Below are 57,671 nucleotides of genomic sequence, written 5' to 3' on the forward strand. Positions count from 1 at the left end.
AATGTTACTATATCTGCTGCATTTGCAGTGTTAGTTAGTGTTAATACTACTGTAGTGATAAGTTCTTCGTCGTTTTCACCACCATCATCATCACTAGAACAGCTTGTCATAGCCAAGCCCGAGATAAAAAATAGTGCTAATAATTTAATTGTTTTCATAGTCTTTAATTTAAAGTGTAACATAATTTATTAATAATTTAATTTGAGTTTAATATTAAAATTTCTACCTAGTTCGTCTGCAAAATATCTTAACCTGTTTAGATTTTCTCTATACGAAACATTGAAAAGGTTAGATACATTGAACGCTATATTTAAGTTTCCAGTTTTAAAAGCCTTAAAGTTGATAGAGCTATTAAAATCGACAAGTGTATAGGCAGAAGGCGTTGAGCTAATATCTACAAAAACATCTTCTTGTAGTATTGGATCAAACGTAAAAAAATTATAATCTGGATATCTATTTTGTTGTAATACAGTTTTTTGTCTCAAACCAACAGATAGTTGATTTAAGTCTTCATTATAATATGTAATTGAATTTGTAAAATTAGTAGCAGGCATATTTATCAGGGGAATATCATCTGATAGATTATCTCCTTGTAACAAGCTTATACTACCATTATAACTAAAAAAGTTGCTAATCTTTTTGTTTATATCTATATCAATTCCAAATATGCGAGCATTAATTTGATTGTATTCCCATACAGGAAATGCACCTCTCACAGTGGTTGTGATTCCATTAGGTATTAATTGAATAAAATCATTAATATACTTATAGTATGGACTAACGGTAAAACCAAAATTTTGGTTATTACGCTCTATAGACATTACAAATTTATTAGCGACTTCTTTTTGCATGGTTAATAAACCGATTTCTATTCGGGCTGCACTATGATGTAATCCATCACTAAATAACTCTGATGGATTTGGCATTCTAGATGCTAATCCGTAGTTGAAAAATAGATCAATATCATTACTAAAATGCCTGGTTAAACCCAGACTTGCAGAGAAATTATGAAATGAAAATTCAGGAAAAGTTAAGATTCTGGAATCCTCAATGGTTCCTGATTCAAATTCAGGGAATAGTTCATCATAGTTATAGATTTCATTCCAGTCAGCCAATCTGTAGCGTTTTTCAGCTTCAATACGGGAAAAATCATATCTAAAGCCTGCGCTTACTTCAGTAAAGAGATCTAAATTATATGTCCCGGTAACATAGGCACCTACATCGTATTTATCAAAATCTGGAATTAATGGACTAACACCAGTACCAGATACAGCATTATTCTGTTGATAACGTAATAAAAACCCAGTATTTAATTTTAGATTATCATACGCATCGATTTTTAAGTTGGACTGTAAAGATGTTGTAAATAATCTTAAATCTATAACAGGTGTATTACTTCTATTTCCTCTTCTTAAATCAAATTCTTTTCTTCGATTAATTTGAAAATCATATTGCACTGATAATTTTCCAAGACCTTTAAAACGTTTATATGCTTCAACTTTACCTAAATGATGTAATATAGATTGTCTAGGATTATCAATGTCATAAGAGAAATCATCAATAACCTGAGGTTCACCACTATTAATCGCCCTGACCAAATCATTAACATTACCAATATGCGAAGCTCTAAGAATTCCAAACTCATTATCCACAAAACTATAGTAGGCTTCAAAACCTTTTTCAAAAGATTTATAACCAATTCTGGCAGATGCATTAACACTTCTTAGTCCAGTATTGCTGAGTTGATATTCTGGAGATTCAAAATCTCCAAATTTTCGATAACTCGCTTGTAGTTTACCATAGAGTCCGTTCTCATAAGTTCTTACGATTTCTGAATTGATATTACCTCCCCAACCATTAGTATTAAGCGATAGCGAAGTAGTTCCAAATATGCTATCCTTGGCGGCATAATTTTGAGAACGTATTAGAATAAGGCCACCAATGGCATCACTTCCATACATTAGTGTATTGGCACCTTTAATAACATCTATACGTCCAGCAGCATTAATATCAATGTTTGGTGCATGCTCATCTCCCCATTCTTGATCGAATAAGCGCACATTGTTATTGATAATTAAAAGCCTGCTACTATGCAGTCCATGTATCATTGGTTTTACTATCGTATTTCCTGTGTTTAAAGAAGACACTCCACTTATAGTGTTGAGTGCGTCACCTAAAGATTTATCAGAGAAATCATCTATGGTTTCTTTTTTAAGAGACCGCTGTATGCTTGTATTATCAATTTTAGTATTTGCCGATACTACAACTTCGTTTAATTGCTCTAAATGATGTTCTAAAAAAACACTTTTAAATACATCACCATCAATATTATAAGTAACTGTTTTGGTTTCGCAGGCAATGTGAGAAATAACTAAGGTAATCTCACCTTTACATAGATTTTCAATTTTAAATTTCCCGTTTTCATCAGATGTAACATACTTATTTAAATTTTTTATAAACAGTGTTGCACCAACAATAGGAGTATTATCGTGAAAATCTTTGAGTTCACCAAGAAGTATTGAATCACAATTCTGGGTGAAACCTACTTGAAAATATGCAAAAAGTACTATAATAGCACAAAATCTCATAACCGAATGTTATAATAGAGTGTGTACTAAACAATAAGTGTTAATTTTTGTTTAGTACTTAAAAATTAATAATATCTTAAAATCGAAAATTTTATACCAAAAATGGTGGCCCTCTAAGGAAAGAAGTGTCTTGTTGATGTGTTCTTAAGTATATATAAAAACACGATTCAATTTTATTATAATCTTTTTGAATCAAGGTATCCTTACTATAAATACCTGAATAATAATTTGTATTTAACTTAAACTTATAGAAGTCACAATCTAAATCGGCTTCATGAAAATGCGTATATCCATTATCATCATTTTCGCAAACTTCATGCTCATGATGATTAAAGACATGCGAAAGTTTTACTACACTAGGTAATAAAACCGAAAGTGATAGCACAATGGCTATAACCTTAAAAAATGATGTTATGATAGTTTTTAGATTCAATCTACAAATCGCTTTAATCCAAATCGTCTTAGCATTTTCTTTTCAAATTCCCAAAAGAATTTAAACTGACCAAATAACCAGCCAAAGGTAACTAAAAGTATTTGATAAAAAATTAGCCCAATGATAATAAATAATATCCAATATATTATTGGATTTAAGTTTTCTTTAGTTATGCCTATAAGCTTCATTATTGGTCTGCCTATATAAAGTGAAGAGGATCCTGTTATGGCAAATACCATAAATACACGAATCATTTCCCATTTGTAGTCTAAAATCCATTTATTTTCTAGTTTTTTAAAAATGAACAGCGTGAGCTTGAGTAATATATAAAAGACCAGGATAGTAGTAATGACTATATATACTTTTGCATAGCTACTAAGAAAAGCATTTGCTATTTTATATGCAGAATATCCTAGAGTTAACAAACCAAAAAAGGGAAATAACAACTGCCAATTATGTTGTATTTCCCAATGTGTTTTAAATTTCTCCATAACACTTTTTAAAGTGCTGCAAATTTACACTAAATTCTTGGAACAAATGATGTTAATCGCTGGTTGTATTTTAGCTGAAAATATATAAAGTAATTGTACAGTTTATAGTTTACATCATACCCATAATCTGTGCGTGTATCATAATCTATGCGAAGTTGATAAAGGTCTGGATTGTAGACACTAGGTTGGAGGTTTCTTTGGTTCCATGCCTGTACCAAAAGTGCATTTCTAGTTTCTAACCATTGTTGTGAGTAATGCCCTCTGGGTCTGGCGGTGCCAACCAGCCATGCATTAAACCCTGGTTCAATAATAATAATTTCGTAATCTGTTTCGTCACTACTAATAGAAACAGTATCGTTTTCTACCAAATTACTATCGTTTCCATTATTTATAGTTTGGTTATTGTTATAAGATTTACAGCTTGCAATTAATATAATAAGGATAAGAATGGGTATGATCTTTTTCATGATTTTAAAGGTATTAAAAATTTGTGAGTATTCTTTTTGATCAGTTTGAATTTAACATTACAAACTAAATCAATAAATAGGTCATTTTAAACAGCAAACTAGTAATCTCAATTGTAGAATGAGTAAATTGGTGTTTTCAGTAAGTTTAAAACAAAAAAAGCAGCTCTAAAAGAACTGCTTTGCTATGTGTTTGGTAAAAATTTTATTTACCGAATAAACCGCCTAAGAGACCGCCAAGACCGCTTTTTTTCTTAGACCCACCGCCTAGTACCATGCCAGCAACATCGTCAATAACACTTCCGTCACCATCAGCATCTAATACTTGTTCTAAGAAGCTTTGTTCTTGTTTTGTATCATTACCACCAAGTAAGCCACCGAGTAAACCACCTAAATCACTTTGATTAGAGACATTATTTTGACGTGCTTGTTTACCCAAAACACCCATTAATATTGGTGCAGCTACCTTTAGTATATTGGCTACTGAACCCATATCTAATCCAGATTTTTCACCTATAACCTTTTCAACACCTTGACGTCTTTGACCTAATACATGACCAAGAATCTTATCTCCGTCGGTTTTAATATCTTCATCCACTCCGCCACCAAATAACCCACCTAGATTATCTAAAATACTACCATCATGCTTATTACTTAAAGCTCCCATAAGTCCTTCTGCACCTTGTGGAGTAGAAGCGTTACGTTCCATAGCTTTCATTAATACAGGTAATGCCATTGTTAGTACACTACTTGTTTTATTTTGATCTGTCCCTGTAGAACCCGAAACACCATTAATAATAGTTTTTCCTAAGTCGCTGTTTAATAAGTCTAAAATTCCTGCCATTTTGTTATAATATGTATTAAGGTTAATAAAAATTCAGTTTATCAAGGTACAAAAAAAGTCCTTACAATTGTAGGACTCAGTTTGTTGGCTTTGGTCACATTTTTATTGGTTAGCCAAGAATATTAATAATTTGTTGTGCCAGTTCTGTACCAATTCTATCTTGCGCTTCATTGGTTGCGGCACCTGTATGAGGTGTTAATGATAGTGCAGGATTCATTAATAATTGTACTTCTGGTTTTGGTTCTTTTTCAAAAACATCTAGTGCGGCTCTAGCTACCTTTCCGCTCTCGATAGCTTTTACAAGTGCAACTTCATTAACTACACCACCACGAGCAGCATTAGCTATAATCACTCCATCTTTCATTTGGCCAAATTCCTTTTCGTCAATTACATAATCTTTTTGAGCTGGTACATGGAGTGTTAAAAAATCAGCTTGTTTTAAGACATCTTCTTTTGAAATGGTTTTAATTTCAAAATTTACTTTTTGCCCATCAAAAAACTCTAATTCAAGATTTGCTTTTTCCATAAATGGATCATAAGCAACAACTTTCATTCCGGCACCAATAGCCACTTTTGCTGTAGCTTGACCAATGCGTCCAAACCCAAGAACACCAAGGGTTTTACCTTTTAATTCTGTGCCTTTTGCATAAGCTTTCTTTAAGCCTTTAAAGTTAGCATCACCTTCTAAAGGCATGTCGCGATTAGAATTGTGTAGAAAACGCGCCAAACCATAGAAATGACCAAACACCAATTCTGCTACAGAATGAGACGATGCTGCTGGCGTATTGATGACATGTAATCCTTTGCTACGTGCGTATTCTACATCAATATTATCCATACCAACACCACCACGACCAATAACTTTTAGGCTTGGGCAGTTGTCTATTATATTTTTTCTAACTGTAGTTGCACTTCTTACCAACAAAACTGAAATCTCATTGGCATTGATATAATTTTCTAACTGCTCTTGTGCAACTGTTGTTGTGATTACTTCATATCCGGCAGCTTCTAATGTTTTGATACCACTTTGAGAAACTCCGTCGTTTGCTAGTACTTTCATTGAAAATTTTAATTTTCATTTCCGCTAGGGCGGAAAATTTGTTTTTATATAGTTTTTTTTGTTTGAATAGATACTGTAGCTTATTCTAAATTGCATTTATGCTTTACTCTCTAATTCGCTCATTACTTCAACCAATACCTTAACACTATCTAAAGACAAGGCATTGTACATAGATGCGCGGTAGCCACCAACACTTCTATGACCATTTAAACCATTAATACCAGCTTCTTTCCACATGGCATCAAAGGTTTCCTTAAGGTTTTCGTTTTCTAAAGTAAAAGTTGCATTCATATGAGAACGATCTTCTTTTACAGCGTAACCTTTAAATAATGGATTTAAATCTATTTCAGAATATATTAAACGTGCTTTCTTTTCGTTTTCTTCTTCAATGGCTTTAATACCTCCTAAGTCTTTTAACCATTGCATGGTTAACATTGACACATATACCGCAAATACTGGTGGTGTATTAAACATACTGCCTTTACCAATATGTACTTTGTAATCCATCATTGATGGGATTTTACGAGACACTTTTCCAAGAATGTCCTCTTTTACGATAACCAGTGTGGTACCCGCTGGTCCCATATTTTTTTGCGCACCAGCATAGATGATATCAAATTGCGTAAAATCTAATTGACGTGAAAAAATATCACTACTCATGTCACATACCATAGGAATCGATGATTTTGGGAAATGCTTCATTTGTGTTCCAAAAATGGTATTGTTGGATGTGCAATGGAAATAATCGTAATCCTCAGGGATATCATATCCTTTTGGTATGTAATTAAAGTTAGCACTCTTAGAAGATGCTACTTCATAGATGTCGTCATAAATTTTAGCTTCCTTAATAGCTTTGTCACTCCAGGTTCCAGTATTTAGGTAACCTGCTCTTTTTTCTAAAAGATTAAGGGCTACCATTAAAAACTGTGTACTTGCACCTCCTTGTAGAAATAAGGCTTTGTAGCCTTTGCCTTCTAAACCTAGCAATTCTAAAGCTAATGCTCTTGCATTTTCCATTACATCTACAAAAGGCTTACTGCGATGCGAAATCTCTATAAGTGATAAACCTTCGTCAAAATCTAAAAGGGCTTCAGAGGCTTTTTGTATTACAGATTTTGGTAATACGCATGGACCTGCACTAAAATTATGTTTTTTCATGAAAATTTTATTTTCCTTCCCATCTTCAGACTATACTGAGGTACTATTGGGAATCCATTATTTAATAATTAAACAGCTACAAAGGTGCTAATTAATTGGTTATTAAACATTAATAAATTGATAATTTTTAAGTCAAATTTTTAACAAGAATTCAACAGTATCAACATTATCTGCATAATCCCAAAGTTGGGGCTTTTGGGTTTCACCAAAGGGTATTTCATTTTCTAAAACATCATCAGCCACAACGCACTGAATTTTATCAGCATCTACCTTTAGTTTTTGCTTCAAATTTTCTATTGAGCTATATGTTTCGAAAAACAATGTGGCAATAGGCGATGCGTAGCTTTCATCTTCTTTTATCATTAAAAAACCATTTTCCAGCATATCGAATTCACTCATTAAATATACAGCTTTGTTGTAATCATAATTGTTAGCGTACTTGGCTTGCTGTATAATGGGATGCCATTTATATACTGCATTAAAAAATGCATCAAAATTATACTGCTTTGGTACAAATAGTTTAGAAACATTTCTACAGCCCAGTCCATAATATCTAAAAATATCTTCAGATAAGGCTTCTAACTGTTTAGAGGTTTCATTTCCTGTAAGTATCGCTACTGAATTTCTGTTTTTTCTAATTATGGATGGTTTGTCTTTAAAATAGTATTCAAAATAACGCGCAGTATTATCACTTCCAGTTGCTATTACAGCATCAAAGTCTTTGAGTTTCTCTACTGTGAACGTAATTTTTCCTTTGAAATCAGGTTCAATAAGCTCTAAATATTTTGCTAAAAAGGGTAGTAGATGCTTGTCATTTGAGGATTGCTTTACTAAAACCTCATGGCCAGAAATGAGAACAGATAAAAAATCATGAAAACCAACTAATGGAATATTCCCTGCCATAATTATGGCTATTTTCTGAGAACTTGTATTAGTAAAGTTATAATTCTTTATCCATGTGTTAATGTTACTATTAGTTAATGCTTTAGACCAAGACTCTAAACTAAAAAGTATATTATTTTCTGTAAACCAACCATTGTGTTCTTTTGCAAGTTTTATTTGATGCTTAAAGCCATCGAAAAACAAATCATTAGCTTCTATAGTATCATTTTTGCATATACCATTTGTAGTAAATTGACCTAAAAAAGTACCTAATTTTATAAAAGCGTTAATTCTTTGTTGTAAATCCATCTCCTATTTGGTAAACCGCCAATTTGGCTCTATTTTTGCAACTGCAAAATTAAGCAATAAAAAAAGAAAAATTACTATGGCAATTATAATCACAGACGAATGTATTAATTGTGGAGCTTGTGAGCCAGAATGCCCAAATACTGCTATTTACGAAGGTGCTGACGATTGGCGCTATGCTGATGGCACGAGCCTAAAAGGAAAAATAGTCTTACCAAATGGTAAGGAAGTTGATGCAGACGAAACACAAAAACCTATAAGTGATGAGTTGTATTACATTGCACCAGATAAGTGTACAGAGTGTATGGGCTTTCATGAAGAGCCTCAGTGTGCCGCTGTATGTCCTGTAGACTGTTGTGTTCCGGATGAAGATATCGTAGAAACAGAAGAAGAATTATTGGGTAAGCAACGCTTTATGCACCCTGAAGATTAAGTCTGTAAAGACATTAGATATTTTAAATCCTAAGTTTCTAGCTTAGGATTTTTTGTAACTAAACTCAATATCATTAAAGTCTTTCAATCGCTTTATTTAAAATATCTTTCATATGCAATTTTAGGCTTTCTGGCTCAACAACCTCAGCGTAATCTGCAAAAGTAATATACCATCTCGAAAACCAATCCTTTACATTGGTTGTCATAAACGTCATTTCTACTTGCTTATCTAGAGTTTTTTCAGAAACAAATCCATGTGCTTTTTTTGAATTGTTTATATATCTAAGTACAGATTTATCAACACAAATAACAACTTTAGTTTTCTCAATAGTACTGACTTTATTTAAATAATTTTCTAAACTTCCATGAGTTTTGGTAAATGGAATATCTGTTCTTTTGATATCAAGCATTCTATCGGTTCTAAATTGCCGATAATCTTTTCTATAGTGGCAATAACCATATAAATACCAATTATTGTTTTCATGATATAGTCCAACAGGTTCGACAAAACGCTCTGAAGGATGTTCGCTTTGCATGGAGTGATATTTTAAAAAGAACTGTTTACGCTCAGCTATACTTTCAAAAAGAATTTCTAAAGCATTAGGTAGGTTTTCGTTAAATAGTTGCTGAGTAGAATCTACAGTAATTTGAGAATCTAAAGCAGAAATCCAATCTTTTTCACGACCTCTTAAGACTGATTTTATCTTTAGCATTGCAGATTCGTGGTAATTTCCAAGGGATTTGTCTACGTACTTTTGCATCAGTTTTTCGGCAGCAACAAAACTACTGGCTTCTTCTCGAGTAAACATAACAGGTGGTAAACGATAACCTTCCATTATAGAATAGCCAACACCAGCTTCGCTAATAATAGGTACTCCAGATGCTTCTAATGTCCTTACATCCCTGTAAATGGTTCGTAAACTCACATTAAATCTATCGGCTAACTCTTGAGCCTTAACAATGCGTTTGGATTGTAATTGTATTAGTATGGAAACAATACGGTCGAATCGTTTAATAGTGTCTGTACTCATAATGGCATAGCATATCTCCCAAAGATAGGACTTCAAATAAAAGTGTGATTTGAAATAGGTTTTTAATTTAATCATAATGACTCATCCATCAGAAGAACCTAGCTCTTTAAATGATGTTTTCAATTATTTCATAAAGAAAGATCATAATGATGACAACCTATTGTCAGTAGTTAATAAACTTCACTTAAATATTCTGTAACATATTGAAATACAGAAATTTAAAATTTATTTAATTATTTATAATCACTGCTGACATAAGGCTGTCACCACCTGTAAATACATTTGCATTAATACTAATTTTAAACCAATAAATATGGAAACTACAACAAACCAAACTTACCCTCAGGTCATTAGTCCGTCATCACTTCTAACGCATTGGCAAGGTCATAGACGTGTAACCCGACGTGTTATAGAAGCCTTTCCTGAAGATGCTTTTTTTAATCATACTATTGGTGGTATGCGCCCTTTTTCTAAAATGGTTATGGAGCTTATAGCTATTGCAGAACCAGGACTTAAAGAAATTATAAATGGCAAACCCGAAGTTTTTGATGAAGAATTTAAGCATGATAATACTAAAGCTACATTTCTAAAACTATGGGATGAAGCTACAGAGGTTATAAATACTTACTGGAAGAGAATAAAAATAGAACAGTTTCAAGAAACAGTAACTTTGTTTGGACAGTATGAAGGAACTATCTATTCACAGATTTTATACTTTATTGATAATGAGATTCACCATAGGGCTCAAGCTTATGTGTATTTGCGCTCTTTAGGTATAGAACCACCATTGTTTTATGTACGCGATTAATAAGTTACAGATGAGATCACAATTAAACAATACGGTATTAGTCTTTAAGACTTCAGTTGAAAATAAAGAAGAGATTAGTAGATTACAACCAATTTTAAACACGGTAATGACCAAAAATGATTTTTGGAATTTTGATTTAGAAGATTGCGACAATATTCTCAGAATTGAAACCAATCATCTAAAGCCAGAATCTGTTTTAGGATTATTAGGTATGCATGGATTTTATTGTGAAGAATTGCGCTAAGTTTGCTTTTATTTAGATAAACCCAAAGTTATTAGCTTTGGGTTTTTTGTAAATATAATCTTGACTAGATTTTATAATAAGTCATTAAGTAAATAACAAATCACATTCAATTTTTTCTAAAAACTTTTAAACCAAACTATTCCACTAATTAATTACATTTGCATCGTAAAAATTTAGAGTCTAATTAAAAAGATTCCCGCCTTCGCGGGAAATATTATGAAAGCTGGAATTGTAGGATTACCCAACGTAGGAAAATCAACCTTATTTAACTGTTTGTCTAATGCCAAAGCGCAAAGTGCTAATTTTCCGTTTTGTACCATAGAACCAAATATTGGTGTGGTAAATGTGCCAGACCCAAGATTGGCTAAGCTAGAAGCATTGGTCAACCCAGAAAAAGTGATACCAGCAACAGTAGAAATTGTTGATATTGCAGGTTTAGTAAAAGGCGCCAGTAAAGGTGAGGGCTTGGGAAATCAGTTCTTAGCCAATATTAGAGAAACTGATGCGATTTTGCATGTATTACGTTGTTTTGATAACGACAATATCGTACATGTAGATGGTTCTATAGATCCTATTAGAGATAAGGAAACCATTGATATGGAATTACAGCTAAAAGATCTGGAAACGGCAGAGAAGAAACTAGATAAAGTAAAGCGTGCTGCTAAAACAGGAAATAAAGAAGCGCAGAAAGAAGAGGCTGTTTTGCTTAAAATCAAAGAGGGTTTAGAATCTGGTGTGTCGGTTAGGGCTTTAGAATTTTCGGACGAAGATTATGCAGAGTATGTTAAACCCTCGCAATTTATTACTGATAAGCCAGTAATGTATGTGTGTAACGTTGATGAAGGAGCAGCAACCACAGGTAATGCTTATGTGGACAAAGTAAGGGAAACGGTTAAGGATGAAAACGCAGAAGTTTTGGTTTTAGCTGTAGGTACAGAGGCCGATATTAATGAGTTAGATGATTATGAAGAACGCCAAATGTTTCTTCAGGATATCGGTTTAGAAGAGCCAGGTTCTGCAAAACTAATACGTTCAGCTTATAAGCTTTTAAATCAACAAACCTATTTTACAGCTGGTGTAAAAGAAGTAAGAGCCTGGACCGTAACTATCGGTGCAACAGCACCACAAGCTGCAGGAGTTATTCATACCGATTTTGAAAAAGGCTTTATTAGAGCCGAGGTTATTGGCTATAACGACTATGTAGAATATGGTAGCGAAAATAAAGTTAAAGAAGCTGGTAAAATGCGTGTTGAAGGAAAGAATTACATTGTTAAAGATGGTGATGTAATGCATTTCTTGTTCAATGTGTAAAACCTTTTAGAGCTTAAGGTTTAATTTCAATTTAAACAAGTTGAGATGAAAAAGTACTTATATTGGTTTTTGGTTTTTCCTTATTGTCTTTTTGGTCAAATCAATGAGAGTGATTCATTAAATGTTAAAGCTAATTTATCGTTAACTGGTTTGTGGCAAGACGGTAATGTCGAAACCTTAATTTTTAGAGGCCGTACAGATTTTAGTGTTAAGCCCTGGAAAAAATGGGTGTATAAAAACACAAATTCTTATGTATATCAAGAATTTGGAAAAGAAAAAGCGGATTCAGATTTTTTAAGCCTTAACTTTTTGTATTTTAATCCAGAGCAAAGACTCTACCCACAAGTATTAGGTTTTGTAAGCACCAATTTTCGTAGAGAAATAGAATTTCGCTATCTCGTTGGTGCAGGAGCAACATATCAAATCATTAAACAGAAAAAACATTGGCTAAAGGCTTCATTAACTTTTGAGTACGAAGAAACTGATTTTAAAAGTAGTGTGTTTAATAACGCGGATTTTAATGGAAGTGAAACTATAAATACATTTCGGGGAACACTTTGGCTTAGCGGTAAATACGAATTATTTAAGAAAAAAGTAGTGTTAAAACACGAAAGTTACTTTCAGCCTTCACTATCTCAGGGCGATAATTACAGATGGCGTGCAGATTTAAGTGCAGAATTCCCTTTATGGAAGTTTTTGAGTTTTAAGATCAATTACCTTCAGATGTACGAAAGTATAGTTATTAAAAATCAAGAAGAAGGGGATCAGTTTTTGACATTTGGGTTTACACTTAAAAGTTTTTAATCTATAGTATAGAAATTTATATTACTTATGCTTTTCATTGCATCTATTGAGTCAAATAAGTTTCCTAAATTAAATAAGCTTAATGATGTGTCTTTTATAGGTAGTGCAATTATAGCTTGTGCAGCAATGCTGCCAATGTTTGTTATACAAGAATTGGTTCAGATTGTCTTTGGTAGAAATGAAGTTTTTGATTTAAGCTTTACATTTTTCCTTAACAACCTTTATCTTCATCTTTTTTTGACCTATGTTCTGGATATTAAAGTAAAACGGTTTTTTATTCCTATTACGCTCTTCTGTTTGTTTTGTACTATTTTAAATGGATACAGAGAATACGATTTAATTACAGAATTTCTAAAGTTTTAAGTTTATATTTTTTAAGAAAATAATATTGCAGATAAGACCAAAACTTAATGATAATATAATTCTCCGTTTAGTCTTTCATTTTCAAAATTATTCCTCTCTAAATTCCATAGTTTGCAATATGCAAAGATTGTATATTTTTAACTACTGATAACTTGTTAATTACTTTACTAAAACCATATTTCATTTTTTAAGGTATAGTCTTATATTAGCGTTCTATCTAATTTTTCGTCCTAATTTCTATGGCAGAACAGACTAACTATACTGAAGCTAATATTCGCTCACTCGATTGGAAAGAGCATATCAGAATGCGACCTGGTATGTATATCGGAAAATTGGGTGATGGCTCGTCTCCAGATGATGGCATTTATATCCTCCTAAAAGAAGTACTCGACAACTCTATCGACGAGTTTGTAATGGGTGCAGGTAAAACCATTGAAATTTCTATACAAGGAGAGCGTGTTATTGTACGTGATTATGGTCGAGGTATTCCACTTGGTAAAGTTGTAGATGTAGTGTCTAAGATGAATACTGGTGGAAAGTACGATTCTAAAGCCTTTAAAAAATCTGTTGGTCTTAATGGTGTTGGTACTAAGGCGGTAAATGCATTGTCTAATTACTTTAGAGTAGAATCTACTAGAGATGGTAAATCTGCTTCAGCAGAGTTTGAGCAAGGTAATCTTACTAATGAAGAACTCTTAGATGAAACCAGCAGACGAAAAGGAACTAAGGTAACTTTTATTCCGGACGATAGTATTTTTAAAAATTATAAGTACCGTAATGAGTATGTCATAAAAATGCTAAAAAACTATGTATATCTTAATCCAGGATTAACTATAGTTTTTAATGGGGAAAAGTACTTTAGTGAAAATGGATTAAAAGACCTCTTATCCGAAAACATAAATGAAACAGACTTGCTATATCCTATAATTCATCTTAGAGGTGATGATATAGAAATAGCACTGACACATAGTAAGACGCAGTATAGTGAAGAGTATCATTCGTTTGTAAATGGTCAGAATACAACACAAGGAGGAACGCATCTTGCAGCATTTAGAGAAGGGGTTGTAAAAACCGTAAGAGAGTTTTATGGAAAAAATTATGATGCTTCAGACATTAGAAAATCCATTGTTTCTGCAATTGCTATAAAAGTTATGGAGCCTGTTTTTGAAAGTCAGACAAAAACTAAGTTAGGTTCAACAGATATGGGCGGCGATTTGCCAACTGTAAGAACTTATATCAATGACTTTATAAAAACCTATTTAGATAATTATCTACATAAAAATCCAGATACGGCAGAAAAGATTCAGCGTAAAATTCTTCAAGCAGAACGTGAGCGTAAGGAATTATCTGGAATTAGAAAGTTAGCTAAGGATAGGGCTAAAAAAGCAAGCTTACATAATAAGAAATTACGCGATTGTCGTATTCATTTCGGTGATACTAAAAAAGATGGTTATTTAGATACAACTTTGTTTATTACAGAAGGAGATTCAGCATCAGGAAGTATTACAAAATCAAGAGATGTTAATACGCAGGCGGTTTTCAGTCTAAAAGGAAAACCATTGAACAGTTATGGATTAAGCAAAAAGATTGTTTACGAAAATGAGGAATTCAATTTACTACAAGCGGCTTTAAATATTGAAGAATCTTTAGAAGATTTAAGATATAATAATGTGGTTATTGCTACTGATGCCGATGTAGATGGTATGCATATTCGATTATTGTTAATTACATTCTTTTTACAATTCTTCCCTGAAGTTATAAAAGAAGGACATTTGTATATACTTCAAACACCATTATTTAGAGTGCGCAATAAAAAGGAAACCATTTATTGTTATTCTGAAGCTGAGCGTATTGAAGCCATAGAAAAATTAAAGCCAAAGCCAGAAATTACGCGATTTAAAGGTTTAGGTGAAATCTCACCAGATGAGTTTAAACATTTTATTGGAGAAGATATACGTTTAGACCCTGTAATGTTAGATAAGGATATGTCTATAGAGGAATTGTTATCCTTTTATATGGGGAAAAACACACCAACAAGACAAGAATTTATTATTGAAAATCTTAAGGTTGAACTTGATGTCATAGAAGACGCTGTATGAGAACTGATAATAGAAAGGTGAAGAATACGGTTGTTTCTATCTATTTTATATTGATAGTCTTTGCTATACTATTGGTAACGATCTTTAAATCATTTGAATTTTTTACTGATAGTACGTTCTTTATAGCTTTAGGATTGTTTGTCTCATTAGTGCTTTTCCACTCTATTGCTGGTTATTTTGAATATGATAGTGATGGTGCTAAAATTATAATACTAAATAAAGGACTCATTCTAACAGAATATATCAACTACAGGGAAAATAAGGTAGAGTTTACAAGGCAACAACTGGTAGGGTTTAAGATAAATAATTATATTATTTATAAGTCTTTGGTGGTTTTAATTAAGACTTATGAAGGAAAAAAAAGAAAAGAACGCTTTAACGTTACGCTTCTAAAACCAAAGAAGTTAAAATATGTAAAGCAATCACTTAGTAAAACAATAAAAGCAAACAGAAAGCTTAAGCTTAAACAAGGATAGATGACAGAAGAACATGATGAAATGTTGAATGAAGACAACGGTAACCAGGAAACAATTACAAAGGTTACAGGAATGTATAAAGATTGGTTTTTAGATTACGCATCTTATGTAATTTTAGAACGTGCTGTACCAGCTATAGAGGATGGTTTTAAGCCAGTACAACGTCGTATTATGCATTCTATGAAGGATCTGGATGATGGTCGCTATAATAAGGTGGCAAATATTGTAGGGCATACTATGCAGTACCATCCTCATGGAGATGCGAGTATAGCAGACGCTATGGTGCAGATTGGTCAAAAAGATTTACTGATTGATACCCAAGGGAATTGGGGAAATATATTAACAGGGGATAGAGCAGCAGCATCACGTTATATAGAAGCACGATTATCTAAATTTGCTTTAGACGTAGTTTACAATCCAAAGATTACAGAATGGCAGGCTTCTTACGATGGCAGACGAAAAGAGCCTATCAATCTACCAGTAATGTTCCCTCTGCTTTTAGCCCAAGGTGGAGAGGGTATAGCTGTAGGGTTGTCTACTAAGATTTTGCCTCATAACTTTATTGAGCTTATTGACGCATCTGTAAAACATTTAAAAGGAAAACGATTTACGATATATCCAGATTTCCCTACAGCAGGTATTGCAGATATAACCAACTATAACGATGGTCTGCGTGGTGGCAAAGTAAGGGTTAGAGCAAAGATTGCCCAAAAAGATAAGAATACGCTCACTATTACTGAAATTCCTTTTGGGACTACAACATCTTCATTAATTGATTCAATTTTAAAAGCCAATGATAAAGGTAAAATAAAGATCAAAAAGATTGAAGATAATACAGCTGCCGAAGTAGAGATATTAATTCACTTGCCATCAGGATTATCACCAGATAAAACCATTGATGCTTTGTATGCCTTTACTAATTGTGAAACGTCAATTTCGCCATTAGGTTGTGTTATTGAGGATAACAAACCATTTTTTGTAGGTGTTTCAGAAATGTTGCGTCGTTCTACGGATAATACAGTTCAGCTTTTAAAGCAAGAGTTAGAAATAAAACTAGGCGAGTTTGAAGAACAATGGCATTTTGCTTCACTTGAACGCATTTTTATTGAGAACAGAATTTATCGCGACATAGAAGAGGAAGAAACCTGGGAAGGTGTCATTAAGGCTATTGATAAGGGACTTCAACCTTATGTTAAACACTTGAAGCGTAAAGTTACTGAAGATGATATTGCTAGACTAACTGAGATAAGGATTAAGCGTATTTCAAAATTCGATATAGATAAGGCGCAACAAAAGATAGATGCTTTAGAAGATCAAATCGCAGAAGTTAAGCACCATCTTGCCAATCTTATTGCATATGCTATTGCATATTTTGAAAGACTTAAAAAAGATTATGGTGAAGGTAAAGAGCGTAACACCGAGCTTCGCGTTTTTGAAGATGTTGACGCTACTAAAGTGGTTATCCGAAATACGAAACTTTATGTCAATAGAGAAGAAGGTTTTATCGGAACATCATTACGTAGAGATGAATATGTTTGTGATTGTAGCGATATAGATGATATTATTGTTTTTACCAAAGAGGGTAAAATGATGGTGACTAAAGTAGATTCTAAAACTTTTATCGGCAAGAATATTATCCATGTGGCCGTATTTAAGAAAAAGGATAAGCGTACTATTTACAACATGATTTACCGTGATGGTAAAGGCGGTCCTTCTTATGTAAAACGTTTTGCTGTTACTAGTATAACACGCGATAGAGAATACGATTTAACCAATGGAAACAAAAACTCTGTTGTATGGTATTTCTCTGCAAATCCTAATGGTGAAGCCGAAGTGGTTACTATATTGTTGCGTCAGGTCGGAAGTATTAAAAAACTAAAATGGGACCTCGATTTTGCTGATATTATTATAAAAGGTAGATCGTCAAAAGGAAATTTGGTTACAAAATATTCTGTAAAACGTATAGAGCTTAAAGAAAAGGGCGTGTCTACTTTAAAGCCTCGTAAAATCTGGTTTGATGATGCTGTACAGCGACTTAATGTTGATGAACGCGGAGAATTAATTGGTGAATTTAGAGGGGAAGACCGACTTTTGGTTATTACACAATCTGGTGTCGCAAAAACTATTATACCAGAATTGACCACACATTTTGACAGTGATATGATTGTGCTAGAAAAATGGGTGCCTAAGAAACCTATTTCTGCAATTTATTTCGATGGTGAAAAGGAACGTTACTACGTGAAACGCTTTTTAATTGAACAAGAAGGAAAAGAGGAGTCCTTTATTTCGGACCATCCAGACTCGCAATTAGAAATCGTTTCTACACATTGGCGACCAATGGCAGAAGTGGAGTTTACTAAAGAGCGAGGCAAAGACCGAAAGCCAAACATGGTGGTTGATCTTGAAGCATTTATAGCTATTAAAGGAATTAACGCGTTAGGTAACCAATTAACCAAAGATAAAATCAATCAAGTTAGTTTATTAGATCCATTGCCATATGAAGCGCCAGAAGAAGTCCATGCTGACGAATTAGAAGTAGTGGGCGAACAAACAGTTTCTGTAGATTTAGAAGTCTCTAAAGATTCCGGGCAAGAGGAAAAGCCAAACGAAAATACTTCGTTAAACAATGATGATGAGGAGGATTTGGATATTGATGATAAAGGTCAGGTGACTTTATTTTAATAAACTTTTGTTAATTGCATACTTCAATAAGTAATTGGTCGTTAATAAAAGTACACCATCACACTTTATCTAAATGAAACATTACTTTATTGTTGTAATAGCTTTATTGCTACCATTTTTTAGCTTTTCACAAGAATGGATTACCGATTTTGATGAAGCCAAATCTTCAGCAAAAGAAAATAACAAGAAAATTATATTAGTTTTTCAAGGATCTGATTGGTGCGCTCCATGTATTAAATTAGACAAAGAAATTTGGCATACAGATGAGTTTATAAGCTATGCTAAAGAGCACTTTGTGATGCTTAAAGCAGATTTTCCTAAACGAAAAAAAAATGCTCTAAGCGAAACACAACAAAAACATAATGACAAACTGGCTGAGGTTTATAATAGAAATGGCTATTTCCCTTATGTTGTTGTTATGGATGCAAATGGTAATGTATTGGGAAGTACAGGGTATAAAAAGACGACTCCAAAAGTGTATATAGATATTTTAGAATCTTTTAAAAACTAAAAACTTGAAAAAGACAGCCATACTTATTTTTATACTTTTTTTTAGTATATCAGTTTCTGCTCAAGTAACTCACAAACGTATATTAAAACTCATGGGCAGCCGTTTTGATATTACAATAATTGCTAAAGACTCATTAGTTGCAAATGCGTATATCGATACGGCTGTTGCTGAAATTACAAGAATAGAGAAGTTGATTTCTTCATGGGACTCTAGTTCGCAAACATCTAATATTAATAGAAATGCTGGTATTAAGGCCGTAAAAGTAGATAAAGAACTTTTTGATCTTATAGAACGTTCTATAGCTATCTCAAAGCTAACAGATGGTGCGTTTGATATCTCATATGCTTCTATGGATAAAATATGGAAGTTTGATGGAAGTATGAAAAAGATGCCTGAAGATTCTGATATAAAAGCTTCTGTGGAGAAAGTAGATTATAATAATGTCATTCTTAATGCTTCAGATAAATCTGTTTTTCTAAAACACAAAGGAATGAAAATTGGTTTTGGAGCTATAGGTAAAGGCTATGCTGCAGATAAAGCAAAAGCATTACTTATAAAAAAAGGTGCCGTTTCTGGCATTATTAATGCCTCTGGAGATATGAATACTTGGGGAAGGCAAACCAATGGTGAGGAATGGAAAGTGGCAATAACAAATCCTTTAAACAAATCTAAAGCCTTTGCAATATTACCTATAACTAATGGATCAGTGGTAACATCTGGTAACTATGAAAAACATGTTATGTTTGACGGTAAGCGCTATTCGCATATCATAGATCCCAGAACAGGTTACCCGTCCACTGGGATTATTAGTGTTACTGTATTTGCCCCTAAAGCTGAATTGGCTGATGCTTTGGCTACCTCAGTTTTTGTTATGGGTAAAGACGTTGGATTAAATAGAATAAACCAATTACCAAATATAGAATGTATAATTATTGATGATGACGGTAATATTTTCACATCTCATAATATAAAAATTAATTCAGATGACTAAAAAATGTATAATATTAATAATGTGTGTTCTATTCTTAACATCTTGCACTGTAGTAAAAGAGTATGAAAAAGTAAATCTGAATGATCCGGATATGATTTTGACTGCTAAAAAATCAGATAGAAACATTTCTACTTTCCATTCCTATAGAGAGGCTGCAGTAGGTGCAAATGGTGGTAAAACTGGTGGTGGTTGTGGTTGTAACTAAAATTAGATAAAGAGATTTGAAAGTATTAAGTTTAGTTGTAGCTATAATATCAGTGCAGTTTGTTTTAGGGCAATCTCAAGATTCAACACAAGTTTATAAAAAGAGAGTTTTAGAAACTTCAGAAATTGATTTTCTTACCAGCTATTACTCGCAAGATGGTGATAATGCTGCAGTTAGTGGTGGAATAGGAACCGAAGAACTAACAGATGTTACCGCAGCTTTTATTGTATCTATTCCATTGAACGACGATGATGTTTTAACTATTGATGCAGGAATCTCAGCTTATACTTCGGCCTCTTCAAGTAATGTAGATCCTTTTGATGGTGGTAATTCAGCGGATCCATTTGTTAGTAGTTCTGGTGCGTCTCAATCTGATCTATGGGGAAATATTACTGGTGTTTATAGCCATAGCTCTGATGATAGAAATGATATATGGACAGCTAAATTATCTGTATCTTCTGAGTATGATTATTTTTCAGCAGGTGCAGGAGGGAGTTATACTAAATTATTTAATGAGAAAAATTCAGAGCTTACTGTAAGCGCTAATATTTTTATAGATACATGGAGTGCTATTTATCCGACTGAATTAAGGCCGTTTGCCGAAGGAGGTAATGGATTAAACAACTCATTGTTTGCTCAAAATACAATAACAGGGAACACAAATTACAATCCTGATTTTAAAGAATTTAAAGATGAAGGGAGAAATTCATATGCTATTGGTTTGGGCTTTTCACAAATACTATCCAAAAGAGTTCAAGGTGCTTTATTATTTGATGTAATAAAGCAAGATGGACTTTTATCTACACCTTTTCAACGCGTGTATTTTAGAGATGTGGCAGACTCATTTATAGATAACTTTCATTTAGCAGATGATATAGAGCGACTTCCGGACTCCAGATTAAAAATAGCTTTAGGAGGTAGACTAAATTATTATATAAATGAAACCTTTGTATTAAGAACGTTTTACAGGTATTACACTGATGATTGGGGAATTAAATCGCATACAGCGAGTGTAGAGTTACCAATAAAATTAGGAAATAAATTTACATTATATCCTTCTTATAGGTTTTATAATCAAACAGCGGCAGATTATTTTGCCGAATACGAAGCACATCTTTCAACCAGTGATTATTATACTTCAGATTTTGACTTGTCTAAATACAGTGCAAATCAATTTAGTTTTGGATTAACTTATACTGACATTTTTACCAAACTCCATATTTGGAAAATTGGATTAAAAAGTATTGACTTAAAATATACGTATTACGATAGGGATAACACTTTGAGTTCGAGTATAATTTCAGCGGGATTTAAATTTGTAATGGACTAAATTGAGGTTACTTTATTTTCCTGGTTCTATGATTCAAAAACTCTACAAACAATGAGAATGCTATTGCAAAATACAAATAGCCTTTAGGGATAGCACCTACTGATTTTCCAAAGAATTCTGTGTGCGATAAGTGGGCAGCTTCAGTAATAAGCATAAAACCTATGAGAATTAAAAAGGCTAAACCTAAGATTTGCATGCTCGGATTACGGTCTATAAACTTACGTATGGGGTTGGCAAAACCAATCATAACTGCAATAGAAATCATAACTGCAATAATCATAAGCACCAGCGTATAATTATGGTTAGGGTGTAAACCATTAGTCATTCCAACAGCTGTAAGGATAGAATCTACTGAGAAAATGAAATCAATGATTAAAATTTGAGTAATCGCTTGGGATAATGATTTTATAACTTTAGATTTTATACCCTCTTCGTCATGAGATGGACTTTCTACTTTTTCTCTTATTTCAGATGTACTTTTATAAATCAAAAACAAACCGCCAGTAAATAGAATAATTGCCTGCCAACTAATAGCAATTTTTAACCAGTTAGACTCTAAGGCATAGAAAGGTTCACTTAATCCTATTAAAAAGGAAACAAAAAACAAAAGAACAATACGTTGTACCATAGCTAGCACCAGACCAATATTGGTAGCTTTGCTTCGTTGCTTTTCAGGAAGTTTATTTGCAGCAATAGATATAAATACAATATTATCGATACCAAGAATGATCTCTAAAAACGTTAGCGTAATCAATGCTATTATAGCGTCAGAGGTCAATAGAAAGTCTAACATGGTATTCAGTTTATCTTATAAGCCACACCTTTTTCTATTCGTTGTGGTCGATTTGGTTTATTTACTACTAGTTTATATTCAAAAGTATAAGACGATGTGCCACTAGTTGATAATATTTTCATATGTATAGCATCTTTTTCGGCATTGGTTTTTGGGTTTAATTTCTTAAGAATAAACTCGCAGTCATTTATCCAGCGTACTGTAGATGTATCAATGTTATTTTCGTAATAATCAATATTTAAAGTTTCTGTACGGATAAATCGCCCAGTTTTTTTAACACCGTTTATGGTGTAATCAAACTCAAATTCACCAGTTTTAAACGCGTTGCAGTTCCGCTCTGTGTCATAGCAACTAAATACTGTTATTAGTAGTAAAAGTGAAAAAAAACGTCTCATTCTTAGCCTTTGTGCAAAGATAATGAATACTCAAATTAAACTAAGGCTTGTAGCTTTTAAATGTTCCGTCTTTGTAAAAGATAACAATCTTTTCAATGCCATAATCTATTTTTGATTGATTTAGGGACGTTTCTTGAGTTGTATCCGTAAAATTTGAACTTGGTGATTCTGAAATTTGGTTGGCTTTTGGGAAATTGCCTTTCCCATTCAATAACCAATACAGTTCCACTTCGGGATAGGAGTGGAGTACCTTCATTACAAAATCTAAACTTGGTTTATTTCTTCCTGAGAGAATGTGAGAAATACTAGAGCGTTGTACACCAATTTTTTCAGCAAAACCAGAAGCCGTTTCATCATAAAACTCGATGACTTTTTGTAGTCGTTTTGCAAATTCATTGGTGTTGACCATTGTAAACTAAAATTATCTATAAATAACGATACAAATGTAAACATTAGTATCTTGATTATTTAAAATTTTAAACGATATATTATTATTAGTTGAATTTATAGTTCGATTTTAGTTTGTAAAAATCTGAATTTAAATAATTTAACTTTAAATAAATTTATAAATTAAATTTTCCTTAATATTGATATTTGTGTACTACGAAAATTAATACATAACTGTATAACATTGTAACATTTCTGTTGACATTTGTTGTTTACAATTGTAAAAATACAAATGATTACATTTGTAACGTATTAATTCCATTAATGAAATCTAAGCATCTAAATAGTTTATATTCTTTAGTAAAAGCACCAGAATTATTTGGTCGTTATATTACTAATTCTGATATAGAAAAGTGCTTGGTTAAATTTCCAAAATCTATAATTTCTACAGTGGGTTATTCTGTAGAAAACAGACCTATTTATAGTATTAAATTGGGTACAGGATCTAAAAATGTATTGTTGTGGTCTCAAATGCATGGTAATGAATCTACAACTACTAAAGCTTTATTTGATTGTTTTAATCTCTTTTTAACCAACAATAACATTTCTAATTTTATTTTAAAAAGTTGCACCATATTAGTAATTCCTATTTTAAACCCTGATGGTGCAGAGCGTTATACGCGTTTAAATGCTAATGACATAGATCTAAACAGAGATGCACAAGCGCTTTCGCAGCCAGAAAGTAAAGTGCTTAGAGCAGTTTTTGACGATTTTAAGCCTGATTACTGTTTTAATTTGCACGGTCAAAGAACCATATACAATGTAGGAACAAGTAGTGTGTCAGCTACACTTTCGTTTTTATCACCTGCACAAGATCAGAACTGTTCATTGACAGTAAATAGGAAAGTAGCTATGCGCATCATTTCGAGGATTAATGATATGCTGCAAACTGAGATGCCAGATGGAGTAGCACGATATGATGATAGCTTTAACCTTAACTGTGTTGGTGATACGTTTCAGAGTTTAGGTGTGCCAACCCTATTGTATGAAGCAGGCCATTTACCAAATGATTACCAAAGAGAAGAGGTAAGACGTCTAGTGTTTTTAGCTGCTTTTAAAGGTTTGTATATTATAGCTGAAGGTGTTGACACATCTGATTATGATAATTATTTTGATATACCAGAAAACAATAAACAGTTTTATGATATTATCATACGAAATGCAAGGCTAAATATAGAGTCTCCTAATTTAACTGATGTAGCAATATTATATAAAGAAGCTTTAATCGGCTGTAAAATTGAGTTTTTACCTATTGTGGAAGCTATTAAAAAATTAGACTATTATTTTGGTCATCGCGAAATTGATGCTAAAGGGAATTTACTCATCACATCAGAAAAATCTGCATTAAAAGTTACTAACGAAATCGATTTCGTAATGATAAATAATGAAAAAATCTCACTAAAACCTTTAAATAATTGATTTTTTATGCATATTTCTTAAATTAAATGTCTTAATTTTGCATTATCACTAATAATAATTGATTTATGGCAAAGTTTAAATTAGATGAAATAGACCACCAAATACTAGATATGCTTATTGATAATACGCGTATTCCGTTTACAGATATTGCAAAAAAATTATTGATTTCTGCTGGTACAGTTCATGTACGTGTTAAAAAAATGGAAGAAGCAGGTATCATTAAAGGGTCGTCTTTGACTTTAGATTATAAAAAACTTGGTTATTCATTTATTGCTTATGTTGGTGTTTTTCTTCAAAATACATCGCAAACCAAGTTTGTGTTAGAGCGTATTACTCAAATTCCATATGTTACGGTTGCACATATTACAACTGGGAAATTCAATATTTTTTGTAAAATAAGAGCACAAGATACAATGCATGCTAAAGACATCATTTTTATGTTAGATGATATTGAGGGAGTTTATAGAACAGAAACAATGATATCTTTAGAAGAAAGCATTAATGATAAGAAACGATTAATGCACACTATTTTTAACGAACTTTAATATAATAATATAATAAATATATGAAGCTCTTAGTTAATTGTTCTAAGGGCTTTTTTATTAACTTGCATTCATGATTTCCGACCAACTTAATTCTACCGAATATCATACTTACTACAAGTCATATATTGATAATGCAGCAGATATAGATATTGTAAAAGGGCTAAAACGTAATCTTGATGAGCATATAGAATTCTATTTAAAGATACCATCATTAAAGCATAGTTATGCTTATGCAGAGGGTAAGTGGACAATAAAAGACATTCTATTACATATTATAGATACAGAGCGTATTTTTAGTTATAGAGCACTTCGTATTGCCAGGCATGATACTACTCCTTTAGCAGGTTTTGAACAAGATGATTATGTAGTAAACGGAAATACTAAAAATAGAACTTTAGAAAATCTTTTAAGTGAGTATAAAGCGGTGCGACAAGCTACAATAGCACTTTTTGAAAGTTTTGAAATAAATCAATTAAAGTGTATAGGTGAGGCTAGTGGTGCACCGATTTCAGTTAGAGCACTTGGGTATATTATTACTGGTCACGAAAATCATCATAACCAAGTGATCGTTGAACGATATCTTTAAGTTAAGTTATTATAATATGCAAAAGCTTTGGTAATTAAATCGTTATTAACCTGACAATCAATTTTTGGTTCACCAATGGTCTTTAAGAGTACAAATTTTATAACACCATGACTATTCTTTTTATCATGTTTTAATAAATCAATAATAATTTCTTGATCGTTCTTATTGATTTCTGTTTTCGAAAATGTTTTTAGAATTCCTTCTGTAATATCTTGTAGCTCATTATCTGGTAAACCTTGTGTTTTATTTGATAAATAGCTTTCGAGAATCATTCCTATAGCTATTGCTTCGCCATGTAGTAATGGTGTTTTGTCAGCATTTCCTAAGAAGTAACTTTCTATAGCATGACCCAGTGTATGTCCAAAATTGAGAATCTTTCTTAAACCTAATTCTTTAGGATCCTCAGTAACTACTTTATTTTTTATAGTTACAGAATCATGTATGAGATTATCTAACTCTGAAATATCTAAACTTTCAAAATTCACCAAGCTTTTCCAATAGTCTTTATCGTATATTAAACCATGTTTAAGCATTTCAGCATAGCCAGAAATCATTTGGTTAGGTGGTAATGTTTCTAAAAAAGAAGTGTCGATTAATACCATACTGGCTTCGCTGACAACTCCGATTTGATTTTTTAAAACACCAAGATCTACTCCTGTTTTTCCACCTACAGAAGCATCAACCATAGCCAATAAAGAGGTGGGTACATTAATATAATCTATACCTCTCATATAAGTACTTGCTACAAAACCACCTAGATCAGTAACAACACCTCCTCCTAAATTAATTAGTAAACTTTTACGATCAGCATTATATTCAGATAAGGCTTCCCATACACCAGTACAGATATCAATGGTTTTATGGTCTTCACCTTCTGGCATTTCCATAACTTCAACTACAATATCTTCAGACTCTAACCGAGCTAAGAAATTTGGCAAACAAAAATTATGAGTATTAGTATCTACAAGGATAAATATAATGGAAGGATTAGTGTGTTTTATATAAGTATTCAATTCTTTGTATACCTTAGTATTAAAGTGAACTACAGAATTTTTGGTTGTTATAGAAGTCATATATTAATTATATCCAAAATTTGTGCTGCTAAAATTACTGCCTTTTTTTAGAAAAAAGTAAGCCAAGGATTAAATATATTTGTAATTATATATTTCTCTAAATGATAGACTATTCACTCTTTGAAAACACAGGCACTGCATTTGCATTAAAATCTGATCCAGAATTAGAACGTGCCTATTTTTTGTTTAAAATGATTTCCTCACAACCATTAGTACGCATCGGTACTGCAGCTACCAATTTTGCACTTAAAGCTAATTTACCCGTTGAAGGCTTAATTCGCTCTACGGTTTTTGATCATTTTTGTGGAGGGGTAAGCGAAGAGGATTGTTTACCAGTAATTGATAAGCTATATACTAAAGGGGTAAGTTCTGTATTGGATTATTCTGTGGAAGGAAAAGAGACTGAGAAACAATTTGATAGTGCTTTAGAAAAAATATTAAAAATCATTCATTTTTGTGATGAAAAAGATGCTATGCCTATTGTTGTTTTTAAACCTACTGGTTTTGGAAGATTTTATTTATATCAAAAAAAAACAGAAAGTGTAGATTTTACTGAAGCTGAGCAACAAGAATGGAATAGAATAGTAGACAGATTCGATGCTGTTTGTAAATTGTCTAAGGAAAAAGATGTTGAAGTCTTGATCGATGGGGAAGAAAGTTGGATGCAAGATGCTGCAGATGATTTAGTGGAGGATATGATGCGCAAATACAACACTGATAAAACGATTGTTTATAATACATTACAATGTTATAGATGGGATAGGTTAGATTACCTCATAGGGTTACATCAAAGAGGGCAGGAGCATGGTTTTAAAATAGGAATGAAAATAGTTCGTGGTGCGTATATGGAAAAGGAACGTGCCAGAGCAGAAGGAAAAGGTTATAAATCACCAATATGTGAAAACAAGAAAGCTACTGATGACAATTTCAACGCTGCATTAAAGTATATGTTAAACAACTTAGGCGATATGTCTGTATTTATTGGCACCCATAATGAGCATAGCTGTTACTTGGCTTTGGAAATGATGAATGATTTAAATATTGACAAGCAAGATAATAATGTATGGTTTGGTCAACTTTATGGTATGAGTGATCATATAAGTTTTAATTTAGCATCTATTGGTTATAATGTTGCAAAATATATTCCCTTTGGACCCGTAAAAGATGTGATGCCATATCTAATAAGGAGGGCAGAGGAAAATACTTCTGTTGCAGGACAAACTAATAGGGAACTGTCTTTATTAAAGTCTGAAAAAAAACGAAGAAAACTATAAATCCTCATCGTAAGACAAGGCATTATATTTTTTGAATCTTAAGTTAAGAAAGAAAATTGATACCATTTCCTTTTCTTGTTAGGGTTATCTCCATAACCATAACCATAGCCATAACCTTTCTTTCCTTGTTTGACACCATTTAATAGCAATGTCATATTTGGTAATCGTTTCTCGTCATATAGTGTTTTTGCAACATGAACAAGCTGTCTTTTATCAACACCATCTGCACTGACGACATAAATAAACATATCTGCATATTTAGAAATCAATAAGGTGTCACTTACAAGACCAACTGCAGAAGTATCTGCAATTATATAATCGTATTTCTTTTCAAAATGTTTAAAAAGTTCTTCAACTCTATCGCTCATTAATAATTCTGATGGATTAGGAGGAATAGTACCAGAAGGTATTATATCAAAGAAGCTATTATCTTTTCGCTTTAAAACGATATCCTGAGGTTTTACAGAAGTATCTGCTAAAAAATCTGTTAGCCCTTTTTTAGGCTTTTCTTTAATATCTAGATAATCCAAAATTTTAGGAACTCTAATATCCATTTCAATTAATAAAACAGATTTATTAGAATAGGATATTGAAGTCGCTAAATTAGTACTTGTGTGGGATTTGCCTTCTTGTGCTTTGGTAGAAGTTATGAATAACTTTTTAGCTCTACCACTAACACCTTTTAACATAAAATCCACATTAGACCTCACAATTCTAAACGCTTCAGCCTTTGGTGAATAATCTGCTTTTTTTACAAGCTTTATCTTTTTAGGTGATTTAGGTATATCTCCCAAATATGGTATATCTAAAAGACTTACTAAGTCATCTTTTCTGTAAAGTTTGGTATCTAATAAATCTGATACGTAGATTAAACCTAACGGAATCATAAGTCCAAAAATAAAAGAAGCCAAATATGTAATTGTTTTATTTGGAGCAACAGGTTTGTAAGATGAATAGGCACTATCTACAATTTTAGCACTTGGCTGATACATACCAAGTCTAATAGCAGATTCTTCACGCTTTTCTAATAAGTACAAGTAAAGTGATTCTTTTATATCTTGTTGCCTTTGAATACCTCTAAATTTCCTTGCTTTTGATGGTGCAACGTAGAGCTGCCCGCTAATTCTGTTACTTTCAGAATTTAAGTTATTTAATGTAAGCTCTGAAGTTTTCTTTATACTGCTTAATGAGCTTTCAAGATTATTTTTTAGAGCATCGATTTGATTGTTTAATTGAACGACAGTAGGGTTTTTTTCTGTAGAGGTTTTCAGTAACTTATCCCTTTTTGCTACAAGGTCATTGTGATTCTTTATAATCTGGGCAGTATTAGAGTCTCCTATACCAACATTAGCTGGCAACATATCACTAATCTTATTTTCGTCGTTCATTTCTTCCTGTAGATAAGAAATCATTTGAATATTAGTGGCCGTAGTAGAAATTTGTTGTTCTAGTTGTTTTTTTGCTTGTAGATTTAAGTTATTCTGAGAGCCTAGATCTGTAAGGTTGTTTTGCTGTTGTATTTGTTGTGCGTTAGATTCTACTTCACCTAATTCTTCTTGTACTTGCTCTAGACGTCTATTGATAAATTCTGAGGTTACTTTAACCACTTCTTCCTTGTCGTGTAAGACATCATTGTTGTATTCAATAATAAGCTGATCTAAAAAATTGACAGCTTTTTGCGCAACAGTTTCTTTTAGCTCCAGTTCAACAACACTTGAGCCTTTCTCTGTAAAAGCATTAACACTTTTTTGATAATGACTAACAAGTTTAACAACAGGTGTAATAGTTATTTTGAGATTACTACCTTTTCTTGGAGCATTAGATCCTACATTAGGAACAACTATAATGCCTCCATAGTTTGTTTCAATTTTATCACCAAATGCATATACAATGCCTTCAGATTCATTTCTGTCAATAAAAGATTTACCATCGTCTTTAAACAAGATAAATTCGGTATCTGATTTAATTTTAAGATAAAGATTTGCTTTAACATTATGGATTACTGAATCACTCTCAAAAAAACTTACACTAACAGGTGGATTTACATAGAGCTCTTTTTCTTTTATTTTACCTTGTTCAAAAACTCTAATGTTTAAGTTTAGAGTTTTAATGATGTTCTCCATCAGAGTACGCGATTTTATAATCTGAATTTCATCTTTAATTTTATCCGTACCTCCAGAAAATAAGCCTTCACTATTTATGTCTTCTATGCTTGGTAATTTTGTGGCTTGCTTTTCGTCCCTAATTTTAATAGTAGCAGAAGCTTTGTACTCATATGTAGTGTATCGCAAATAAGTGTAGCCTAATGCAATAGCCAAAATAACAGAAAGAGCAATCCATTTCCAATAGGAGAGGAAAAGCTCTATTTTTTGTTTTATATCTGCTGTTACTGAATTTGGTTTAGACTCCATAAAGACTATAAATGTAAAATTTTATCTTACTAAGAATACAGCTATAACAGTCGTTAGTGTACCAATAGCAGAAATTAATACTGAATTGTTTTGGTTATAAGTTGATGAGCGAATCTTAGCATTATTTGGCTCAACGTATATAACATCGTTTTGCTGTAAATAATATACAGGGGAGTTAACGACGTTAACAGTAGTAAGGTCTATTTTAGCATATTTCTTTTTTCCATCTACCTCTCTTATTAGCATTACATTTTTACGTTTTCCAAAAATGGTTAAATCATCTGCCAAACCTAATGCTTCTAAAACTGTAATTCTCTCATCTTGTATAGTAAACGTACCAGGGTTTCTTACTTCTCCCAAAATAGTTACTGTAAAGTTAGCTAACCTAACGTTTACAATAGGGTCGGTTACATATTCACTTATTTTTTCGGTTAACATATCGGTTAACTCAGTTCTGGTTAATCCTGCGATTTTTAAAGTTCCTAATACGGGAAACTCTATATTACCATCATAATCTACTAAATAGGTTTGCTGTTGCATTCCTCCTCTGGCGGCAACAACATCAGTATTACCTCCCTGCACTAACGCCAAGTTAAATGGTCTTACAGTATCTGGATCTAAAGCTGCTACATTGATTGTTAAAATATCATCTGGTTTATAAACTAATTGTTTTGGCTCAGACATTAAGACGCCACCTTCTATAGGTTCGTCCTGAAAGTAAACAATGTTTTTGCGTGATCCACATGAAGATAGCATAAAAATAGCTAATAATGGAATAAAGAGATTGCGAGTTTTCATTTGTACTTTTTTAGGTATAGTTTATAATTTGGATTATTTCTTAGTATCTAATACTTCGTATGTGGAATTATTAGATATATATTCTGGTATTAAATTCTTAATTAATGCCACTATTTCTAATGGTTGCGTTAAGGTCTTAATATTTGTAAGCTTATTGATTTGCTTCTCAACAGCATCGATATCGACATGTCTTGATTTTGCAATCATTATTTTTTCGTGATATGTTTTCTTGGTGTTCTCACCATCAGCTAAAAGTTCTTCATATATTTTTTCTCCAGGTCTTAACCCGGTAATTTTAATATCAATATCTTCTGGGTATCGTAAACCTGAAAGTACTATCATGTTTGTAGCCAAGTTGAAAATTTTGATAGGCTCTCCCATATCAAATACAAATATTTCACCACCATTACCCATAGCTGCAGCTTCTAATACTAATTGACAAGCTTCGGGAATTGTCATAAAATAACGTGTTATTTCCTTGTGCGTTACTGTTAGAGGTCCACCTTTTTCTATCTGGTTTTTAAATAGTGGAATTACTGATCCATTAGAACCTAATACATTACCAAATCTGGTAGTAATGAACTTAGTATGCCCTTTACCTTTAAGACAGGTGACGTAGAGTTCTGCAATTCGTTTGGTAGCACCCATAACATTTGTTGGGTTTACAGCTTTATCAGTAGAAATTAAAACAAATTTATCTACACTATGCTTTACTGCTATATCAGCTACATTTTTTGTACCGCCAATGTTAACGCTAACAGCTTCGAACGGATTATTTTCCATTAAAGGTACGTGCTTATAGGCAGCAGCATGAAAAATTATCTTTGGTTTATATAGGTTAAATATCTGATCAATTCTAGATCTGTTTCTTACATCAGCAACAATAGCATCTATATTGGTTAGCCCTTGTTGTCTAAATTCTTGTTGAATATCATATAATGCAGATTCAGCATTATCTACAAGTATTAGCTTTTTGTAATTGTATAAACTAACCTTTCTGCATATTTCGCTTCCGATAGAACCAGCAGCTCCAGTTATTAATATTACTTTATTGTCGTACTGATCTTCTAAATCTGGGTTTTTAATATTAATAGGATCTCTACCTAGAAGGTCTTCAATTTTTACTTCTTTTATTTGTCCTACGCTTAAATCTCCATCAATCCAACTTTGTACTGGTGGTACTATTTTTACCTTAAGTTCTAATGCAAATAGGCTTCCGGTTATTTGTAATAGTCTTGTTGGATCTATATTTTGAATAGAGATAATAACATATTCTACGGCATTCTTTTTAATAAATTTTTCATCAATTTCGTCAATGCCATATACTTTGAGTAGGTTTATTTTTTTACCTATTTTACGTTCGTCATCATCAATAAAACCAACAACTTCAATTCCACTTTTAGTGTCGTTTTGAATAGCATCGTAGGTGAGCATGCCAGAATTACCAGCTCCAAAAATCAATACATTAGAAATTGTATTAAAATCTTGAGTGATTTGGTTATAGAGTGATTTTATAAATAATTTTGCACCAATCAAAAATAGAATATTAAGCAACAAGTGAATGTAGATGATAGACCCTGAAATATCAAACAGGTTATTATCTCCCATAAATTTTCTGCTTAAAAATGTGCAGCAAATTAGAATAGTAGCTAAAATATTGGCTCCGATAATGACATTAACGATGTCTTTAAATCCTGTAAATCTAACAACACCCTTGTAAGACCCAACAGCAATTAAACTAATCGCAGCTACTACTGCTACATAAGGCGTTTGTTTTAAGGCAGTAAAAAAATCGAAATCTACCTTAAAGTTATAGCGAATTAAATATGCTAGAAAAAAAGTAGTTATAACAATACATACATCAAATAATAGTACTAGCCATTTTGAGGCATATCGCTGTGATATTCTATGTAGAAACTTCACTAACATACTGCAAAATACGTATTTATGGCAGAAATTACTCTATCCAGTTGGTCATTAGTAAGATTCGATCCACTAGGAAGACATAGTCCTCTATCAAATAGATCGTCAGACACACCATTTAAATAACTAGGTGCATCTTTAAATACTGGTTGCTGATGCATTGGTTTCCATAGAGGTCTTGACTCTATATTTTCTTTTTCTAAAGCGAGTCTCAAACCTTCTCTTGTAGTTTTAGAATCAAGTAAAATAGCAGATAACCAGCGATTTGAAAAATGATCTTTTGGTTCACTTAAAAATGTTATTTTATCATTATTCTCAAATGTCTTTTGATATAACTCATGGTTAGCTCTACGCTTTGCTATGTGGCTATCTAAAATAGTCATCTGTCCACGACCAATACCAGCAACGATATTAGACATTCTGTAATTATAACCTATGTGTGAGTGTTGATAATGTGGTGCATTGTCTCTGGCCTGAGTGGCTAAAAAAACTGCTTTATTTTTATGTGCTTCAGTTCTGGTTACCAAAGCACCACCACCTGATGTGGTAATAATTTTATTACCGTTAAATGATAATATAGAAAGGTCGCCAAAAGTACCACAATTCTTTCCGTTATAGTGACTACCCAATGACTCTGCACTATCTTCAATTACAGGTATGTTATATTCTTCTGCTATTTTATGAATTTCATTAACTTTATATGGCATACCGTATAAATGTACAGGTATAATAGCTTTTGGTGTTTTACCTTTGTCAATCCTATCTTTAATTGCAATCTCTAATTGCTCCGGGCACATATTCCATGTATCTTTTTCGCTATCCACAAAAACTGGGGTAGCTCCTTGATAAACAATTGGATTTGCTGATGCTGAAAACGTTTTACTTTGGCAAATAACTTCATCACCATTGGTAACACCTAATAAAATAAGACTTAAATGTAATGCAGAAGTCCCAGATGCTAGAGCAGTAATGTATCTGTCTTCATTAAGATAAGATTGTAAATCATGTTCAAAGCCATTGACGTTTGGTCCCAAAGGAGCGACCCAATTAGTGTCGAAGGCTTCTTTTATGTATGTCTGTTCGGCACCGCTCATATGAGGGGACGATAACCATATTTTAGGTTTCATAAGCAAAAATTGTTAAGTAACTATGATTACTTTCTCAATTTCATGTCTTAGAGGGATTTGGGACACGATCTAAAAATCGGTTAAATATGCGTTAATAAAATGGTACGGTACAAATAAAGACGATAAAAGGCAGATATTTACGTTGTTGATTATGAGCAAGATTAAATGCTTACAGCAATATATTTTGAGCTTGTTTAGCAAAATAACTCTCATCTAAAACTCATAGTATTGTATATGGATAAATGCGTTTGAAGTAGTAAGTAGCTCTAGAGAGTTATTAAAAAATACTATTAGTGATTAATTGATGTTTTAACCAATTAATATGCTTTATATAGGAGCAATTCTATATAGTTGAACAACAAAAGTATATTTGCTTTTCATTATATTGTCACAATTATTTTGCCCTTAACTGAATGAGATGAACATTTTAATAACTTCTGCTGGTAGACGTGTATCACTGGTTAGGTCTTTTCAAAAAGAATTGAAGAAATTTTTTCCAGAATCTAAAGTGTTTGCTTCAGATTCTAAACCTCAACTTTCCGCAGCCTGCCAAGTGGCTGATCATTATTTTGAAGTTCCAAGGTTGGACGAAGTCTTATATTTTGAAGAATTTGTCGGTTTATGTCAACAGCATAATATTAAACTTATCATCCCAACCATAGACACAGAATTACTTCAGCTAGCACAAAACAAGGCACGCTTAGAAAAGGAAGGTATTTTGGTTGCTATTTCATCTGTGGATTTTATTAAAAAATGCCGTAATAAAAGAGCAATACATAGCTTTTTTAAAGCTAAAGGATTAAGCGTAGCAAAGGAGTATAAGAAAGATAGTTATTCTCTACCTATGTTTATTAAACCTTATGATGGTAGCCGAAGTGTAGACACATATTTGATTAATGAGAAGAGTGAGTTGAGGGATTATCATTTTGAAAATGATAAACTTATGTTTTTAGAATACTTAGATCATAATGATTTTACTGAGTATACCTGTGACTTGTATTACGATAAAAATAATGAGTTAAAATGTGCTGTACCTAGAAAGCGATTAGAGGTAAGGGATGGTGAAGTATATAAAGCATTAACACAAAATAATGCATTAGTTACATATATAAGACAACATCTTCTACATATGGAAGGTGCAGTTGCTTGTATTACGGCTCAATTTTTTCTGCACAATTCTGATGAATCTAAGATATATGCCATAGAAATAAATCCGAGGTTTGGTGGTGGTTACCCTTTATCTTATCTGGCAGGTGCTAATTTCCCTAAATGGATTATTGAAGAGTATTTATTAGATAATGTTATTGAAGATAATTTTGATTCTTGGGAAAGTGATTTACTAATGATTAGATATGATGACGAAATTTTAGTGCATGGATATAAAGATTAATGCTAACACAGTCATTGTTTTTGACCTCGATGATACACTCTACAATGAGCTGGATTTTTTAAAATCTGCCTATCAGTATATAGCACAGAAACTTGAAGTTAATGATTGGAAACCGTTGTATGTTTCTATGTTTTCAATGTATAGAAATAAAGAAAATGTCTTTGATTTTTTGACTTCAAAATATAATGTCGAAAGGCAATCATTAATAGATATGTATCGAACCCATCATCCAAATATAAAATTGTTTGAAGGAGCAAAAGACATAATTGATTCTATAAAGTCTAGAAGCGGTAAAATAGGAATCGTGACTGATGGCAGATCCAATACTCAAAAGACAAAGTTAAAAGCGCTAGGTATTACTGATCTGGTTGATACAATAGTAATATCGGAAGATATAGGTACAGAAAAGCCTAGTACAAAGAACTTTAGAGTTATTGAAGCCGAATTTCCTAACTGCGATTACTGGTATATTGCAGATAACATGAAAAAAGATTTTATTTCGCCTAATCAATTAGGTTGGTATACTGTTGGTCTAATAGATAATGGAAAAAATATTCATTTTGCTTCACATACATATATGGATGCAAAGCATAAGCCTCAAGAATTTGTTTTAAATTTCAGCGATATAAAAATCGTTTAAACATTCTTTGTGCCTGTAAATATTGGCATATCATCATTCTCTGAATGATTAACATCTTTTCTGCTTATCACCTTGTCTATGGTTTTAAAAATAATTCTTACATCTAGTAAAAAAGACTGGTTATCAACATAATACACATCATGTTCAAACTTTTGCTCCCAGCTAATAGTATTTCTCCCATTTACTTGAGCCCATCCAGTAATACCAGGTGTTACTTCATGCCTTCTGTTTTGTTCTTCCGTATAGAGGGGTAAATATTTAGGTAAAAGTGGGCGAGGACCTACTAAACTCATATCTCCTTTTAGAATATTAAATAATTGTGGAATCTCGTCTAGAGAATATTTTCTACAAAAATCACCAATCTTAGTAATGCGATACGCTACAGGTAAAAGATTACCTTCGCTGTCTGTTTTATCATTCATGGTTTTTAATTTAATAATGGTAAAGAGTTTTCCGTTTTTGCCAGTTCTCGTCTGATAGAAAAAGGGCTTGCCATTATTTGATATAGCCAGTATTACTATTAGTATAATTAATATTGGGGAGGCGATAATTAAATTAATTAATGCTGCAAAAAAATCAGCTGTACGTTTTATTATATGGTAAAGTTTCATAATTCTAAATATTTAGCTTTTCAAATATTTGAAAATTAATTAAGGGCGTTATTTATTATCTCTATAAGGTCATTATTTATAATATTAACATCAAAACGTTCTTCGGCATATGTTCTACTATTAATTCCCATTTGCTTTATTTTGTTCGGATTAGTAATAAAATATTCCATAGGTTTTACAAGAGCATCTAGATTTTGTGGTTCTATTAAAAATCCATTTACACCTTCTTTTACAGCTTCCCTACAACCTACAGAGTCTGTTGTTATAATTGGGTTTCCGCATGCATTAGCTTCTAAGGTGGTTCTGGGAAGCCCTTCTCTATAGTAGCTTGGTAATACAAAAATATCAGTTTTATGTAAATGCTCTTCGATATTAGATTGTTTACCATGAAAAACGATAACACCTTCTTTATGTAGTTCGTCCAGTTCTTCTAAACTTATTGCAGAAGGTGATATTTCTGGCGCTCCTATAACATGGAATTCTGCTTGAGGATACTTTTTCTTCAAAATTTTTGCAGCTTCTGTATAAAGTGCCACTCCTTTTTCCTGAATTAATCTGGCAATAAAAAGGAAGCTTACCTTGTTTGATGCATCTTTTTCTTTAAACCTAAATTTATTAAGATTAATTCCAGAACCACTTACAAAGTCTACGTTTTGCTTTTTAGAGATTACTTTTCTATCTAAAAAAAGCTGATAATCATCTCTATTCTGAAAAACAATAGATTTGTTTTTTCTTATGGATAGCTTGTATAAGGTTTCGTTAAAGCGCTGAAGTGTACGTGCTTTTTTTGTTAAACCCGTAAATGTATAGCCTAAACCTGTAATTAAAGACACCACAGGCACTTTACACATATTGGCTGCCATTGAGCCATAAATGACTGGTTTAACTGTATATGGAAATACTAAATCTATCTTGTTCTCTTTTATAATGGATTTTAGCTCTTTTATGGATTTAAAATCTTTTATAGGATTGAGACCTGTACGCTGCAAATTAAATTCAATAGGATTTGCTCCAAGGTTCTTTATCTCCAGACTATTTCTCTCAGCAAAACTTGGTGCAGCAGCAAATACTTCAAAGCCACTATCCACAAGGCTTTTTATAAAATCTCCTCTAAATCTAATAAGAGACCCATCGTAAGATGCTATTAGTAATATTCTTTTTTTATCCATCTTGTCTTATTTCTGCTTGAGAAAATTATACTTGTACCACTTTTGAAAACAATAATATGACCATACTTTAAAGGTACTGTCTTTCTTACTGTCTAAATGATCCTTTACCAATTTTGTAATCACGTCTATGTTAAATATGCCTTGTGTTTTAAGCATATTAGGGTCTATATAGCCCTCTAATTCTTGTCGTAGACTTTGCCTTAACCAGTCACCAGTTGGACTGCCAAAACCACTTTTACCTTTTTCTAAAAACTCATCAGGAAACTGATCTCTAAAGGCTTCTTTTAAAATATGCTTTTTATTCCAGCCTTTCATTAAGTAATTTTCTGGCAATGTATTAGTAAATTCCCATATATCTCTATTTAGAAATGGTGCTCTACATTCTAAAGATGTCATCATACTGGTCCTATCTACTTTAGCAAGCATTCCGCCTTCTAAGCTCAAGATTTTATCCACTAATCTAAAATCGGTTAAACTCTCAATCTTTTGTTTGCCGAGCACATCCTTGTATTCTTGAAAAAGATTGTTTTCAAAATACTCTGGTCTCATGATTTCTTCTAACTGATTGCTTGTGTTTGCTAAAGAAATAATGTCCCAATAAAAGTCACCATCGTAATCTATGGCATTTAATAATTTATTGATCTTAAAATTTCTACCACGCTTATCATCTTTTTCAACAAGGTATTTGTTGCTTAATCTCGATATAGTTTTATGTAAACCTTTTGGCACAACTCCAGTATACCTTTTGTTCATTTTACCAATGTAATACTTATTGTAACCTCCAAAGACTTCGTCACCACCATCACCTGTTAATGCTACTGTAACATGCTCTCTGGTTTTTTCGGATAGTAGGTGAGTAGGTAGTGCAGCTGTATCGGAAAAGGGCTCATCAAAATTTACTAATATATCGTGGATGTTATTTTTTAAATCATCTTCATCTATAATAAACTCATGATGATTACTATTTATCATTTTGGCTACAACCCTAGATTTATCAGTTTCGTCATAAGATGCTTTTTTAAAGCCTATAGAGAATGTATCTATCTTTTTATCTGTGGTTTGAGAAAGGCAAAGTGAAATAATAGACGAATCTACTCCACCAGATAAAAATGTACCTAAGCCTACATCTGCAATTGATCTACTATCTACACTGTTGTAAACGAGCTCTTTTGTTTTTGCTTTAGCATCATCAAACGAAATATCTATAGTTTTTGGTTTTGGTTCAGCATTTATCTTATGAATAGTGGTTTGATTAGATGCCAGATTGTATTCAATATAATGGTTGGCTTCTAGTTTATAAATGTTCTCGTAGATTGTATGAGGTGCTGGTATATAAGTTAGTCTAAAATACAGGTTTAAGCCTTTTTTAGAAATGTTAGGCGTAAAATCAATAGTATTAATAATTGATTTTAACTCTGAAGCCCAAATAAATTCTTTACCTGTATGTGTATAATACAACGGTTTTTCACCAAAGAAATCTCGAGCAATGAATAGTTTGTTTTTAGTCTTATCATAGATGCTAAAACCATACATGCCGTCGAGCCATTGAAATGATTCGACTCCATATTTTTCGTAAGCTTTTAAAATAACTTCAGTATCACTAGACGTTTTAAAACTAACTCCTTCAGCTTCTAACTTTGCTTTTATGCTTCTATAGTTATAGATTTCTCCATTAAAAACGATGACGATCTGTTTATCATCAGAAAAAATTGGTTGCTGACCAGAAGATAAATCTATAATAGATAGACGTCGCATTCCCATGCCAACAGAAAACGTATCGTTCTCTTCTGCAAACAAACCATCTTCATCAGGACCTCTGTGAATGATAAGGTTATTCATGCCATTAAGAATAGAGCTTATTTCATTCTTACTTCTTTTGGTCTTAGTTATTATGCCATTAATTCCGCACATATATTGGTTAATTAACTTTCTATAAACTGTTTAAACTTAGCGTATATATTTTCTAAATTATATTGTGTTGCACGTTTTAAACTAAGTGCACTAAATTTTTCTCTTTCATCTGGGTTATTATGAAAATAATCCATTGCTTTGCTTAAGCCAATATGATCATCATTGTTAACGAGTAACCCATATTTACCTATATAAAATTCGCCATTGTTTATAGTAATTTCTTCATTTTCATTTAATAACTCTAATGGACCCGAAAGGCAATTAGATGAAATACATGGTAATCCAATAGCCATAGCTTCTAACAATGCATTTGGGAAACCTTCAGTAAACGAGCAAAGCACAAAATAGTGGTTAGATAATAGCTGCTCATTAACATTTTTTACTTTACCACCAAGCTTAACACTTTTTTCAAGGTTAGCTTTGCTAATTTCTTCTGCGAGATAATTTTCTAAATTGCCTCCTCCTAGAATTGTGAAATCATAATCTAAATTAGAAGCTTTAACTGCTCTAACAATCATTATCTGGTTTTTTCTCTTATTAAGTGTGCCAGCTGTTATACCATTTAGTCTTTTTATGTTGGTATTTAGGCTGTTAGGTGTGATTATTTCTTTTGGCAATTCAATAGGATTATATATAACTTCCATCGGTATTTTAATTCCGAAATTATCTTTTAAATCATTATTGATATGTACCGAATTAGAAAATAACTTATGGCATTTATTATAAAAAACAGGGTAGAACAGTTTTGATATATAAAAGGAAAGCTTACTTGTTACATTATCTGAAGGGAAGCCTCTTTCGCTAATAATTGTCTTTACTTTTTTATTGAAAGTTGATACGATTCCGTTGATGAGATTTGGAAATGCGAGAAATGATATTGAGATATCAATATTATTTTGCTTTACAAATCGGTAATATTTAATAATGTATTTAAAAGTGTCTATAAACTTTAAATAAAATGCTCTGTCAGGTGGATTATCCGAAAGTATTTTTATTGTAATCTCATCTGGTATGGAGAAATGTATTGTATTATGAAATAGCACCAAAGTGACGTTATAATCTTTCCTTAATTCTTTTAAGAGAAGACTTATAACCTTTTCTGCACCTCCACTACCTAGAGTTATACTAAGTATGGCTATATTTTTTTTGGTCTTTGGGGCCATTGTTACTGTATTAAACTTTTGAAACTAAAGTAGTTGCTAATGCGCAAATAACTTAAATCAATTCTCTTAAATTATAGTTCAATAAAACTGAAATATAGTAGGTAGATTTATTGAGCTTAAAATAATTGATCTCGTTTCTTGGTCAAATATAATAGTTACTCGCAGTATCTATATATTTCTTCGATTTGTTGAGCATTTTTCGTGTTTAATAGCTAAAAAGAATACTATTGTTTAGTTTTTCTTAAATTTTCCCAACCTAAATCTTTAAAATTAGGACCAGAAGTTGTTTCATTTAACGTGATTCCGTTATGGCCTCCATTGACTTCAATAATCCTAACATTATCATACTTGTCTAAAATGATATCCCAACCTGTGCATCTTACAAAAGGTATTTGGCTGTGTGCGCGTTTCACTTCTGCCAGACAATCATTGAATAAAGGCAGTTCTATTCCTCCAAAATCTAAATCGTTACCAGGAAGTTGCTTCAATAGTTTCCAATAGTATGTATAAGCTTCATGGCTGAGTTTACCTGTTTTAACATCAATAGGGATATAAATAGCTGAGTTGGACTTTATGTATTCGTCACTTTCATTGCCAAATTTAAAAAATCCGGTTTTTGCTTGTGGTACTCCATTATCATCGCACATAGATGTAATACGAATGGTAGCGACTGAAGATGTGCTAAATTGCGAGAAAAAAGGGTGTTGCTCTATGAATTCCTGAAAAACACCGTTTCCTAATTTTCTTATTGTGTTAACATCGAAAGATTTTTCAGTAAATACGTATATGCCTTTGCCTTGACGAGAATTTTCGAGTTTAAATATTATTTTTTCATTTTGAGAGAAAAGTAACTTTTTTAACATCTCACCGTTTAGTACCTCATAGTTTGCATTTAAAAAATATTTATTTACATAGTAACAAATATCTAAGGTGTCTTCTTCTTTTAATAAAGAAGTAATTACTGCGTTTCTGTTACATATCTTACCATACTCACCATTTAATTGTGGAAGCACAACTTCTCCGTAATAATTATCGGGTATCCAACCTTCTTTAAGTTCTCTTGCATAGGTTGCATAGACGATTAACCATTGCGCATAGCGCTCGTGCCCAAACACATCTTTTGCATATTCTTTGCATAGTCTTATGTTTTTGGCATCTAGCTTTCCTTTAACCGCCTCAATGTTTTTGAGATGTTTTCTAGCCGTATTGTTTTGTTCTTTATGGAAGGCATACCATTTACCTTTTTCTAGAATGCTCTTTGTTACATTAACAATTTTTCTCATGATTTCTTTAAGTTAAAGTTTATGAATAGGCTATCAATCAACTACTTTTTCTTAAAATCTCTTTAAATAAATTTTCATAATCAGCTATAATCTTATTCTTATTGAATTTTTTATAAACGGATTCTCTTATTATTTCGGGATCCCAATCTCTATTTTCGGAAAGTCTTTTTACAAATTCTTCATGGTTTTCTACTAAGTATCCATTAATCCCATCTTCTACAATCTCTCTGGTTCCACCAGGTGAATTAAAAGCAATTGCAGGTACACCAACGACACAGCTTTCTAACAATGCATTAGGAAAACCTTCAGAGTATGAACCTTGTAAAAATATGTCGTGTTCAATTAAATAATTAAATACCTGATCTGTGAATTTTATTAAGGTCACTTTATCTTCTAATCCATATTCTTTTATTCTATTTACAATATCATTATATAAAGGACCATCACCAATAATTGTATAATGAAATGGGATGGTGAGTTGTCTTAATACTTCAAGAATCCTCATTTGACCTTTTGTTTTGCTTAACCTACCAACAGTGATGAATTTTTTAATACCCGTTTTATTAATGTTAGTTTTTATGACATCTGTTTGGGTAATTGGGTTGTTAATTATGCTAATGGATTCGCTGTCAATGTTATGAACATTGATTATGCTCTGTTTCATGTCTTCTGACTGGCATATAAAGTGGTCTAACTTTCTTGTTCCATAAGAAAAGTAGTCAAAAATTGACTGAAAAAAAGATTTCTTACTAGCGTGTACTTTGTTTAATATACTTGCGTGTCTTCCGACAAAAATAACTTTTGGTAAAACAATAGAAATTAAGCCCATTGTAGCATTTAAGTGAGAAATTGAACTAACTACAATTTGTGGTTTTTGCTTTCTAATTAAACTAGAAAGGGCAAAAACACCTCTCATAACACGTGTTTTATTTAAGTATATCACAGGTATACCCGATACAGGAAACTTACTTTCCTTCTCTAAACCAATTACGACCAGAGTAACATCAAACTTTTCTTTATCCAAATTTTGAGAAACAAAAGACATAACTCTTTCTGCACCACCGGCAAAAAGGGTTGGTAAAACAAAGAAGATTTTTATTTTATTTTCCATTTATTCCGCTAATATTTAACAGTTTACCAAATTTATAATCCCATTCTTTTTGAAAAAATTTTTGTAATCCTGATGCATGATGAAACGTTAATTCTCCAAAATATGTTTTACCGTAAACGGAATAAAAATCTACCCTTACGTAAATAAAGTCTTTAGCAATTTTTTCTGCTAGTTCTATCATTTCTTTTAAGTTAGATGGTTTTTCAATATCATTTCCATTTGGTCTTCCCCAATTACAGGGCAACAAATTCCACTCTTTATCATATATGTTTCTATATCTTTTTTCGTTATGCCTTCCTATATCTACCATTACAAATGCTAGCTTACCATTAAAGCAATGTAATTTAAAATCTTCTGGTATACTACCGTCGCTATAGGTTAAAAGTTTTTCTACAACAATTCTAGGCTCTATATTTTTGTATTGCCACTCTCGTGTAGAGTAATAATGGTTTTCTTTCATTAACCGTTTAAGCTTCTTTCTTATTTTTTTCCATTTAACTTTAGATTTATCTCTTACAATAATACCACCAGAACTATTGTGATTTGTTTTTATGATAAATTCTACATCTGGTAAATTCTTTTTTCTTATATCCTTTGGGTCTTTTGTGTTATATAGCAAAGGAATTAAATATTCACCACCAATAGTACGTTCAATGTAATCTCTAACCTTGTATTTGTCTGCTACTTTTGTATGGAGTTCCTTTCTTTCATAAAGTTTTAGCCAATTAATTTTTTCGTTTAATGTTAGTGGATTGTCTAAATCTATAGTATAACCCATATGTTTTTTAAAACTATTTTTAATTATAAATTTATCTGAAACTAATTTTAACCCAAGTTCATATGTTTTGTAAAATGGGTTTAGCATTAAATAACCTAAATCAGTTTCTCTATAAAAATTAGAAATTATATGCCTCATTTTTTTCATGCTTTTTTGTTTTGTTAAACTCTAGAAAACAAAACAAAATTCATGATTTCTATATTAAGGACTTGTTACTTTTTCATTAATTAAATGTTTAATATTTAGTAAATTACCAAATTTTTCATCACATTCTTTTTGCCAAAATTTTCTAAAACCAGAGGATTGATGTAATGTTAATTCACCAAAATAGGTTTTCCCTTTTACAGAATAGAAATCTACTCTCAAGTAGACAAAATCTTTAGCAAGTTGTTCTGCTAGTGCTATCATTTCTTCTAAATTTTCGGGTCTTGGTAATTCTCTTCCGTTTGGTCTTCCCCAATTACATGGTAATAAATTCCAATTGGTATCGTATAGGTTTCTGCCCCGACTAGGTAAATGTCTGTCTACATCGACACCAAAGAATTGTACCTTACCATGAAAACAATGTATTTTGTAATCGTCTGGTAAATTTCCATCTTCAGTGGTTAGTAGTTTTTCTACGACAATTCTGGGTTCAATATTTTTGTATTGCCATTCTCTGGTGCTGTAATAATGATTAGCTTTTAGGAGACGTTTAAAGCGTTTTCTTGTTTGCGGCCAATCTATTGCAGATTTGTCTTTAACTACTATACCTCCAGAGCTATCATGATTACACTTTATGATATGATCTACATCTGGTAAATTTTCTGGTCTAATATCTTCTGGATCCTTAGTGTGATAGAGTAGAGGGATTAGATATTCTTCTCCAATCTTTTCTTTTATATATGACCTTACTTTGTATTTGTCTGCTATAGTGGTATGTATATCTTTCTTATGATATACTTTTAGCCAATTAATCTTTTCATTTAATGTTATAGGGTTTTTTAGATTTAGAGCATAACCCATATGTTTTTTAAAACTATGCTTTACCAAGACATCATCTGGTATCATTTTTAATATAAACTCATATACTTTATAAATGGGTCTTATAGCATAATATCCTAAATCCGAGGCATAAATATTTGATATCTTTTTTCTTAAACCTTTTTTTCTTAAATCGGTACTCATTGATTTGGGTTAGATGTGTTTTATTATTTTTTTAATATCAACGCTTCCTATAGGTTTTGCAGGTACACCAGCAAGAGCAACGTTTTCTTGCTCACAAGACTTATTAACTACAGCATTAGCGCCTATAGCGATATTGTTAGCGATTTTAATATTTCCATAAATTTTTGCTCCTGGTGCTATATATACATTGTCTCCGATTTGTGGCGCACCACTTTCTCCACCCGAAGCTCCAATATTAACACAAGCGTGCATTCTGCAATTGCTACCGATCTTTGCATTTCGGTTAATTACAATTGTACCATAATGAACTATAGATAAGCCTGGACCAAATACATTGATTGGTATAGAGAAGCCTAGTTTTAACGATACATTTTTAAATCTATATCTTAGGTATAAGATATAAAGTTTATTTATACTTTTATTTTTACAATTGGTATAATATTCGAGTTTTCGCATGGTTTTTTGAAACTTCCATATATGGTTAGGGGATAGGTAGCTCATAAACTTACCTGCTATACCAACTGGTTTTATACCAAGCGCTTTCTTATCTTGATTTAAATAATGGTAATATTCTGTTTTAGAACTTATCATGTTTCTATAAGTTTTTCCTCTTCTTGTTCTTCTCCGTTATCCAATTTATATATTTGATATTGTATCCACATCGCTGCAAATGTCATATAATAGAATGTGAAAAAATTATGATTGGCTAGCAAAAATACAGCTAGTGAAATAGTTTGCATTATAAGATGGGGTGCAGGTTTAAAGTATATAAAACTCTTAAAAAAGAGTCGCGCTATGTATACTAAGAAGAGTAGAAATGGTATTATACCAGCTTCTCCAATGATCATTAAATATGTATTATGTACTCCCATAGAATTAATTTTTCCTGAGAACGTCCCATAACCATTGCCAACTATAGGGGCTTCTAGTATCTGGTCATAAAATTTTGCCCATGTTTCGGTTCTTGAGTCTTCACTGATTTCTTCACTAGACACCTTATTTTCACTACTAACAATATTTTTTAGTTGTTCAAACCTTGGGTTATTTAGTCCTACAACCTGATCAATAAATAAAAGTGTTGAGAATATTAAAAAAGCGATGCCGAAAATTCTAATATTTTTAATACTAACTTTTAATGAGATGATGTTTAGTAATAGCCATATGACAATAAATGTTCTAGAAAATGTCAATAACCCCATTAAAGTAAAAACAAATTGTCCAAATAATTTTAGTGTACCGTTCTTTAATCCATATATGGAAGAATAACCATAAATACATATAAATCCAGCTACATTGGCATTAAGATAAAACCCTGCATACCTTCCATAATCATTTGTAAACGACATGGCTTCAACACCAACACTTAACGCACCAATTATAAAGAATGCATATAATTCTGTAATACTTACGTGCTTAGTTAACTCGTAACCAGCAATGACAAAAATGAAATACTTAATGAGTTCCATCATAAATACCATTGGAGCACCGTAGAACTGTAAGCTGCCTATAATAAAATATAGTAGCGCTATAACTATAATCCACCAATTTGGTGTCGTCTTTTTTTCTAAGGCATAATAAACTGCAAGCATAAAAATAGTACCATAGCTTAGCATTCCGCCTACACCACCACCATATGCAAAGAGCCCAATTGATGGCAAATTGAATATAACCAGTGCTAATGTTATGTACTTTATAATTTTCATATAGATATGCCCATATTTGGCTCTTATACTAGATTTGTTTTTATATGTTTATTAATTAATGCTTCCCATTGTGCTACTACTTTTTCACTCATATATTGTTCTGTGGTTTGCTTTGCATTTTCTGAGAATTTAGTTTGTAAATCTTTATTATGTATCAGTTCTGATAATTTTGTTGTTAATGCTTTTTGATCATTTACAGGAATTAAAAAACCATTTTCACCGTCGTTTATTAAATCTGATGGTCCAAAATTACAATCTGTTGAAACACAAGGTAAACCAAAATGCATAGCTTCTAAGAGAGCATTAGGAAATCCTTCAGTCTTTGATGTAAATACAAAAAGGGAGGCTTCATTATAATATCTATCAATATCTTTTACTTTCGAAATAATTTCGACATTTTCTGATAGATTATATGTTTTGATAAGATCAGTTAATTCTTGTTTTTTACTACCGTCTCCAATTATCTTTACCTTCCAATCATTTGAATTTATTGTATAAAAAGCTGTGATTAATTCGTCATGGCATTTGTTTTTGTCAAGTCGTCCTACAGATAGAATTATCTTTTCCTTTTTTATGCTGTTGTTCCGTAATTTGGATAAACCTGATGAAATAGGATTAGGTAAAATAGCAATTTTGTCAGGCTTTATTTTCTTTTCATATAGTTTTTTAATACCATTAGTTTGAAGTACCAATATGCTAGCTTTAGGGTAAACTAAACCTCTGAGTATTTCCCATAGTTTTGGAACATCTTCAACTAAGGGATTGTTACGTTCACTTATAATAGATGGAATGCCATTTAATCTTGAAGCAAGTACTGTTAAGATATTCGCAGAAGTAATAAAACCAATAAGAATATCAATTTCTTCTTGCTTAGAAATTTTTGAAATACGTTTTACCAAGCCATAATTCAACTTTAGAGAATCGAATGCGGATTTTGGTTTATTAACTTTTTCTCTGCAAGGAATTACTTTAATTCTATTATCTAAAGCATAAAAAGGTGTAGATTTTGCAAATGTAATTATGGTAATGTCAAACCTTTCAATAAGCGAATTACTTAGTGTAGATATTACACGTTCAGCACCACCAGATGATAATGTACCAATAACAAACCCTATTTTCTTTTTATGGCTCATCTTAATGTTATCTACTAATTTTTTTAGTTATTAAATCTTTCATTCTATAAGCAAATACTTTAAAACCTTTTATAAATATAAACATTAGTGTGCCATAGGTTATAGTAACTATAGTTGTTATTATGCTGGCATAAACAATCCAGTTTAAAAAATTCGATGATTCTCTATCATAAACAAAGTATTGGGCAATAAAACTTACTACAAATGCAGAAACACAGAAGACTATGCCTAATGGTAATACACCTTGCCAATATAGCCATACACTTTTTTTAAACCCGTTCTTGTAAAGAAAATAGGGTTTCCAAATAACTACCATTAAAATAAGACTAACTAGTGTGCCAAGTATAATACCATCTATTCCCCAAAAACTCCCACAGATTAGTGAGATCGCCAAATTTAGAATAGCTTCAGTAGCTGCAGCCCATGTATCTGAATATAAACCGTAAGCATTTTTAAATCGCTCTACTGTAGAACTAATTTGAAAGATAAAAAAATTGACCACCATTAATAATAATGTTGTTTTTGCCAAAATATAATCTTCACCCAGCCAAAGCATTATAAAGGGTTCCATGGTGAAGTATATAATTAGTCCAAAAAAGCCGGCAATAAAGAATTGTACAGCCATAAGCTCCCAAAATACTTTTTTAATATTCTGCTGATTATCTTCTGCAATTAAGTTGCCAACTGCAGAACCTGTACCAGCAAATGCCATTTTTACTAAACCTCCAAGTTTGGTAAAAATAAGTTGATAGTTTCCAAAAAATGCTACACTTTCTAAACTTACCAAAGCAAATACTAGAATATTGTCTGTTCCATTTTTCACAAAAGAACCCATTTTGTGGACAAATACTTGTTTTATTTTTTTGATAATATCTGGATACTCTTTAATGATTTCTGCTTTCCCAGTAGAATTAATAATAAGCCATGGATATTCTTTTTTTATTTTTTGTCTTACCACAATACTGTATATAATACTGAAGATTAGCTCAAGAATGATATAGATATAGAAATCCTTTAGATATATAGCGACAAATGCCTGTAGTATAACTCGGACAATATTTAAAGTCTGAAAATAACCTTGTATAATATAACCTTTTTGATCTGCTCCAAGTAAACTTTGATGATAGTTGACAAAGTAGCTAAGTAATGTTGAGGATAGAAGCGTGTAAAACACAAAATATATTAAAACCAACGTAAAGGACGTATCATTAAAAATTAAAGGAAAAAAAAGTGATACAATTATTCCTATACCAATAATAAAATAACCTATTCGCTTATAAAGTACACCAAGTAAGGCAATAATCTTGTTAATCTCGCTATGATTTTCATCAAAAATGGGTTTGTATAACGTGAAGCCAATAGCAGTGCCAATACCAAGCTCAGCCAAATTGAGAAACCCTAAAACACTTCTTAAAGTAGTCTCTAAACCTATAAATTCATCACCAAGATTATCTAAAAACAACTTCCTAGAGAAAAACTGAACGAAAATAGAGGCAATGAAAAAGAAGACTCCTACTTTTGCGTTTTTTAAAGATTTCTTTACTCTAGACATCTACTAGTATTTTGCTGTTATATAGCATTACAGGTTTGCAAGAATATAAATTTTACATGATCAATAAAATGGCTATTCTTTTCTAATTTTAAAAACATAACTTACTTACAATCAGATATTAAAATTAATATCATTTTTAGATTGTTCATCATTCCAGAAATATCAGTAATGTAGGTTTAGGGAATTTAGTTTTATTATAGACATCTAATGTATTAGATATCCGTTGAAAACTATTTTTAGAATATATTTAATCTTAGTTGGTGCTTAATCGATTTTCATAGCTACTAAGAGTTAAATAATTCTTTTGATTCCATAGGTCATAAATAGTGATAAATCTAGTAAATTTGGTTAATGGCAAAGATTATAAAACCTATGCATATCAAATATTTTTTTTGATAAAAAACAGTATTTCACGTCTAACATCAATAAATGCGATTAAAAGTAGATATTTTGCGTTCAATGAAAAAACTTTTATGTAATGATTTCCCTTTTTTTAAGGGAAATATGCCGTTGTACTGTATTATTTTATGCTTTCCGCTTTTTTCGTTAGGGCAAAGTATTAAAGTGTCGGCATATGGCTTTAATGCTAGTGACAATAAAAAATTCGTTTATGAGGCTATTAGAAATAATGATACAATTATTATTGATAAACAGAATAGTGAATGGCTGGTATCACCTTTAAAGTTTAGAAACTTAGAAAACAAGACTATTATTTTTGAAAAAGGTGTTGTTTTTAGAGCCAAACCGAATGCTTTTGTAGCTACTAGTGATTGTTTACTAAAGTTTGTTAACTGCAAGAACATAAATGTTATAGGTAATGGCGCTTTACTTACCATGAATAAAGAAGAGTATATTGATGGAGAATGGCGGATGGGACTCAGTTTTATGGGATGCAAAAATGTTTTGGTTAACAATTTAACTATAGCCAATTCTGGAGGAGATGGTATATATATTGATGGGTATAAATCATTACATTATTCTGAAAACATCAGAATTAATAATGTTATCTCTACTAACAACAAACGACAAGGTATAAGTATTATTAGTGCAAAAGACGTTTGGGTGAAAAATTCGGTATTTACAAAAACAAAAGGAACATTACCAGAAGCAGGTTTAGATATTGAACCCGATAAAGAAACAGATGTAGTAATCAATGTTAATTTTGAGCATTGTGCTTTTACAAATAATTATCATTCGGGTATTGTATTGGGTTTAGATAACCTAACTGATAAATCAGAACCTGTTAGTATAAATTTCATCAATTGTTATTTAAGCATGAATCACGATATTTCTAATCGTTATCCAAAAGCAGAAATCGTTATATCTTCACGTCCTTACAATGCTGTAAAAGGTGAAGTAACGTTTAATAATATCACTGTAGATGGAAGTAATTGGGGTTTAATTTATTCAAGAAAACCAAGTAATGCCTATAATGTCACATTTAAAAACCTTAGCGCTATTAATATATGTCAGCAAAAAGACGATATGAGTGCTATCTATTTAGAAGTGCCAGATTATTTTAAATCTTCTGGACCTATAGGTGGGTTTTCTTTTGAAAATGCTTATGTAAAATTCGATTCTAAATCAGCTTTTTTTACAATTAGAGGTTCTAGTTTAGGGACGCTAAATGGTGTTAAAGATATAACAGGGCATGTTATTCTTGAGGCCCCAAACCTGACAGAATTTAAGCAATATATAAAGTACAATCCCAATAAGAATGCAAACTTTAGTATTAACTATACCTTAAAAAATTAAGAGTCTACAAGTTGCTATTTAAAACCAAACTCTTCATACCATTTACTTAACACAAAAAGCTTCCATATATTTGGTGTATGTTTAGCTTTTCCGCTCATGTGTTCATTTAAAAGGGTCTTGAATTTTTCTACATTTAGATTAGGAACCTTATTAAGAAAGTCATCATTAAGAGCATTTATAAATTCTTCTCTTAACTCATTTCGCATCCAGTTACCTATAGGTACTGCAAAACCTCTTTTGGGTTGGTTAAAAACCTCTTCAGGAATATATTCTTTAAGTAAATCTCTTAATATTTTTTTCTGCCTTCCTTTTTCATATCTAAAATGCATTGGAAGCGTTCTGGCATATTCTACAACTCTATAATCTAAAAATGGGCTTCTAACTTCAACTGAATAAGCCATACTGGCTCTATCAACTTTAACGTTACTATCATTCTCTAGCCAAAGTTTTATATTTAAGTCTGCAGCTTTTTGTAAAAATATATCAGACCATTTTTTATAGCCTTGATAATGTTTCATCCATTTTTGGTTCTTTTTCTTTAATAATAAACCTTTTCTGGAAAAAATATTTTCGATAAAATCGTTTCTGGTTTTTGTCCCCAGAGCATTTCGTACCCTATGCGAGTTGATGCCAAAAAGTTTTAATAATGATGGATGTGATAATAATTTCCTTATAGGATAAGGGATGTCTATAATCTTTTTGTTTCTAACCAAAGAATCAAAATATGGATAACCTATAAAACTTTCATCACCACCATCTCCAGATAATGCTACTGTTACATATTGTTTTGTCACTTTATTTAGTAATAATGATGGCAATGCAGAGCTGTCTGCAAATGGTTCATCGTATACTTCAGTTAGTTTCGGTATTAATTCTAATATATCTTCAGGGCTACATATTGTAGTGGTATGATTAGAATTAATAATTTCTGCATATTGTTCTGCAATTTTACTTTCATCATATTTTGGGTCTTTAAACCCAATCGAAAAGGTATTGATTTTTGTTGGCGAAACTTTTGATGCCATGCTCGAAACCAAAGCAGAATCTATTCCGCCAGATAAAAATGAGCCAATAGGTACATCAGATTGCAATCTTATTTTAACAGCATCAAGCAGTAACTCATGTAGTTCTTTCTTAGCTTTTTCATAAGAGATGTCTTTAACTTTTACATCTTTTAAGTTCCAGTATTCGTTAATTGTTAGCGTATTAGTATTGAAGTCTAATTCCATATAATTGCCAGGAGGTAGCTTGTATATATCTTCAGCTATTGTATAAGGACTAGGAATAAACATACAATCGAGAAATATAGATATTGCTTCATCATTAACCTTTTTTCCTTTTAGCATTGGTCGTATTTGACTACAAATCTCTATATCATTACCGTTCCAATAATAGTAAAATGGTTTAACGCCCATCCTATCTCTTGCTGAAAACAAAGTGTTAGTTGTCTCATCGTAAATACTAAAGGCAAACATTCCATTAGCTTTGTCTAAAATTGACTTACCCCAGTGTTTATAACCTATTAAAAGAACTTCAGTGTCACTTTCCGTCTTAAATTCATAGTGCAGTGCTTTAAGCTCTTTCTTAATATCTAAATAGTTGTAAATTTCACCGTTAAAAACTATAGTTAAGTTTTCGTAAGTCATCGGTTGGTTAGACCTTGGATCCAGATCTAATATAGATAAACGCAAATGACCAAAAGTGAGGTTTTTAATTTTATCTATACCTGTATAATCAGGACCTCTAAATGAAATAGAATCTAATTTTTCCTTTACTATACTTTCTTCGTAAGGAATATTAGTTAAATATATACCACACATGTAGCTAGTTTTTTGTAAAGCAAAGGAATTTTCTTTTAATACCAATATGTTTTTTTTAAAAACCGTTTAAAGTACAAAGTCATCTTATAATATGCTGTATTTTGTTTGTTGCATATGGCAAAGTTATCTGTCTATTTTGTAATAATCTTCTTCAATATGTTAAAGTTTTCATTTCAACGTCTAAAAGCTGTATTTCACCGTATATAAAACAAAAATTGTTGATTATAATATCCTATGTATTAAAAAACTTACAATTAATTGCGTTTTATCGAATTATAAGGTATTTAAACTTTTAAACGGATATTATTTATATATATTGCTGAACTATAATAAAAACTAACTAATAGTTATGAATGCCCCAAAACGTCTAACTAAGATAATACTTGGTATAACTTTTTTTTGTTTAACAACCCTTAATTTATTTGCACAACTCCCTGCTTTTCCTGGAGCCGAAGGCTATGGTAAATATACCATTGGAGGAAGAGGTGGTCAGGTTATTGAGGTTACTAATCTTAATGATAGTGGTCCTGGTTCATTTAGAGCTGCATGTGAAGCTTCAGGACCAAGAGTTGTTATATTTAAGGTAGGTGGAAGAATAGATATCACTGGTCCAACAATTAAAATAACAGACCCTAATATTACCATAGCTGGTCAAACTGCTCCTGGTGGAGGTGTAATGCTAACCAGAGAAACAATTGATAGACCTATCTTAGAAATTGATACAGATGAAGTAATTATTAGGTACATTAGATTTAGACGCTCTACGTCTTATAGAAGTGGTAACAATGCCGATAATGTTTGGGTGAATAGTGGTAACAATATTATTTTTGACCATTGTTCGTTTGCCTGGTCATCAGATGGTAACTTAGATATTGCAAATTATGATGGACAACCAGGTAGACCACCACAAGTAGAACTCTCTAATATTACTATTCAATACTGTATTTTCACTAATTCTTATGGTGGTAATAATAAAACGTTTTTAGTATCTAGAGGTCCAACAAACATTAGTTGGTTTAGAAATGCTTGGTTAAGTACTGCTACGCGTAACCCTTCAGTATCAACACCTGTTAATGAAGCACCTACATGGGATTGTTATTATGAGCATGTTAATAATTTTCATTACGATTACACAAATGGGCCTTCTTATAATAATAATGACCCAAGTGTTGATGCTGGTATTTATTATGTCAATGTAATTAAAAATTGGGCTAAAGAAAATGGAAATCCATCACCAACAATTGCCAATACTAATATTACAAGTAGACGTTGGTTACGTGCATCAACTGTTGGTAATGGTATGGAAATATATGTTGAAGATAATATAACACCATATAGACCAGATGATAGTTACGATCAATGGGAAATTGGACAAAATGGAGGTGGTCAGGCTAATAATGATGTTTTAATTCCAGAAAACTTAAGGAGTTATACTGTAAATAGTACTCCAATAATGACAGATAATGTGCCTTTGTGGGATGCAACTGACATTTGGGATAATTTAAGAACTCATGTTGGAGCATCATTACCAGAAAGGGATGCAGAAGATACCAGAGCTGTTAACGATGTAGATACTGGAGACAGTACAGAAGATAAGGTAAATAACGTTTTTCCTATAATTAGTGGTGGTACACCTTATACTGATACAGATATTGATGGTATGCCAGATTTTTGGGAGACCTCTGAATTTGGTGACTTAAGTAGCGATGGTGTTGTGGATACGGATGGTGATGGTTACACTGATTTAGAGGAATACCTTAATCAATCAGCAAATGGTCAAATTCCAGATGTACCTGCAGAAAGTGTAGAAGTTACTCCAAGTACTGCTACCTTAAATGTACCGGAAACTATAACATTAACAACAACTTTTACACCAAGTAGTACTACAAATCAAAGTGGTACTTGGACTTCAAGTAATCCATCAATAGCTACAGTGACTAATGGTTTAGTAACTTCGATTTCAGAAGGTAATACAACTATTACATTTACGTCTAATGATGGAGGATTTACTGATACTGCAGAAATAACAGTAACAAACATTGTTATTCCTTTAAGTTCTGTAACAATCGATCCAAATGATATTACTATAGAAGTTGGTGAAAATAGTCAGCTTACTACAACTTTTGTTCCTTCGGACACAACAGATACAACAGGTATTTGGACCAGTAGTGATGACTCAGTAGCAACTGTAGATGAGAATGGTAATATTACAGGTATTACTGTAGGTCAAGTAGATATAACTTACACCTCTACTGTTGATGCTGTGACTGATAGTGCAACAGTTACTGTAATAGACACTTTCTATGGAACTTATGAGTTTTATAATGCCAATACTGATGTGATGTTAATGAATATTACTGGAGATACTGATATTAATTTAGCTGGCGAAGGTAACGAAGTTAATTTTAGAAGTATACCAGAAGGTGGAGATCAGAATGCTCAAGTAGAGAGTGTGCGTGTAGACTGGACAGGACCAACATCTGGTACTTGGATAGAGAGTGGACCAATATATGCAGGTTTACCTAATGGACATGTTGGCTTTAATTTTGAGCCTTACGTAGTTGAGCAAGGTACCTATAACTTTACAATAACGTATTTCAGCCAAGATGGAGGTTCTGGTAATGTTGTAGCTACAGATACGTTTGCATTAACGTTTTTTTTCAGCTCAGTACCAGTTGCAAACGCTGGTCCAGATCAAGATATTTGCGAGGGAGAAACAACAACTTTGACTGCTTCTGGTGGTCCAAACTTTTTGTGGAATAACGGTGAAACTATGGCTTCAATAGATGTAAGCCCTACCGTAACAACTACATATACAGTTTCAGTATTTGATGATGAAGGAAATACAGATGAAGATAGTGTGACTATTACAGTAAATGCTATTCCTGTTGCTGATGCTGGTGAAGATCAAACTATTTGCCAAGGCGAAACAATTACCTTAACGGCTTCTGGTGGAGATGCTTACCTATGGAATACTGGAGAGACTACAGCCTCAATAGATGTTAGCCCGACTTCAGATACAATTTATGATGTAGAGGTTATTTCAAATAACTGTTCAAGCACTGATACAGTAACCGTTTCTGTGAGTGAAGCACCTAACCTTACTGTAAGTGATGATGTTGTACTTGTTGAAGGGGAATCTACAACTCTTGGTGTTAGTGGTAGTGATAATTATCTTTGGAGTACCGGAGAAACAACAGCTTTCATTACAGTATCACCAATGGTTACAACTACATATACAGTAACCTCTCTTAGTGCAAATGATTGTTTAACGACAGAAGATATACTAGTAACAGTAATTCCTGAGGTTATTGCAGATGCAGGTACAGATACTACAATTTGTAGTGGTGAAAATGTTACACTAATTGCTAGTGGGGGAACAAATTACCTTTGGGATACAGGAGAAACTACCGCAGAATTAATCGTGAGTCCTACGCTGACAACAACATATACGGTAACTGTAACTGATGATTATGGGTATTCCGATTCTGATAGTGTTACGGTTACGGTTAATGAAACCCCAGATATTACTGTAAGTGAGGATGTCTATATATTAGATGGTGAAACGGTTACACTTACAGCATCAGGAGGAGATAACTATCAATGGAATACTGGTGAAACTTCAGCAAGCATTGTAGTGACACCTGATGAAACTACAACATATACAGTAATTTCTACAGCTGTTGGTGGCTGTGCTGATATAGAACAAGTTACTGTAAATATTATACCAGATGTAGTTGCAGATGCTGGTGAGGATGCTACAATTTGTAGTGGTGAAAGTATTACATTAAATGCTTCGGGTGGTGTATCATATACTTGGGATACAGGAGATAATATATCTAACCCAACGGTTAGCCCATCTGTAACAACTACTTATACAGTAACTGTTGAAGATGCTTTTGGTTATATCGATACTGATAGTGTTACAATTACTGTTAACGAAACACCTAATGTAACTATAAGTAATGATGTTACTATTATAGAAGGGGAGTCCGTTACTCTTAATGCAGATGGAGCCGTAACTTATGAATGGAATACAAGTGAAACAACAAGTGCAATTACGGTTAGTCCTACACAAACGACAACTTACACCGTTACAGGGACATCTAATACATGTTCTGCGCAGGCTCAGGTTACTGTAACTGTAGAACCATTATTTGAAGCTTCAGCAGGAGCAGATG

At 32.2% G+C, this 57,671-nt stretch carries 52 protein-coding genes (2 of these 52 running past the window's edge); 21 read left to right on the forward strand and 31 right to left on the reverse strand.

What is annotated here, in order from left to right:
* The 9 genes from Q0912_RS07235 to Q0912_RS07275 all read right to left on the reverse strand — a co-directional run.
* On the reverse strand, nt 1-158 hold the start of the coding sequence (locus Q0912_RS07235) for a type 1 periplasmic binding fold superfamily protein (RefSeq protein WP_299113528.1). Its footprint begins 397 nt before the window's first position; 158 of the gene's 555 nt are visible here — the first part of the coding sequence; its start codon is at nt 156-158; its stop codon lies off the left edge, out of view.
* Between the two features lie 30 nt (nt 159-188).
* Nucleotides 189-2,588, reverse strand: a complete 2,400-nt coding sequence (locus tag Q0912_RS07240; RefSeq protein WP_299113530.1) for a TonB-dependent receptor — start codon at nt 2,586-2,588, stop codon at nt 189-191.
* A gap of 91 nt (nt 2,589-2,679) precedes the next feature.
* Nucleotides 2,680-3,021, reverse strand: coding sequence for a hypothetical protein (locus Q0912_RS07245; RefSeq protein ID WP_299113532.1), 342 nt, complete (start codon nt 3,019-3,021; stop codon nt 2,680-2,682).
* Nucleotides 3,018-3,512, reverse strand: a complete 495-nt coding sequence (locus tag Q0912_RS07250) for a DUF6787 family protein (protein ID WP_299113534.1) — start codon at nt 3,510-3,512, stop codon at nt 3,018-3,020. The genes Q0912_RS07245 and Q0912_RS07250 overlap by 4 nt, the downstream gene beginning before the upstream one ends.
* Before the next feature lie 29 nt (nt 3,513-3,541).
* On the reverse strand, nt 3,542-3,979 hold the full coding sequence (locus Q0912_RS07255) for a DUF6146 family protein (protein ID WP_299113536.1): 438 nt from the start codon (nt 3,977-3,979) through the stop codon (nt 3,542-3,544).
* Between the two features lie 202 nt (nt 3,980-4,181).
* Nucleotides 4,182-4,820, reverse strand: a complete 639-nt coding sequence (locus Q0912_RS07260; protein ID WP_299113538.1) for a DUF937 domain-containing protein — start codon at nt 4,818-4,820, stop codon at nt 4,182-4,184.
* Between the two features lie 109 nt (nt 4,821-4,929).
* Nucleotides 4,930-5,880 (reverse strand): D-2-hydroxyacid dehydrogenase, encoded by a 951-nt coding sequence (locus Q0912_RS07265; protein ID WP_299113540.1) that lies wholly within the window; start codon nt 5,878-5,880, stop codon nt 4,930-4,932.
* A 96-nt stretch (nt 5,881-5,976) separates the two neighbouring features.
* Entirely contained in the window at nt 5,977-7,038 is a 1,062-nt protein-coding gene (gene serC, locus Q0912_RS07270; RefSeq protein ID WP_299113542.1) for a 3-phosphoserine/phosphohydroxythreonine transaminase, read from the reverse strand.
* 132 nt (nt 7,039-7,170) lie between these two features.
* Nucleotides 7,171-8,229 (reverse strand): acyl-CoA reductase, encoded by a 1,059-nt coding sequence (locus Q0912_RS07275; protein WP_299113543.1) that lies wholly within the window; start codon nt 8,227-8,229, stop codon nt 7,171-7,173.
* Between the two features lie 76 nt (nt 8,230-8,305).
* Here Q0912_RS07275 and Q0912_RS07280 point away from each other — a divergent pair, with 76 nt between their 5' ends.
* Nucleotides 8,306-8,659 (forward strand): 4Fe-4S dicluster domain-containing protein, encoded by a 354-nt coding sequence (locus tag Q0912_RS07280; protein WP_299113545.1) that lies wholly within the window; start codon nt 8,306-8,308, stop codon nt 8,657-8,659.
* Between the two features lie 73 nt (nt 8,660-8,732).
* Here the strand turns inward: Q0912_RS07280 and Q0912_RS07285 are convergent, their stop codons facing one another.
* On the reverse strand, nt 8,733-9,689 hold the full coding sequence (locus Q0912_RS07285; RefSeq protein WP_299113735.1) for a YafY family protein: 957 nt from the start codon (nt 9,687-9,689) through the stop codon (nt 8,733-8,735).
* A gap of 313 nt (nt 9,690-10,002) precedes the next feature.
* Here Q0912_RS07285 and Q0912_RS07290 point away from each other — a divergent pair, with 313 nt between their 5' ends.
* The 12 genes from Q0912_RS07290 to Q0912_RS07345 all read left to right on the forward strand — a co-directional run bounded on the left by Q0912_RS07290 (nt 10,003) and on the right by Q0912_RS07345 (nt 21,513).
* Complete coding sequence (locus tag Q0912_RS07290) at nt 10,003-10,497, forward strand: DinB family protein (RefSeq protein ID WP_299113547.1); 495 nt, start codon at nt 10,003-10,005, stop codon at nt 10,495-10,497.
* Nucleotides 10,498-10,507: 10 nt separating this feature from the next.
* Nucleotides 10,508-10,741, forward strand: coding sequence for a hypothetical protein (locus tag Q0912_RS07295; RefSeq protein WP_299113551.1), 234 nt, complete (start codon nt 10,508-10,510; stop codon nt 10,739-10,741).
* 216 nt (nt 10,742-10,957) lie between these two features.
* Nucleotides 10,958-12,052, forward strand: a complete 1,095-nt coding sequence (gene ychF / locus Q0912_RS07300; RefSeq protein WP_299113553.1) for a redox-regulated ATPase YchF — start codon at nt 10,958-10,960, stop codon at nt 12,050-12,052.
* 45 nt (nt 12,053-12,097) lie between these two features.
* Nucleotides 12,098-12,856, forward strand: a complete 759-nt coding sequence (locus Q0912_RS07305) for a DUF481 domain-containing protein (protein WP_299113555.1) — start codon at nt 12,098-12,100, stop codon at nt 12,854-12,856.
* Between the two features lie 27 nt (nt 12,857-12,883).
* On the forward strand, nt 12,884-13,219 hold the full coding sequence (locus tag Q0912_RS07310; RefSeq protein WP_299113557.1) for a hypothetical protein: 336 nt from the start codon (nt 12,884-12,886) through the stop codon (nt 13,217-13,219).
* A 239-nt stretch (nt 13,220-13,458) separates the two neighbouring features.
* A complete protein-coding gene (locus Q0912_RS07315) occupies nt 13,459-15,318 on the forward strand; it encodes a DNA topoisomerase IV subunit B (protein WP_299113559.1) in 1,860 nt (619 codons plus the stop codon).
* The gene (locus Q0912_RS07320; protein WP_299113561.1) at nt 15,315-15,794 is read left to right on the forward strand and encodes a hypothetical protein; all 480 of its coding nucleotides are present in this window, start codon (nt 15,315-15,317) and stop codon (nt 15,792-15,794) included. The genes Q0912_RS07315 and Q0912_RS07320 overlap by 4 nt, the downstream gene beginning before the upstream one ends.
* The gene (locus Q0912_RS07325; protein ID WP_299113563.1) at nt 15,795-18,476 is read left to right on the forward strand and encodes a DNA gyrase/topoisomerase IV subunit A; all 2,682 of its coding nucleotides are present in this window, start codon (nt 15,795-15,797) and stop codon (nt 18,474-18,476) included. It begins immediately after the preceding gene.
* Nucleotides 18,477-18,549: 73 nt separating this feature from the next.
* The gene (locus Q0912_RS07330) at nt 18,550-18,987 is read left to right on the forward strand and encodes a thioredoxin family protein (protein WP_299113565.1); all 438 of its coding nucleotides are present in this window, start codon (nt 18,550-18,552) and stop codon (nt 18,985-18,987) included.
* Nucleotides 18,988-18,991: 4 nt separating this feature from the next.
* Complete coding sequence (locus Q0912_RS07335) at nt 18,992-19,978, forward strand: FAD:protein FMN transferase (RefSeq protein WP_299113567.1); 987 nt, start codon at nt 18,992-18,994, stop codon at nt 19,976-19,978.
* A complete protein-coding gene (locus Q0912_RS07340) occupies nt 19,971-20,183 on the forward strand; it encodes a DUF4266 domain-containing protein (protein ID WP_299113569.1) in 213 nt (70 codons plus the stop codon). Before Q0912_RS07335 ends, Q0912_RS07340 begins: the two co-directional genes overlap by 8 nt.
* 16 nt (nt 20,184-20,199) lie before the next feature.
* Nucleotides 20,200-21,513: a DUF3570 domain-containing protein gene (locus Q0912_RS07345; protein ID WP_299113571.1), complete on the forward strand. Its 1,314-nt coding sequence runs from the start codon at nt 20,200-20,202 to the stop codon at nt 21,511-21,513.
* 7 nt (nt 21,514-21,520) lie between these two features.
* On the opposite strand, the gene Q0912_RS07350 is transcribed toward Q0912_RS07345, so the two are convergent.
* Genes Q0912_RS07350 through Q0912_RS07360 form a run of 3 tightly spaced genes read right to left on the reverse strand, consistent with a single transcriptional unit; the run spans nt 21,521 to nt 23,110 of the window.
* Nucleotides 21,521-22,306 carry a TerC family protein gene (locus tag Q0912_RS07350; RefSeq protein ID WP_299113573.1) on the reverse strand — a complete coding sequence of 262 codons (786 nt, stop codon included), beginning with the start codon at nt 22,304-22,306 and terminating at the stop codon, nt 21,521-21,523.
* A gap of 5 nt (nt 22,307-22,311) precedes the next feature.
* Nucleotides 22,312-22,701 carry a hypothetical protein gene (locus tag Q0912_RS07355; protein ID WP_299113575.1) on the reverse strand — a complete coding sequence of 130 codons (390 nt, stop codon included), beginning with the start codon at nt 22,699-22,701 and terminating at the stop codon, nt 22,312-22,314.
* A 40-nt stretch (nt 22,702-22,741) separates the two neighbouring features.
* Nucleotides 22,742-23,110, reverse strand: coding sequence for a helix-turn-helix transcriptional regulator (locus tag Q0912_RS07360; protein ID WP_299113577.1), 369 nt, complete (start codon nt 23,108-23,110; stop codon nt 22,742-22,744).
* A gap of 302 nt (nt 23,111-23,412) precedes the next feature.
* On the opposite strand from Q0912_RS07360, the gene Q0912_RS07365 reads away from it, so the two are divergent.
* The 3 genes from Q0912_RS07365 (at nt 23,413) to Q0912_RS07375 (ending at nt 25,698) form a co-directional block, all read left to right on the forward strand.
* Complete coding sequence (locus Q0912_RS07365) at nt 23,413-24,567, forward strand: M14 metallopeptidase family protein (RefSeq protein WP_299113579.1); 1,155 nt, start codon at nt 23,413-23,415, stop codon at nt 24,565-24,567.
* 65 nt (nt 24,568-24,632) lie between these two features.
* Nucleotides 24,633-25,112 carry a winged helix-turn-helix transcriptional regulator gene (locus tag Q0912_RS07370; RefSeq protein ID WP_299113581.1) on the forward strand — a complete coding sequence of 160 codons (480 nt, stop codon included), beginning with the start codon at nt 24,633-24,635 and terminating at the stop codon, nt 25,110-25,112.
* A 70-nt stretch (nt 25,113-25,182) separates the two neighbouring features.
* Nucleotides 25,183-25,698, forward strand: coding sequence for a DinB family protein (locus Q0912_RS07375; protein WP_299113583.1), 516 nt, complete (start codon nt 25,183-25,185; stop codon nt 25,696-25,698).
* On the opposite strand, the gene aroB is transcribed toward Q0912_RS07375, so the two are convergent.
* The gene (gene aroB, locus Q0912_RS07380; RefSeq protein ID WP_299113585.1) at nt 25,695-26,771 is read right to left on the reverse strand and encodes a 3-dehydroquinate synthase; all 1,077 of its coding nucleotides are present in this window, start codon (nt 26,769-26,771) and stop codon (nt 25,695-25,697) included. The genes Q0912_RS07375 and aroB overlap by 4 nt on opposite strands.
* A gap of 101 nt (nt 26,772-26,872) precedes the next feature.
* Here aroB and Q0912_RS07385 point away from each other — a divergent pair, with 101 nt between their 5' ends.
* Complete coding sequence (locus Q0912_RS07385; protein WP_299113587.1) at nt 26,873-28,045, forward strand: proline dehydrogenase family protein; 1,173 nt, start codon at nt 26,873-26,875, stop codon at nt 28,043-28,045.
* A 38-nt stretch (nt 28,046-28,083) separates the two neighbouring features.
* Here Q0912_RS07385 and Q0912_RS07390 read toward each other — a convergent pair whose 3' ends face one another.
* From Q0912_RS07390 to Q0912_RS07405, 4 genes are read right to left on the reverse strand one after another with little or no spacing between them, the layout of a single operon-like run.
* Complete coding sequence (locus Q0912_RS07390; RefSeq protein ID WP_299113589.1) at nt 28,084-30,456, reverse strand: polysaccharide biosynthesis tyrosine autokinase; 2,373 nt, start codon at nt 30,454-30,456, stop codon at nt 28,084-28,086.
* Between the two features lie 21 nt (nt 30,457-30,477).
* Entirely contained in the window at nt 30,478-31,254 is a 777-nt protein-coding gene (locus tag Q0912_RS07395; RefSeq protein ID WP_299113591.1) for a polysaccharide biosynthesis/export family protein, read from the reverse strand.
* A 33-nt stretch (nt 31,255-31,287) separates the two neighbouring features.
* On the reverse strand, nt 31,288-33,183 hold the full coding sequence (locus tag Q0912_RS07400; RefSeq protein ID WP_299113593.1) for a nucleoside-diphosphate sugar epimerase/dehydratase: 1,896 nt from the start codon (nt 33,181-33,183) through the stop codon (nt 31,288-31,290).
* Complete coding sequence (locus Q0912_RS07405; protein WP_299113596.1) at nt 33,177-34,304, reverse strand: DegT/DnrJ/EryC1/StrS family aminotransferase; 1,128 nt, start codon at nt 34,302-34,304, stop codon at nt 33,177-33,179. Before Q0912_RS07405 ends, Q0912_RS07400 begins: the two co-directional genes overlap by 7 nt.
* 418 nt (nt 34,305-34,722) lie before the next feature.
* On the opposite strand from Q0912_RS07405, the gene Q0912_RS07410 reads away from it, so the two are divergent.
* Nucleotides 34,723-35,694: an ATP-grasp domain-containing protein gene (locus Q0912_RS07410; protein WP_299113598.1), complete on the forward strand. Its 972-nt coding sequence runs from the start codon at nt 34,723-34,725 to the stop codon at nt 35,692-35,694.
* The gene (locus Q0912_RS07415; protein ID WP_299113601.1) at nt 35,678-36,334 is read left to right on the forward strand and encodes an HAD family hydrolase; all 657 of its coding nucleotides are present in this window, start codon (nt 35,678-35,680) and stop codon (nt 36,332-36,334) included. Before Q0912_RS07410 ends, Q0912_RS07415 begins: the two co-directional genes overlap by 17 nt.
* On the opposite strand, the gene Q0912_RS07420 is transcribed toward Q0912_RS07415, so the two are convergent.
* From Q0912_RS07420 to Q0912_RS07475, 12 genes are all read right to left on the reverse strand, one after another.
* Nucleotides 36,331-36,945 carry a sugar transferase gene (locus Q0912_RS07420; RefSeq protein WP_299113603.1) on the reverse strand — a complete coding sequence of 205 codons (615 nt, stop codon included), beginning with the start codon at nt 36,943-36,945 and terminating at the stop codon, nt 36,331-36,333. The genes Q0912_RS07415 and Q0912_RS07420 overlap by 4 nt on opposite strands.
* 35 nt (nt 36,946-36,980) lie before the next feature.
* Nucleotides 36,981-38,114: a glycosyltransferase family 4 protein gene (locus tag Q0912_RS07425; RefSeq protein WP_299113605.1), complete on the reverse strand. Its 1,134-nt coding sequence runs from the start codon at nt 38,112-38,114 to the stop codon at nt 36,981-36,983.
* 6 nt (nt 38,115-38,120) lie between these two features.
* Complete coding sequence (gene asnB / locus Q0912_RS07430) at nt 38,121-40,025, reverse strand: asparagine synthase (glutamine-hydrolyzing) (RefSeq protein ID WP_299113607.1); 1,905 nt, start codon at nt 40,023-40,025, stop codon at nt 38,121-38,123.
* Nucleotides 40,026-40,036: 11 nt separating this feature from the next.
* Nucleotides 40,037-41,188, reverse strand: a complete 1,152-nt coding sequence (locus Q0912_RS07435) for a glycosyltransferase (protein WP_299113609.1) — start codon at nt 41,186-41,188, stop codon at nt 40,037-40,039.
* 224 nt (nt 41,189-41,412) lie between these two features.
* The gene (locus Q0912_RS07440) at nt 41,413-42,471 is read right to left on the reverse strand and encodes a sugar-transfer associated ATP-grasp domain-containing protein (RefSeq protein WP_299113611.1); all 1,059 of its coding nucleotides are present in this window, start codon (nt 42,469-42,471) and stop codon (nt 41,413-41,415) included.
* Nucleotides 42,472-42,508: 37 nt separating this feature from the next.
* Nucleotides 42,509-43,582 (reverse strand): glycosyltransferase, encoded by a 1,074-nt coding sequence (locus Q0912_RS07445; RefSeq protein WP_299113612.1) that lies wholly within the window; start codon nt 43,580-43,582, stop codon nt 42,509-42,511.
* Nucleotides 43,572-44,507 (reverse strand): ATP-grasp fold amidoligase family protein, encoded by a 936-nt coding sequence (locus tag Q0912_RS07450; protein WP_299113614.1) that lies wholly within the window; start codon nt 44,505-44,507, stop codon nt 43,572-43,574. The genes Q0912_RS07445 and Q0912_RS07450 overlap by 11 nt, the downstream gene beginning before the upstream one ends.
* Before the next feature lie 54 nt (nt 44,508-44,561).
* A complete protein-coding gene (locus tag Q0912_RS07455; RefSeq protein ID WP_299113616.1) occupies nt 44,562-45,527 on the reverse strand; it encodes an ATP-grasp fold amidoligase family protein in 966 nt (321 codons plus the stop codon).
* Between the two features lie 9 nt (nt 45,528-45,536).
* On the reverse strand, nt 45,537-46,118 hold the full coding sequence (locus tag Q0912_RS07460; protein ID WP_299113618.1) for a serine acetyltransferase: 582 nt from the start codon (nt 46,116-46,118) through the stop codon (nt 45,537-45,539).
* The gene (locus tag Q0912_RS07465) at nt 46,115-47,230 is read right to left on the reverse strand and encodes an O-antigen ligase family protein (protein ID WP_299113620.1); all 1,116 of its coding nucleotides are present in this window, start codon (nt 47,228-47,230) and stop codon (nt 46,115-46,117) included. The genes Q0912_RS07460 and Q0912_RS07465 overlap by 4 nt, the downstream gene beginning before the upstream one ends.
* A gap of 23 nt (nt 47,231-47,253) precedes the next feature.
* Nucleotides 47,254-48,363 (reverse strand): glycosyltransferase family 4 protein, encoded by a 1,110-nt coding sequence (locus Q0912_RS07470; protein WP_299113622.1) that lies wholly within the window; start codon nt 48,361-48,363, stop codon nt 47,254-47,256.
* A gap of 7 nt (nt 48,364-48,370) precedes the next feature.
* Complete coding sequence (locus Q0912_RS07475) at nt 48,371-49,915, reverse strand: hypothetical protein (protein WP_299113624.1); 1,545 nt, start codon at nt 49,913-49,915, stop codon at nt 48,371-48,373.
* Between the two features lie 459 nt (nt 49,916-50,374).
* Between Q0912_RS07475 and Q0912_RS07480 the strand changes: the two genes are divergently transcribed.
* Nucleotides 50,375-51,670, forward strand: coding sequence for a right-handed parallel beta-helix repeat-containing protein (locus Q0912_RS07480; RefSeq protein WP_299113626.1), 1,296 nt, complete (start codon nt 50,375-50,377; stop codon nt 51,668-51,670).
* Between the two features lie 14 nt (nt 51,671-51,684).
* Here Q0912_RS07480 and asnB (Q0912_RS07485) read toward each other — a convergent pair whose 3' ends face one another.
* Complete coding sequence (gene asnB / locus Q0912_RS07485) at nt 51,685-53,490, reverse strand: asparagine synthase (glutamine-hydrolyzing) (protein WP_299113628.1); 1,806 nt, start codon at nt 53,488-53,490, stop codon at nt 51,685-51,687.
* 349 nt (nt 53,491-53,839) lie between these two features.
* Here asnB (Q0912_RS07485) and Q0912_RS07490 point away from each other — a divergent pair, with 349 nt between their 5' ends.
* A protein-coding gene (locus Q0912_RS07490) for an Ig-like domain-containing protein (protein ID WP_299113630.1) crosses the window boundary here: on the forward strand, nt 53,840-57,671 show its 5' portion. Its footprint extends 917 nt past the window's final position; only the first 3,832 of its 4,749 coding nucleotides appear in the window; the start codon lies at nt 53,840-53,842; its stop codon lies off the right edge, out of view.

This window comes from uncultured Winogradskyella sp. (assembly GCF_947498345.1).
Taxonomy (GTDB): domain Bacteria; phylum Bacteroidota; class Bacteroidia; order Flavobacteriales; family Flavobacteriaceae; genus Winogradskyella.

Coding starts and splice junctions, on each gene's coding strand:
- Q0912_RS07240 (WP_299113530.1), bottom strand. CDS start 2,588: ATGAGATTTTGTGCTATTATAGTACTTTTTGCATATTTTCAAGTAGGT.
- Q0912_RS07250 (WP_299113534.1), bottom strand. CDS start 3,512: ATGGAGAAATTTAAAACACATTGGGAAATACAACATAATTGGCAGTTG.
- Q0912_RS07255 (WP_299113536.1), bottom strand. CDS start 3,979: ATGAAAAAGATCATACCCATTCTTATCCTTATTATATTAATTGCAAGC.
- Q0912_RS07260 (WP_299113538.1), bottom strand. CDS start 4,820: ATGGCAGGAATTTTAGACTTATTAAACAGCGACTTAGGAAAAACTATT.
- Q0912_RS07265 (WP_299113540.1), bottom strand. CDS start 5,880: ATGAAAGTACTAGCAAACGACGGAGTTTCTCAAAGTGGTATCAAAACA.
- serC (WP_299113542.1), bottom strand. CDS start 7,038: ATGAAAAAACATAATTTTAGTGCAGGTCCATGCGTATTACCAAAATCT.
- Q0912_RS07275 (WP_299113543.1), bottom strand. CDS start 8,229: ATGGATTTACAACAAAGAATTAACGCTTTTATAAAATTAGGTACTTTT.
- Q0912_RS07280 (WP_299113545.1), top strand. CDS start 8,306: ATGGCAATTATAATCACAGACGAATGTATTAATTGTGGAGCTTGTGAG.
- Q0912_RS07285 (WP_299113735.1), bottom strand. CDS start 9,689: ATGAGTACAGACACTATTAAACGATTCGACCGTATTGTTTCCATACTA.
- Q0912_RS07290 (WP_299113547.1), top strand. CDS start 10,003: ATGGAAACTACAACAAACCAAACTTACCCTCAGGTCATTAGTCCGTCA.
- Q0912_RS07295 (WP_299113551.1), top strand. CDS start 10,508: ATGAGATCACAATTAAACAATACGGTATTAGTCTTTAAGACTTCAGTT.
- ychF (WP_299113553.1), top strand. CDS start 10,958: ATGAAAGCTGGAATTGTAGGATTACCCAACGTAGGAAAATCAACCTTA.
- Q0912_RS07305 (WP_299113555.1), top strand. CDS start 12,098: ATGAAAAAGTACTTATATTGGTTTTTGGTTTTTCCTTATTGTCTTTTT.
- Q0912_RS07310 (WP_299113557.1), top strand. CDS start 12,884: ATGCTTTTCATTGCATCTATTGAGTCAAATAAGTTTCCTAAATTAAAT.
- Q0912_RS07315 (WP_299113559.1), top strand. CDS start 13,459: ATGGCAGAACAGACTAACTATACTGAAGCTAATATTCGCTCACTCGAT.
- Q0912_RS07320 (WP_299113561.1), top strand. CDS start 15,315: ATGAGAACTGATAATAGAAAGGTGAAGAATACGGTTGTTTCTATCTAT.
- Q0912_RS07325 (WP_299113563.1), top strand. CDS start 15,795: ATGACAGAAGAACATGATGAAATGTTGAATGAAGACAACGGTAACCAG.
- Q0912_RS07330 (WP_299113565.1), top strand. CDS start 18,550: ATGAAACATTACTTTATTGTTGTAATAGCTTTATTGCTACCATTTTTT.
- Q0912_RS07340 (WP_299113569.1), top strand. CDS start 19,971: ATGACTAAAAAATGTATAATATTAATAATGTGTGTTCTATTCTTAACA.
- Q0912_RS07350 (WP_299113573.1), bottom strand. CDS start 22,306: ATGTTAGACTTTCTATTGACCTCTGACGCTATAATAGCATTGATTACG.
- Q0912_RS07355 (WP_299113575.1), bottom strand. CDS start 22,701: ATGAGACGTTTTTTTTCACTTTTACTACTAATAACAGTATTTAGTTGC.
- Q0912_RS07360 (WP_299113577.1), bottom strand. CDS start 23,110: ATGGTCAACACCAATGAATTTGCAAAACGACTACAAAAAGTCATCGAG.
- Q0912_RS07365 (WP_299113579.1), top strand. CDS start 23,413: ATGAAATCTAAGCATCTAAATAGTTTATATTCTTTAGTAAAAGCACCA.
- Q0912_RS07370 (WP_299113581.1), top strand. CDS start 24,633: ATGGCAAAGTTTAAATTAGATGAAATAGACCACCAAATACTAGATATG.
- Q0912_RS07375 (WP_299113583.1), top strand. CDS start 25,183: ATGATTTCCGACCAACTTAATTCTACCGAATATCATACTTACTACAAG.
- aroB (WP_299113585.1), bottom strand. CDS start 26,771: ATGACTTCTATAACAACCAAAAATTCTGTAGTTCACTTTAATACTAAG.
- Q0912_RS07385 (WP_299113587.1), top strand. CDS start 26,873: ATGATAGACTATTCACTCTTTGAAAACACAGGCACTGCATTTGCATTA.
- Q0912_RS07390 (WP_299113589.1), bottom strand. CDS start 30,456: ATGGAGTCTAAACCAAATTCAGTAACAGCAGATATAAAACAAAAAATA.
- Q0912_RS07395 (WP_299113591.1), bottom strand. CDS start 31,254: ATGAAAACTCGCAATCTCTTTATTCCATTATTAGCTATTTTTATGCTA.
- Q0912_RS07400 (WP_299113593.1), bottom strand. CDS start 33,183: ATGTTAGTGAAGTTTCTACATAGAATATCACAGCGATATGCCTCAAAA.
- Q0912_RS07405 (WP_299113596.1), bottom strand. CDS start 34,304: ATGAAACCTAAAATATGGTTATCGTCCCCTCATATGAGCGGTGCCGAA.
- Q0912_RS07410 (WP_299113598.1), top strand. CDS start 34,723: ATGAACATTTTAATAACTTCTGCTGGTAGACGTGTATCACTGGTTAGG.
- Q0912_RS07415 (WP_299113601.1), top strand. CDS start 35,678: ATGGATATAAAGATTAATGCTAACACAGTCATTGTTTTTGACCTCGAT.
- Q0912_RS07420 (WP_299113603.1), bottom strand. CDS start 36,945: ATGAAACTTTACCATATAATAAAACGTACAGCTGATTTTTTTGCAGCA.
- Q0912_RS07425 (WP_299113605.1), bottom strand. CDS start 38,114: ATGGATAAAAAAAGAATATTACTAATAGCATCTTACGATGGGTCTCTT.
- asnB (WP_299113607.1), bottom strand. CDS start 40,025: ATGTGCGGAATTAATGGCATAATAACTAAGACCAAAAGAAGTAAGAAT.
- Q0912_RS07435 (WP_299113609.1), bottom strand. CDS start 41,188: ATGGCCCCAAAGACCAAAAAAAATATAGCCATACTTAGTATAACTCTA.
- Q0912_RS07440 (WP_299113611.1), bottom strand. CDS start 42,471: ATGAGAAAAATTGTTAATGTAACAAAGAGCATTCTAGAAAAAGGTAAA.
- Q0912_RS07445 (WP_299113612.1), bottom strand. CDS start 43,582: ATGGAAAATAAAATAAAAATCTTCTTTGTTTTACCAACCCTTTTTGCC.
- Q0912_RS07450 (WP_299113614.1), bottom strand. CDS start 44,507: ATGAAAAAAATGAGGCATATAATTTCTAATTTTTATAGAGAAACTGAT.
- Q0912_RS07455 (WP_299113616.1), bottom strand. CDS start 45,527: ATGAGTACCGATTTAAGAAAAAAAGGTTTAAGAAAAAAGATATCAAAT.
- Q0912_RS07460 (WP_299113618.1), bottom strand. CDS start 46,118: ATGATAAGTTCTAAAACAGAATATTACCATTATTTAAATCAAGATAAG.
- Q0912_RS07465 (WP_299113620.1), bottom strand. CDS start 47,230: ATGAAAATTATAAAGTACATAACATTAGCACTGGTTATATTCAATTTG.
- Q0912_RS07470 (WP_299113622.1), bottom strand. CDS start 48,363: ATGAGCCATAAAAAGAAAATAGGGTTTGTTATTGGTACATTATCATCT.
- Q0912_RS07475 (WP_299113624.1), bottom strand. CDS start 49,915: ATGTCTAGAGTAAAGAAATCTTTAAAAAACGCAAAAGTAGGAGTCTTC.
- Q0912_RS07480 (WP_299113626.1), top strand. CDS start 50,375: ATGAAAAAACTTTTATGTAATGATTTCCCTTTTTTTAAGGGAAATATG.
- asnB (WP_299113628.1), bottom strand. CDS start 53,490: ATGTGTGGTATATATTTAACTAATATTCCTTACGAAGAAAGTATAGTA.